The organism is Bradyrhizobium sp. AUGA SZCCT0431 (assembly GCF_018131065.1).
Classification (GTDB): domain Bacteria; phylum Pseudomonadota; class Alphaproteobacteria; order Rhizobiales; family Xanthobacteraceae; genus Bradyrhizobium.
The window spans coordinates 1-52,138 of the sequence record NZ_JAFCLR010000052.1; the positions used below are offsets into that span (position 1 = coordinate 1).

Here is a 52,138-nt window from a genome sequence, read left to right on the forward strand (position 1 = left end):
ATTGAAAGGGCGCAGGGAAGACCGGGTGCGCGCTGCACCCGCGGTCCCGTGTGCAATTTGCACAGAAAAATGCGCACACGAGCATACAGGTCCAGCGGAGAACACCCGGCCTTCCCTGCGCAATGGCTTTACGGCTTATATCGTGCTCTCCCTGGTGAACGGGCTTTCTTGCCACCATCGCTCCTGATCAGCTTTTGGCTTCTCAGGAACTTGACACCAGCAACGGGGCGCCAGGACCACACGACTTCGCCGTACGCTTCAGTGCCGTTCGTCGCCAGCACCTCAGCGTCCACCGCAACCCGTCCAACGTCCGTGACGACGGCCGACGCCCTTCTGAGTAGGACGGGATGGCGATATATGTGCGCCTGATTTTCCTTCTGGTAAACAGAAATATTTTTTATTCTGGGGCTTGACATGATTTCCGTAAATCAGAAGTGATTTGCCCGTCGGGTTGATTTGTCGCAACTGTCCGCTGTTGTAATCGTCGTCCCGGCCTTGTGCCGGGACCCATACCCACCAGCGGCAATTGGTACAGACGCTGGTCGTTATCTTCCTTTTTCACCTATGTCCGCCGCGGCGTATGGGTCCCCCGATGCGCAATTGCGCATCTGAGCTCAAGGCCGGGACGACGATGGCTACAACACCTGATGCACGTCGATGACGACGCGGTCGGCGTGGCGGGCGGCGGAGCCGATGAAGAGGTTTTCCATCAGCCAGCGGTATTTTTCGTGGCCGGTCTCGAATTTCGGCACGGTGCGGAAGTAGATCAGCTTGGGATCGACCGGCTCGCCGCGCTTCAGCTTTTGCAGCAGATCGACCGGGCCGAAACGAAGGCCCTTGTTCTCGACATAGACGGTCGCGCCGTCGTCGGTCTCGAAGGCGTATTTCGCCTCCAGCTCGATCAATTCGTTGGGCCGAATAACTTGAAAATCCGCGCCGAACGCGCAGACTTTTCCGTTGACGCCTTCGCCGCGCACCTCGCCGCCGAGGATCGGGATGATCCGCCGCACGCCGTGACCGGTTTCGCCGGCCGATGTCACCTCGCCGATGCGGACGGTGAGCGTGAAGACATACTTGGTCTCAAGCTGAGGTTTCATCGGGTTAACCCATCATGCGTTGCGGCAGCCAGAGCGCCAGGATCGGAAATGCAATCAGGATCACCAGGCGGATCAGGTCGGTCACGACGAACGGGATCACGCCGCGGAAGATGGTGGTGAACGACACGTCCTTGACCACGCTCTTGATGACGAAGACGTTCATGCCGACCGGCGGATGGATCAGGCCCAGTTCCACCGTCATCACGATGATGACGCCGAACCAGATCGGGTCGAAGCCGAGATGCATGATGACCGGGAAGATGATCGGCACCGTCAGGATGATCATGGCCATCGCGTCCATCAGGCAGCCCAGCACCAGATACATCACCATGATCAGCGCGAGGATGCCGTAGGGGCCGAGCCCGAGGCCGGTGAGCAGTTCGGTGACCTTTTGCGGGGTCTGCGTCACCGTGAGGAAATAGCCGAAGATCAAGGCGCCGATCAGCACGGTGAATACCGCCGCTGCCGTGCGGGTCGCCTGCAGCAGCGAGTTCAGGATTTTTTCCTTGTTCAGCCGCCCGGTGAGCACGCCGATCAGGAACGCACCGGTGGCGCCGACACCGCCCGCCTCGGTCGGGGTGAAGCGTGGCAGGAACGGCAGGCCGTAAAGCCCGCCGATCACGAAGACGAACAGCAGCACCGGCGCCCAGATGTCTTTCAGGCCGGCAAAGCGTACGCGCCAGGTGGTTTGCGGTCCCTTCGGCAGGAAATCGGGCCGGAACCAGCCGATCAGCGAGATCGTGACCATGTACATGGCCATGGCGAGCAGGCCGGGAATGATGCCGGCCATGAACAGCTTGCCGATGTCCTGCTCGGTGATGATGCCGTAGACCGCCAGCACCGTCGATGGCGGCAGCATCGCGCCCAGCGTGCCGCCGGCCGCGATCACGCCGGTGGCGAAGGATTGCGGATAGCCGAAGCGGCGCATTTCCGGATAGGCGACGGCGGAGAATGTCGCGGCCGTCGCCACCGACGAGCCGCAGATCGCGGCAAAGCCGCCGCAGGCAGCGACCGTGGCGATGCCCAGCCCACCGCGCAAATGGCCGACAAAGCCGTTGGCGGCGCGAAACAGCTCGCGGCTCATTCCGGAGTTGCTGACGAAGGCGCCCATCAGCAGGAACATCGGAATGACGCCGAACGTATAGTCGGTCACCGTGCGCATCGAGGTCTGGCCGACCATTTTCAGCGCCGGGGAAAAACCGACGAGATATCCAAAGCCGGTGACACCGACGAGGCCCATCGCCATGCCCACCGGCACGCGCAGCAGCATCAGCGCGAACAGCGCGACAAATCCGAGAATGGCGACGGCGTCGGTGCTCATGATGCCCTACTCCACCGTGGTTTCTTTGGCATCATGGATGTCTTCCGGATGGAAGATCAGGCGGTAGGTGCGGATCGCGATCAGCAGCACCGCGGAGGCGTCGCCCGCCCACGCGATCGCGAAGAACGGCCAGGTCGGCATCCGCATGTCGAAGGTCAGGACATTGTCGTTGTAGGTGCCCTGCACCTTGTCGAACAGCGTCCAGGTCTGCACCGCCACCACGAACAGCAGCACCAGGGTGGCGAAAACGTCGATCATCCGCTGGTATTTCGGACCGACATTGGCCCAGACCAGATCGACGGTGATATGCCCGCCGCGATAGCTGGTTGCCGCGATGCCCCAGAAGATCAGGATGCCGAGCATCATGCGGCCGATGTCGAAGGAATCCGGGATCGAATAGTTGAAGATGTTACGCAGCAGCACGGCCAGGAAAATGTTGGCGGCGACGATGCCGACAAATGCCGCCGCGATCCATTCGATCGTATCGATGAAACGATCCATCGAAGCGCGATTCATGTGGGGAGGTCCTAAGACTTAAGCGAGTTGATGAAAATTCGGTGGCGCCCAGAATTCAGTTCACCTCTCCCGCTTGCGGGGGAGGTCGGCGCGAAGCGCCGGGTGGGGGCTCTCTCCACACGAAGATTCTCACTGCGGCGACACCCCCACCCCGCCCTCCCCCGCAAGCGGGAGAGGGAGAACCACGAGTCTTCTACTGCGCCAGGGCGTTGTGTTTGGTCAGTTCGGCGCGGAGCTCGGTCATCGCCGCATCCGGGTCGCCGCCGGCTTTCTTGACGTTGTCCGCCCAGGTCTTGATCAGCGGCTCGGACGCCTTCTTCCACAGCGCCGTCTGCTCCGGGGACAGTTTGTAGACTTCGTGGTCGGGCAGCGCCTTGATCTTCTCGACACCGGAGTTCTCGTAGATGCCCCAGGGCCCGCCGACGCGGCCGGCGGCCTCGGTGTTGCAATTGTTGTCGATCGCCTTCTTCTGGCGGTCGGACATCTGGTTGTACTTGTCCTTGTTCATCACGAAGGCAAAGGTCGTGACATAGATCGGCGCCTCGATGTGATACTTCGTCACCTTGTCGATGCCGAACAGCAGCACCGATCCCCACGGGAAGGTGACGGCGTCGGCGACGCCGCGCTCGATGATGTCGCGGACCTCGGGCGCCGACGACTGCACGTTGGTGCCGCCGAGCAGGGTGACGTAATTCGCCATGGTGGCGTGGGCGGGGCGGATCTTCATGCCCTTGATGTCGTCGGGCACCACGATCTTCTTGGTGCGCGAATGGAACGTGGAGGGCGAGTGAATGAAGCCGAGGCAGAACTTGACGTCCTTCATCTCCTTCTCGGCATATTTGCGGTACCAGGCGTCGAGCGCCATCGAGCCGCCCTTGGCGTCCGACATCAGGAACGGCAATTCACCGGCGCCAATGATCGGGAAGCGGCCGGGCTGATAACCCGGGTTGATATAGGTGACGTCGGCGATGCCGTCGCGCGCCATGTCATAATGGTCGAACGCCTTGCCGAGCTGCTGGGCCGGGAACACCTTGTATTTGATGGTGCCGCCGGATTCCTTTTCGACCGCGGAGCCCCAGTCTTCCAGCGCCTTCTGCAGCGGGTGCGACGCCGGCACCCAATGCGACAATTTCAATTCGAAGTTTTTTTCCTGCGCCATCGCAGGCGTCACACTGGCGGCGAGCAGCAGCGCCAAAAACGCTTTTCTCATCGACATTCTCTCCCTTTGCGCATGAAGGCGGGCTTGGCGCCCGGTCGCGTTATTTAACATGTTATATAGTTGGCGCGGCTTTTCAAGCCGGACGTTTGGTGCGGCGCTTCCACTCGTCCATCGACAGGACGGCCTTGCGGTGCAACGCAACAAAAGACAATGTTTCGCACCAACGCTCTTTGCGAAAATTGTTATATGATATAATTATCATTGCAACACCTCGCGCAAGCGTCGGCGTGCCAATCTGTATCAGACCATGGGAGCAAGCAATTGCGGACTAAAGTCGCAATCATAGGCGCCGGGCCGGCTGGATTGTTGCTTGGGCAACTACTTCACCGCTACGGCATCGATAACGTCATTCTCGAGCGCCAGACCCCGGAATATGTGCTCGGCCGCATCCGCGCCGGCCTCCTGGAAGAGGGCACCGTGGCGCTGCTCGACGAGGTCGGCGCCGGCGCGCGCGCCCATCGCGAGGGCCTGGTGCACCATGGCGTGGAACTGGCGTTCGGCGGCGCGCGGCACCGTATCGACATGCACGCGGCGACCGGCAAGACGGTCATGATCTACGGCCAGACCGAGGTCACGCTCGACCTGATGAACGCGCGCAAGGCCGCCGGCCTCACCACGGTCTATCAGGCCAGCGAGGTCAAACCGCATGATTTCGACACCGACCGCCCACGCGTCACGTACACCAAGGACGGCGTCAGCCACGAGATCACCTGCGACTTCATCGCCGGCTGCGACGGGTTTCACGGCGTCAGCCGCGCCAGCGTCAAGCCATCGGCGATCCAGACGTTTGAGCGGATCTATCCGTTCGGCTGGCTCGGGATTCTTTCCGAAACCCCGCCGGTCAGCCCTGAACTGATCTATTCCAACCATGCGCGCGGCTTTGCGCTGTGCACCATGCGCTCGACCCACCGCAGCCGCTATTACGTGCAATGTCCGCTCGACGACCATATCGACCAATGGCCGGACGAGCGGTTCTGGGACGAACTGAAACGCCGGCTCGACCAGAAGGCGGTCGATGAACTCGTCACCGGGCCGTCGATCGAAAAGAGCATCGCGCCGTTGCGCAGCTTTGTCGCCGAGCCGATGCGGTTCGGAAAAATATTCCTGGCCGGCGATGCCTCCCACATCGTGCCGCCGACCGGCGCCAAGGGATTGAATCTGGCGGCCAGCGACGTGCATTACCTCTCGCAGGCGCTGCGCGAATATTACGACGAGAAATCCTCCGCCGGGATCGACAATTATTCGGCGAAGGCGCTGACGCGGGTCTGGAAGGCGGTGCGGTTCTCGTGGTGGATGACCTCGATGCTGCACAAATTCCCCGATCAGGGCGAGTTTGGCGCGCGGATTCAGCTCGCGGAGCTGGAATATCTGGTCAGTTCGAAAGCCGCGTCGGCGTCGCTGTCGGAGAATTACGTGGGGTTGCCGCTTTAGCTCACCACCGTCATTGCGAGCGAAGCGAAGCAATCCACCTCACCGCACGACGAAAAATGGATTGCTTCGTCGCTACGCTCCTCGCAATGACGCGTGGCGACAGTAGTGCCCACCTCGTTCGCTTCCCGGATTCTACGACCGTTACTTGATCAGGAAATTCCTCGTCGTCGCCAGCACGGTGCCGCAGAGCGTCTCCTGCTCTGCCGATACGATGTAGACGTCGGCGGCGCCCACCGAGTTGGTGCGGCCGGCCTGCAGCACCCGGCCCCGCGCGCGCAGCTTCTCGCCTTTGGCGACGCCGGTCATCTTGATCGTGAAGTCGAGCGTTGCGGTCGCCCATCCGCGCGGCAGCAGGGACAGGCAGGACGATACGGCGGCGACGTCGCCGGCGGTGCCGACCATCGAGGCCGGGAATTGCCCCGGCGGCCCCGAGAAGCGATCGTCGAACGGCAGTTCGATCACGACCTCGCCTGGCGCAGCCGAGGCGACGCGGATGGCATATTCCCGCACGAAGGCCAGCGTGGAGATGAAGGATTCGATTTCCTTCCGATCGAGATGCGTTTCTGCCATGGCCTCAACCCTCCATCAGCGGACTTGCAGTGCGCTCGCAAGCGACTTTGCGACGTCGTCGATCGGCGCTGAGCTGGCCTCGACACGCGACAGGATCAGCGCGCCTTCGATCGCGGACACGGTCAGCGTCGCGAGCCGCTTTGCCTCGGCCTTGCCAAAACCGTCGCGCAGCAGCGCGCGCACGATCACGGCACGCCAGCTGTCGAACGCCTCGCGCCCGGCGGCCGTCAGCATGGCGGATTGCGGCGCGGCCTCCAGCAGCGTGGTCGAGATCGGGCAGCCGTCGCGAAAACCCGACTTGGCCATCCAGCCCGCCAGCAATTTGCAATAGGCCCGGATCATCGACGCCGCGCTGTCATGCTCCTTCTCAAGCTTCTCCAGCGTCGCGACGAGGCCGGCACCGGCAAAACGGATCGCGGCTTCGGCGATCTGGTCCTTGCCGTCGGGGAAATAGTGATAGAGCGAGCCTTTCGGGGCGCCACTGACCTCGGCGATCTCGTTGATCCCGGTCGCGGCAAAGCCGTTGCGGCGGAACAGCGCCGCCGCCGCCCGCACGATCGCGCCGCGATGCCTTGGCGGGGCCGACATGCCTTCCCTCCGTTTGTTCGATCGGCGAATATTATATAGACTGGTCTAGATACTCAAGGCACAATCACGGCTCTGCCGCAGGCGTTTCAAACGGGTGCCGAAATCCCGTTTAAAACTTTGTAGGCGGTGCGTTCCGCAGCACGATCGCGTTCAATGGAACAGCCCGCCATTCGCCCATGAGATGAGACACAACCAATGACCGCGACCGAAATCCCCGATGGCTTTGAGCTTCACACCCGCAAGAGCCCACTCACCGAGCCATGGGAGCCGCTTTATGCCAAGCGGACCGACAAGGCCGTGATCATCGGGCTGCGACTTGCAAAACCGCACACCAACGGCCGCGGCCTCATTCATGGCGGGCTGATCGCGGCCCTCTCCGACAACGCGATGGGCTATAGCTGCGCGCAGGCGACGAACTGGACGACGTCATTCGTGACGATCGGGCTCGCGGTTGACTTCGTCGGCACCGCTGAGGTCGGGCAGTGGCTCGCAATCGAGACCGAGGTGATCAAGACCGGCCGCACGATCTGCTTTGCGCAGAGCCTGATCAAGGCCGACGATGTCGTGATCGCGCGCGCCAACGCGACGTTCCGCGTGGTGCCGAAGAAGGCGCCCGTCGCAACAGAACAGGTGTGACGCGGTCGGTTGCAGTCAGCCGAAATGCCAATCCGCACTCTCAGTCACGAGATCGATGAAGGTCCGCACCTTGGCCGACAGCAGCCGCGAGGTCGGATAGACGATGTGGATCGGCAGCGCCGGCTGCTCGAATTCCGCCAGCACGATTCGGAGCCTTCCTGCTTTCAGTGAATCGGCGGCCTGATAGGCCAGCACCCGGGTCAGGCCCCCGCCCGCTTCCGCATACTGGATCGCGGCGTCGGCGCTGTTGGAGGTAAACCGCGGCGTGCTCGAGACGCGGATCTCACGGCCTTCGGCGGCAAAGCGCCAGTCCGGTGCAGCGGTCATGGCGCCGAAATGGATGGTGTCGTGCGTAGCGATCGCCTCCGGCGTTTTGGGCTCCCCGCGCCGCTTGAGATAATCCTTCGAGGCCACCACGATCCGCCGCATCTCGCCGACATGTCGCGCGACCAGCGTCGAGTCCGGCAAATGGCCGATCCGCACCGCCAAATCGACGCCCTCTTCCACCAGATTGATCATGCGGTCCGACAGCCTGAGTTCGGCCGAGACGTCGGGATAGCGTTTCAGATAGGCCGTCATCACAGGGCTGACGTGAAGCCGCCCAAAACCGTTCGGGGCGGATACCGCCAGCCGGCCGCCCGGCCTGGTGCGCTCGCCCTCGGCGGCGCTTTCGGCCTCCTCGACATCGCTGAGGATCTGGCGGGCGCGCTCCAGGTAACGGGCGCCGGTATCCGTGAGCGTCAGGGATCGGGTGGTCCGCTGCAGCAGCCGGGCGCCGAGACGGTCCTCCAGCGCCGCGATCAGCCGCGTCACGCCTGATGGCGACAGCCCGAGCTTGCGCGCGGCGGGGGCAAAGCCCTGCAAATCGGCGACGGTGACAAAGGCCTGCATGGCATCGATACGGTCCATGCCATTATTTCATATATTGCAATAGTGTCGTGTCAATCGGGATGATTGTTTTAAATCTGCGCGGGATCATCTTGGAAGAGAAGAACGGGCGCCGTTAGCGCCTTTGGTAAGAGGGTTGCTCCGATGTCAGATGCTCAAACCGATTCCGGCCAAACCTATTCCAGCGACGTCGCCTTCACCCCGGCGGTGAAGGCGGTGCAGGCCCGTAAGGGATCGCGCGACGCCTATGCCCGCGTCGAACAGAGCGGCGGCTGGCGCACCGAGATCGACGAAAATCTCGCGGGCTTCCTGGGCGAAACCAACAGTTTCTATTTCGCCACCGCCTCGGCCGCCGGCCACCCCTACATCCAGCATCGCGGCGGCCCGAAGGGCTTTGTCAAAATCATCGACAAGAACACGATCGCGTTCGCCGATTACAGCGGCAACCGGCAATACATCACGCAAGGCAATCTGTCGGAGAACCCGCAAGCGCATATCTTCGTGATGGACTATGCGCACCGGAGGCGCGTCAAGATCTGGGGCCAGGCGCGCGTGGTCGATGACGACCCGGCGCTAACGCTGGCGTTGATGCCGAAGGGATATAAGGCGCGGCCTGAACAGGTCATCCTGTTCCGGATCTCGGCATGGGACACCAATTGTCCGCAGCACATCCCGCAAAAATTCGACGCGGGCGACGTCGCGACGGCCTTGGCCTCTCGCGACGCCCGCATCGCCGAGCTCGAGGCGGAACTGGCCGCGTTGAAGGGCCGGCCGGCTTCGGCGAACTGAGCTGTGTGGTGATCAATCGATCATGTCCGCTTGGCCGCCAGTCGCGGTAGCATCAGGGCTGAAGCGGCACGGACCTGGAAACCGGAAGGCATCGCACGCGCTGGACGACTGGCGAACATTCAAGGAGACGCCATTGCCTGGAACAGTCGCTTCCCGAGTCGCGGCGTTGCTGATGCTTTGGTGCGTCCCTGGTGCGCTGGTGGCTGATGCTTGGGCCGCAGCGCTGGAGCGCGTAGAGTTTGAAAGCGCCTCCCAGCGGCTCGTTTCAGGCACGCTCATTCCGGGCGAGCGCATCCAGGGCGATCTGGCCAAGCCGGATGGCGCAGGCCCTTTTCCCGCGGTCATCGGACTGCACGGCTGTGCCGGGATGCACGACACGACAAAGCAAAAATTGACCGATCAACTTGTCGCCCGGGGCTATGTCGTCCTGCTCGTCGACAGCTATGCAACGCGTCTTGGTACCGATCACGCCTGCACATCAAGCGCGTTTGCCACCTTCATCAGGCGCAGGCCGGATGCCTACGGAGCGCTCGTCTTCCTGGCTGGGCAAACCTTCGTCGATCCCCGCCGTGTGGCTGCGGTCGGCTTCTCGGCAGGCGCTCGGGTTGCCCTCTCTGTGGCGGAGCCCAATTCGTTCGAACTGTTCGGCCCTCCAAGCAATCTGCAGTTCCGGGCGGCGGCGGCGTTCTATCCTCCGTGTCAACAGGCCATGGCGCGTCCGGGGATCCCCACGCTCATCTTCATTGGGGCCCTCGACGATTGGACGCCGGCGGCAGACTGCTCCAGTAAAATCGCCAGCTGGGGCAACGAGGGACCGCCAGTCGAGTTGGTTGTCTATCCCGGCGCGTACCATGGATTCTATTACCCGCACCTCAAGCCCGGCGCGACCCTGTTTGGTCACTGGCTGGAATACAACGGCGAGGCAGCGGGCAATGCAAGTCAGCGCCTGCACCAGTTTCTCGATCGCCACCTCAACTAGGGGCATGCCGATAACTGGTGAGACACATCAGGCGGGTTGGATCAAAATGAAAACTCGCCCGTGTCGTCCACGGGCGAGTTCCTAAACGTCATCCGATCAGTAATAGCTTCGGCAAACGTTGATCACACCGTAGGAAGTCACGCGCCAGCAGCCGTAGCCGGCGTGGTGGTAATGACCGTGGTGGTGGTGACCGTGGTGGTGATGGCCATGATGATGGTGGCCATGATGGTGATGGCCGTGGTGATGGCCGTGATGGCCATGGTGATGGCCGTGGCCGCCATGGCCGTGGCCACCGTGCCCGCCGTGGCCACCATGCCCGTGACCACCAGCGAACGCCGCGCTGTTGATAGACAGCGAGGCAGTGCTCAGAGCGAGAACTGCAATCGCCGAAACAATGAGCTTCTTGATCTTCGTCATAGTCATTCTCCCGATTGGTGCAGCGCGAGTACCGCCTGCTGTGATCGGGAACGTAGCCAAGCTCAAAGTCGCGCGATGTGACGGAGATCACTCAAGCCGCGTGCCAGTTCCTACCCGGGACGCCGGAGACGCGGAGAATTGGCTTCGCGTCATTCGCGGCAGGTTTGATCGAACGCCGGCGACTTCCGGTCTACCCCCGCTAAACATCGCGCGGCTGCGTGCGCGCCACGACACCTCTGACGGTTTGCCGAAGCCTCACGCGCCGCTTTCCGGTCCTTGATCCAGATCAAGTTGATCGCCTTCAATCTGCCTTGAAATCCGGCTGCACTCATTTTGTAATTGAGTTCGTCCGATGCAGAGCTGGATCCGAACACCGATTGCGATCGTGGTGGCGCTCGCGTCTTTGGGCGCGATCACCGAGCGGGTGCGCGAGCCCGATGTCACCGACACTGAAATTCGCATAGGGAACGTTATGCCCTATAGCGGGAGTTTGGAGGCGTTCGGAGCTATCGGAAAGGCCGAAGCCGCGTATTTTGAGATGATCAACGAGCGTGGCGGGATCAACGGCCGCAAGGTGCGCTTCATCTCCCGTGACGACAAATCCAATCCGTCGACCGCCCTGGAACTTACACGCGACCTGATCGAGACAGAGAATGTCCTGCTGATGTTCGGTTCTTTCGGAACTCCGGGGAATTTTGCCGTCCGCACATACCTGAACGAGCGGCAAATTCCTCAACTCTTTGTCGCCTCCGGAGACGATCATTTGAGCGATCCAACCCTGTTCCCCTGGACAATGGGCTGGCAACCCTCGATTCGAGAAGAGGGGCGCATCTACGCCAACTACATCCAGGCGTTCTACCCCGGAAAAAGGATCGTCGCGCTTTGGCAAAACGATCATTTTGGTCGTGAACTGTTCAGGGGGCTGCAAGACGGGCTCGGGGACATCGCCCGGATGATCAAGGTCGACATCGCCTACGATGTCGCAGACGAGCATCTGGGCACTCACGTATCGGTCCTGAAGCGATCGGGCGCCGAGATTTTTGTATTTGCGGGCGCGCCTGCGGACCTGACGAAAGTGATCCGAAGCGCGGCGGAACTGAACTGGCACCCGGTGTTCCTGCTGAACCACATGTCGTCGTCGATTGCGACGGTGCTAAAGCCTGCCGGCCCGGAAAAGGCCCTCGGCGTCATCACCGCTACCTTCCTGAAGGATGCCAATGATCCGGTCTGGAAGGACGAACAAGCCGTCAAGGACTGGCAGGCTTTCATTGAAAAATACAACCGGGCCGGAGGCAACGACGACAGCGCCGCCATGTTCGGCTACGCGGCCGCCGAGACACTCGCCCAGGTGCTCAGACAATGCGGCGATGACCTGTCTCGCGACAACGTCATGAAGCAGGCAGCGGCCCTCGAAGACTACCAGGGCTCGATCTTGCTACCCGGAATCAAAATCAACACTGGACGTTGGGATTTCCGGCCGATCAAACACCTGCGACTGGTTCAATTCGACGGCCGTAGTTGGCAACCAATCGGCGACGTGCTCGAAACGGCTTTCTCCCGGGCCCAAAAATAGCTGCGTCCGGGCGAAACAACAGACCAATCTGCGTCGGAGAAGCGGACGACGAGCAAACCTGCCCGTCGCCGATCTCTGAGTTCATCCTTACGCAGCCTCCTGCTGCAGCGGCGCCCAGCCGAATTCGGGATAATATTGCAGCATCATCCGGTCGACATAGGCGGTCAGGTTGCCGAACTTCTCGGTCTGCTGCCGCAGCGGTGATTCGAAGTACGGCGTCAGGATGCCGGCAATCGCACCGAAGGCGGTGGCATCGGTGCCGCAAGGCGTGTCGCCAAACAGATAGGGCTTGTCGCCGAGCTGAACCGACAGTGCAAACAGCGACCGGACCGCAAGATCGACATCCTCTTCCGGAGCGTGGCGGCCGAGGCCGCTCAACAGATAGTTCTCCGCCACCCGGAACTGCGCGTCCTCGCGCAGTTTCTCACGCAGGTGCTCCGGCGCGCCGTCGAAGAAGTGCGCCGGTCCCTTGGCGAAATTCTCGGTATCGACCCAGCGGGCGCCGACCAGCGCCCAATAGACATGGTGCTCGATCATCCGCTCGAACGCCCAGGCTTGCGCCCGCGCCTGCAGCGACAGCGGCGCGTCGAAATCGAAGCCGTATTTGCCCTCGATATGGGCGCGGATGAAGGTGGAATCGGCGATGCTCTCGGCCTCGTCGACGATGTATGGCAGCTGCCCCTTGGGCGAGGCCGGCGGCATCGCCTTCTCCTTGCGATAGGCAAGACCAGCCATCTTCAGCTGGACCTCGGTCTTGGTCACAAAGGGGCTGATTTCCGGCAAGCCAAAGCCGGTGCCGAAGCCATAGAGCGTGATCATCCGAAAAACTCCTGATTTCCTTAAGAACGTGGGGAAAGCCTAGCGACGCCCTGCTGCCACCGTGGTGTCAGCAGCAGCAGCAATGCCGGCCGCGACCTTCTTCTTCCCGCGGCGCACGGCGCCCACGGGCCCACGACAGCAACTGCCCTTGCGCAAAGGCGCACATTGCTGTGAATGAGCGCCATGCCAGCTCGACCATCGCCCAGCGCAGATCTGACGTGACGCAGTGGATGGAAACCAGCTGTTCCAGGGCGAAGGCCTGGGTATCCACCAGACGCCGGCGGCTTCCCAGGGGGCCAAATTCGCTGAAAATCGTCATGGACAAATTCCCTTCAGTTGAGGTGTTGTCCCGATATACAGACCCCCTGCTGCCAACATGCTGTCAGCATCGGCCAGGCGGGCCTATGAAAAGTGGACTTGCGAAAAGCGACCAGAAAAGAGACTCGCCATGAGACGCGCCGACCGGCTGTTCCAGATCATTCAGGTGCTCCGGCGCACGCGAAAGCCACTGACGGCGGACGCGATCGCGGCCGAACTCGAGACCTCGAAACGCACCATCTATCGCGACATCGCAACGCTCATCGAACAGCACGTGCCGATCCGCGGCGAGGCCGGCATGGGCTACATCCTGGAGAAGGGATTCGACCTGCCGCCGTTGATGCTGACACCCGACGAGATCGAGGCCGCCGTGCTCGGCGCGCAATGGGTCGTAGGCCATGCCGATCCCGTGCTGGCGCGCGCCGCGCAGGACCTGATGGCGAAGATCGCCGACACGGTCCCGGAACGGTTGCGGCCTTTTGTTCTCGAACCTGCAAGCCGCGCTCGGTCGGTCTGGAACCGGGAACCTGACCGTATCGACATGGTGCGGACACGCGCCCAGATTCACGAGGGCAAGAAGATCACCCTGGACTATCGCGATGAACATGGCCGCGAGAGCAAACGCACGATCTGGCCGATTGCGATCGGCTATCACGAGGCGGTGCGGATCATGGCGGCGTGGTGCGAGCTGCGGAAGGATTTCCGGAGCTTTCGCACCGACCGGGTCGTCGACGCGGTGTACCACGACGAAAAATATCCGGAGCGGCGCGATTTGCTGCGGGCGAAATGGCGGCGCAGCCTGGTCTGGGAAGCCCCAAAGGATACCTGACCAATCCGCGACTGGCCGGGCGCATCATTCCGCGCTAAACGGCAGCGATGGATGAAGCCGGATCAACATCTGCCAGCGAAAGCCCCTGCCAGGCCTGCGGCGCCTGCTGCAGCTATTCGCAGAATTGGCCGCGATTCACGACCGAGGATGATGCCGACCTCGATCTGATACCGGAAAAGTTCGTGAACGAGCGGCAGTCGGGAATGCGCTGCGACGGCGACCGCTGTTCAGCGTTGTCAGGCAAGGTCGGCGAGGCGACGGCGTGCACCATCTATGCGGTGCGGCCCGAGGTATGCCGGACCTGCATGCCCGGCGATCCCGAATGCGCGATGGCGCGGAAAAGGCATGGGCTGGCGGTGCTAGTGTAGTTCACCGCCGTCGTCACGGCCTTGAGCCGGGACCCATACGCCGCGGCCCGTGTTGTTGGAAAAGGAAGATAACAACCAGCGTGCGAAACAATTTCCGCTGGTGGTTATGGGTCCCGGCTCAAGGCCGGGACGACTGAAGGAGACTTACGCCGGCACCGCTTCGGCGAGGTCTTCGTCGTCGAGATCTTCAATCGGAGCGAAGGTGGAGAGCGGCTTGGTCGAGAGCGTGATCGGCTTGCGGTTGCCGTAGGACGACGAGGGTGCGGAGCGCGCGGCCGGTCCGCGGGACAGCGCGTAGAGGGTCGAGCCGACGCGCCCGCCCAGCGAGATCAGCTCGCGCTCGGTGCAACTGGCGGCAATGGCAAGGGCCAGCGAGTGCAGGTGGCTGCGGCGGTAGCAGAACAGCGCCAGCATCGCGCGCGTCTCGGAGGAGACACTCTCCACCAGAAGCGGCAGGCCGTTGGCGTTGGCGCGGTACATCTCGCCGAGCAACTCGTCCCGGACCGGGCAGAAATCGTTCTCGAAGGCTTCGCGGCTTGAAAACATTGCGGTTCTCCCTATGCGGAAGATGCAGTGCAATACTCTAACGAAAGGTTAACCACCCGTACCAGTAGTGTTCCGGTGCTCTTGCCAGTTTCGACCAAATCGGACCGGCGCGGCCGGTGATTCGCCTGGCGCGAATTGCGCCTAAATCCCTACAGCCACAGGCTGGCCGGCGGTCACGTGCAGACCAGGCTAGGCTATGCGTGAGGGAGGCTGGTGCCTATCCGGAATACTCCGGTCCGCCAGAGCCTTTTCCGTTCCGATGGAATCGGAACGGCGGCTCTGGATTCTTGTTTTGATGCGTTTTCTTTACGCGAACCGGTATCCACCCCCCGGATCAAGTCCGAGGGCATGCTTCGCTGGAAAACGCTCTGACCGGATCAGTTCGCCGCCATGAAGATCGCCAGGCCGAAGCCGGTGAGATGGTGCAGTGCCTGATCGACGCCGATCAGCGTCCAGAACCAGGGATGCTCATTCTCCAGCGTCACGCCGAAGGACGATGCGCAGATCCCCTTGGCGCGATCGATCGTGATGTGGATGGCGAAGTCGATAAAGGCGACGAACCAGAACCGCGGCGCGACCACCATGATCAGCACCAATGATGTCACGAGATGCACCGAGCAGTGCGCCAGCAACGGCATCGCCCAGCCGGTCTTCTGGTCCTTGCCGATCGCCATCCAGGAAGTCTGAAAAATGAAGTCGGCAATGATGTGCTTCACCGTGAGAAGCAACATCCATCCCACCAGCGCAACAACCGGGACCGACGACGACATGGAAGGAAACAACAAAGCTGACGCCCTTTGCTGGGACTAACGAGGTGGCAATAAAACCGGGGGTCTAGGCTGTCAGCGAATTTTCTTCTCGAACCCGGACGTGAACGTTGCCGTTATTTATGGCACCTCCCGGACCGGAATGCACCTGTGGGCGGCTGGAAAAAAACGTGGTGTGGCCCAACGGCGATACTGCGGCATCGGCGCGCAGCTTGCGCGGGTAAGGTTATCGGCGGGGGGCGCGATTTGCAATCCGGCGGGGGCAGGATATCATTGCCGCGCAGGGAAATTGTCGTTCGTTTCTAGGCATTTACGAATTCATTTGGATGGCCTGCGACGCCGATTTGGCGGCGGGATGTCCTCCGACCGGGTATAGCCATGAGCGCTGAAGCCCCCACGCCAAAACCCGGTATGCCACGGCGCCTCCGTATGCCGGTCGTCAAAAGCAACCGCTCCCAGATCGTGCTGTTCTCGATCCTGACCCTGATTCTCACCGCCGCAACGATGTGGGGCGGCCGGGCTTTGGTGCGAAATTCGGAGACGCTGGTCTTTGCCGTCGGCGAAGCCAATGGGCCCGAGGCGCGTTTTGCGGCCCGGCTTGCCGCCGTCCTGAAGAACAATTCGTCGCGGCTGCACCTCAAGATCGTGCCCAACGCCGACAACGCCAAGGCGGTCGCCCAGTTCGACCGCAAGGAAGCCAACCTGGCGATTTTGCGCACCGACGCGAAAATCCCGTCCCGGGCGCGCGCGGTTGCGATCCTTGAACACGACCTGCTGCTGCTGATCAGTCCCGCCGGCAAAAAGATCAAGACCGTCACCGAGCTGAAGAAAAAGAAGATCGCCGTCGTCGCCGACCGTGAGAGCAGCGTCACGCTGATCCGGAATATGCTCGAGCTTTCCGAGCAGCCGGAAGCAGCGGCACGAATCCAGATGGCACCGCCGGGGTCGACCTTCGACAGACTGTTCGCGTCGGGCTTCGGCGCCGTGGTCGCGGTCGTCCATGCCTCGAAGGTTGTGAAGGACAGGAGTTACGAGCAACATGCCAGGCGCGGCGGCTTCACGCTGAACGCGATCGACGCCGCGAAGGCGATCACCCGGAAACATCCTGCCCTTTCGGAGGAAACGGTCACGACCGGCATGCTGTCGGCGTCGCCGACGCTGCCCGAGGAAGATATCGAGACCATCGGGCTGCAATGGCTGCTGGTCGCGCAGTCAAGTCTGTCGACGACAACCGTCAGCGACCTCGCGCGCATCATCTACGAGAACAAGGCCGAACTCGCGCTCGACGGCGGCTTCGCCTCCAAGATCGAACCGGCCGCGACCGACAAGGATGCCTTCATTGTCGCGCATCCCGGGGCTACCGAATACATCAACGACGAGATCAAGTCGTTCGTGGAGCGCTACAGTGACCTGATGTATGTTGCCATCGCGGCGCTGGGCATCATCGGCTCGCTGTTCGCCACCATCTACACCAAGGTCACACGCATCGCGCCCGAAAGGGCCAGCCAGCTGGCCACCGCCATTCTCGATATCGGCGAGCGGATGGCGGATGCCAAATCCCTCGACGCGCTCGACGAACTGCAGGACGAGCTTGAAGCCATCCTTCGGCGTGTGGTGATAGGGCTGCGCGACGGCGCCATATCCAGCGACGGGCTGGATACGTTCAAGCTCGGCTATGAATTCGTGCGCGACGAAATCGGCATGCGCCGCGATCATCTGAAGCGGCACCCGCCGCCCCAGGACGACAAGGTGGTAGCCGTGAAGACCGCGCAAAGCGCGTAATCACGCTACCGGGCTAAGACCAGATCGCATTTCACCCCGCGGCAGCGCTCGAGCCGCTGGCCGGCACCCGCTCCCTGATATCAGCGATCTTGCGCTTGAGCGCGGCCTGCCGTGGATCGGGCAGCGCCGCCGCACGCGCTTCCGCTACCGCTCCGGCGAGATCAGATAGCGCCAGCACGCCGTCGAAGGTCGGCTTGGCCAGGCCATCGATGATCGCGTTCCAGTCCGCCATGCCCTGACGGTAGACGTCGCCATAGCCCTCGATCATGGTCGCGGTCTGCACGATTTCGGGAGCCGCGGCCGGCTGTTTGTCCAGGCTGCGGCTGATCATGTGCAGCCAGCGTTCGACCCACAGCCGTTCCTTGGCGTAGCGCACCGAATAGCGCCGCCATCGCTTCAGCCCGGCTTCAATCTTGAGGCGGCGAACGCCGAGACGGCTTGCCGCGCTGAAACGGATGGAAATCCGCTTGTGCGCCCACCCCGCCCAGTTAAGCGCATCGATCAGATATTCCGCGATAATGGCGGGAAGCGCGCTGACCAGTTCATCGACCCGGAACTTCCTGATATCGACGGCCGGATTGTAGTTCCTGCCGAACCCCTCGTTGAATTCGGCAAGCTTGAGCTGCGCGATCCGGATCGGATCCTCGTAGCTCATGCGCACCGCCATCAGCCGCGCGATCTCGGCCAGCATCGCATCATCGACCCCGTTGCGGCCGACGAACCGCCGCAGCCGGTCGACATAAAGCTGCGCATAACTCGTGCTCTGATAGTCGATCAGCAGATGGATGGCATCGCTCGCGACATCGGTCACCGCCTCTGGCAAGCCCTCGGGCAGGAATGGCGGGGTGTCGTCCTCCTCACCGATGAAATCGGCGAACAGATAACGGAGCGACGACAGGAAACCGCGGTCTGACACTCCCTTAGCTCCGGCCTCTACGCGGGTTTCGGCCCGGCGGCAGATGCCGCCGTTTGCTGGGCCAGCTGATGCTGCAGCGTCTCGAGATTCTGAAACAACCGGGCGCTGGCGAGGCGAAGGAAGTAAAAGCCGAACGCCGGATTTTGAACGTAGAGTTCCTCGACCTTGCTGTAGCTGACGCTCAGCACAAGGCCGGCCTCCACGCATTCCAGCGACTGGGTGCGCATGTTCGACGGCGACAGCATGCCAAGCTCGCCGACGATGGCGCCGACCGGCAAGACGATGCCGGACTCGACCAGCTTGAACTTGCCGCTGACGATGTAGAGCATGTCCTCGGCCTTCTCGTCCTTGTAGAACAGCATTTCCCCGGCCGCGCAATCGCGCTCGGTCATGAACGGCTTCAGCCATTCCATCGACAGGTCGCTGTTGACCGATTTTTTCACGTCGCGCACGAGCTGCAGCATCTGGTGCAGCCGGTAGGAATTGACCAGCAGCATCGCCACCTGCACCACCATGACCAGATAGTTACGGGACGGAATGGCGGTCAGGAACAGGACGATGTTGGCGAGAATTCCGAACACCCGCAAAGGAATCATGGTCCGCATCGTGGTGGTGGCGATCACGAAGATCGACGCGAAGAGCGTGCCGGCGGTGCCGGCGTGTTGTGCGAGATGAGACGGATCCATTGGAAGCCAACCAATTTTTCACGGAGTGAATTTTTTCGCGATATTATCGCAGTGCCCGCTATCGTAATCGCCGCAGGCCATTTTTGATATACGAGGAAAGAACGACGATTTGCCGGGATATTCGCCGATTCCGGGCAAAATTTGACCCCGACCTGCCTCGAGCGCCGTCTCAACCGATGCACCCTGCGATGCACTCATGAGGCATGCTCGCGCGTTGCCCGCCGCCGTTGACGGCCTCTCCGGAGGGGGGCAGTTTGCGGGCGCTGGTGATAGCGCGGTTCCGAACCTCGCGGAGCCATCGAACGCCGAAGCCAATCGGCGCGCGCTCGAGAACAATTAAAGAATGGAGAACGATATGCCCAATTCACCCGAGGCGGCGAGCTCGCCGCTCCTCGACATCAGCGGTGCGCGCGCCACCATCCGCCTCAACCGGCCGAAACATCTGAACCGGCTGCAGAGCGAGGATCTCGGCGAACTCGTGAGACTGTTCGACCGGATCGAGGCCGATCCTGACATCCGGGTGCTGGTGCTGACCGGCACCGGCCGCGCCTTCTCGGCCGGCTACGACCTCAATTCGGTCGCCGACCGCGCCACCAGCGCCAGGGAAGAGCAGAGCGCCGGCTCCGCATTCGAGGTGGTGGTCAACCGCCTGGAAGATCTCGGGGTGCCGACGATCTGCCGGCTCAACGGCGGCGTCTATGGCGGCGCGACCGATCTGGCGCTGGCCTGCGATTTCCGCATCGGCGTCGACACAGCTGAAATGTTCATGCCGGCGGCGCGGCTCGGCCTGCATTATTACAAGAGCGGCATCGAGCGTTACGTGACGCGCCTCGGCGTCGACAACGCGAAGAAATTGTTCCTGACGGCGCAGAGTATCCCGGCATCGGAGATGCTGCGGATCGGCTATCTCACCGCGATGGTGCCGATTGCGATGCTCGACGAGGAAGTAGGCAAGCTTGCGAACATCCTCGCCGGTAACGCACCTGTCGCGATGCGCGGCATGAAACGCGCCATTAACGAATTCGCCCGTGGCAAGCTCGACGAGGTCGCCGCAAACCAGCGCCACCGCGAGAGCATGCGCGGCGACGAGATCAAGGAAGGCATCAAGGCCTTCGCCGAAAAACGCCCGCCGCGATTCTAGATTCTTCCCTTCTCCCCCTTTTCCTTCTCCCCTTGTGGGAGAAGGTGGCGCGAAGCGCCGGATGAGGGGTCTCTGTCCGCGGATGCAAACCCCTCATCCGCCTTCGCTGCGCGAAGGCACCTTCTCCCACAAGGGGAGAAGGGAAGAAAAAGTGTCGACCCCCTCCATCCCACGAAACATTCCTGAAACACGATTCTCCAGAACCGGCGTGAACGAATATTCACGTCGCGCCGACAGAGGTGCAGGGACGAAACAACGGCCCCCGCGCCATTCAATTGGAGAATACAATGCTTCGCAAGGTTACCCTCGGACTGATCGCCGCCACCGCCCTCACCCTCGCCGCTGCTGCGCCCGCCGCCGCCGGCCCCTTCCATCATCACCACCACCACGGCCATTGGGGTCACGGCTGGGGTCACGGCTTCGGCGTCGGCTTCGGCGGCGTCTACCTCAACACCGGCTATGGCTACAACGACTGCCTCCAGCAGCGCTGGATCGAAACCCGTCGCGGTCTGCGCCTGCGCACCGTCAATGTCTGCGCCTACTGATCCCGTCTGAATCCAGATAGCGAAAAGCCCCGGACGCCATTGGCGATCGGGGCTTTTCCTGTGCGCTGACTTGTTTGCTCTATTCGTCGAAGAACGTGACCGTATCGGCCACGCTTGCGCGCGAGGTCCGGTAGCTGTTGACCTTGTGCGCATTGTCGGCAAAGCCGAACGAAATGCCGCAGACCACGCGGCGGTCATCGGCGAGATTGAAGTGCCGGCGGATCAGCCCGGAATGCCGCGCCAGTGCGGCCTGCGGGATGGTGCCGAGGCCGAGCGCCTGCGCCGCCAGCATGAAATTGCCGACATAGGCGCCGCAATCGACCGCGCCGTAAGTGCCGAGCGGCTCGTCGGTGTGAATGACAGCGACATGCGGCGCGCCGAAGAAGTTGTAATTCTCCAGCGCCTGCTTCGCGTACGCCGTCTTGTCGCCTCTGGCGATGCCAAGCGTGTTGTAGAGCTGGAATCCGCTCTCGCGCCGGCGCTCGAGATAGACGCCGAGATATTCGCGCGGCGGCGTGAAATCATGGTCGTCCTTGCCGCCCGAGGAAGCCTCCGCATAGATCGCCTTGCGAAACCGCTCCTTGGCTTCGCCGCTCGCGATCAGCACCTGCCATGGCTGGCTGTTGCACCATGACGCGGTGCGCTGCGACACGGCGAGGATATGCTCGATGGTCTCGCGCGGCACCGGCTGCGGCAGGAAGGCGCGCACCGAGTAACGTTCGCCGAGCAATTCCTCGAGCACGCCGATGCGGTCTTCGGTCGCGTTTCGCGCCTTCGGCGCTTTTGCATCCATGATCATCGCCCCTTGGTCGGAATCTTGTTGAACGGCACGTCCTTGTCGACACGGATATCGCCGGGCAGACCGAGCACGCGCTCGGCGATGATGTTGCGCAGGATTTCGTCGGTACCGCCGGCGATACGCATCGAGGGCGAAGAGAGCAGCATCTGCTGGAACTGGCCGCTTGCGGTTTCTTCATCCGCCCCGGTCAACGCACCGGCCGCACCCTCCAGGTCCATCGCATAAGTCGCGATGTCCTGCAGCATCGTGCCCGACACCAGTTTGCCGATCGAATTCTCAGGCCCCGGACGCTCGCCCTTCGACAGCGACGAGATCGCGCGGTAGCTGGTGTATTTCAGCCCACTGGCCTTCACCGCCCAATGCGCGAGCTTGAAACGGACAGCGGGATCGTCGATCGCAAGGCCGTCATCGGTCATCAAATTGGAGCAGAACTCGAACATTTCGGGGAAGCCGGTCGCCAGCCGCGAGCCGATCGACATGCGCTCGTTCATCAGCGTGGTGAGCGAGACGTTCCAGCCGTCGCCGACCGCGCCGAGGCGCTGGTGATCCGGGATCACGACGTCGGTGAAATAGACCTCGTTGAACTCCTGCATGCCGTTGGCCTGCTTGATCGGCCGCACCTCGACGCCCTTGCTCTTCATGTCGAGGAAGAACATCGTCAGGCCCTTGTGCTTGGGCACGTTGGGATCGGTGCGCGTGATCAACAGGCCGTAGTCGGAATAATGCGCGCCCGAGGTCCAGATCTTCTGGCCGTTGATGATCCAGTCGTCGCCCTTCTTCTCGGCTCGGGTACGCAGGCCCGCGACGTCGGAACCACCGGCCGGCTCCGAAAACAGCTGGCACCAGATATGTTCGCCGGAGGCAAGTTTGGGCAGATAATGCCGCTTGTGCTCCTCGCTGCCGAACGCCATCACGGTCGGGCCGCACATGCCCTCGCCGATCTGGAACGGCTGGGTCAGCTTGCCGTAGACGCCTTCTTCCTGCTGCCAGATCACCTTCTCGATCGGGGTGGCGCCGCGGCCGCCATATTCCTTCGGCCAGTGCAGGCAGGCCCAGCCGCCTTCGGCCTTCTTCTTCTGCCAGGCCTTGCCGACATCGACGATTTCTTCCTTCTCCAGCCGGATGCGGCCGAGCGAGGATTTGGAAAGCTCGGCCTCGTATTTTTTCGGCGCGTTGGCTTCCATCCATTTGCGGGCGAGGCTACGGAATTCGGCTTCCTGCGGGGTATCGTCGAAGTTCATGGCGGCTCCTTTCGCGCTTACGCGCGTCCCTTGGTCGGAATCTTGTTGAACGGCACGTCCTTGTCGACCCTGATGTCACCGGGTAGGCCAAGCACGCGTTCGGCAATGATGTTGCGCATGATCTCGTCGGTGCCACCCTCGACGCGGGTGCCCGGCGCACGCAGCAGCATGGCCTGGAACTTTCCGGCGACTTCCGCATCCTCCGGCCCGCTCAGGGCGCCGGCGGCGCCCTGCAAATCGAGCGCGTACATCGCGACTTCCTGCACCATCGAGCCGGCGACCAGCTTGCCGATGGAATTCTCGGGACCCGGACGATCGCCCTTCGACAGCGCCGAGATCGCGCGCATGCTGGTGTATTTCAGCCCGCTCGCCTTCACGGCATAGTTCGCCAGCCTGGAACGCACGTTGCGATCCTCGATCGCGGGACCGTCGTCGAGCATCAGGCTGTTGCAGAAATCGAACAGCTCCGGAAAGCCGGTGGAAACGCCGGCGCCGATCGACATGCGCTCATTCATCAGCGTGGTCAGCGAGACGTTCCAGCCGTCATTGACGGCGCCCAGTCGTTGCGAATCCGGGATCTTCACATCGGTGAAGTAGACCTCGTTGAAATCGGATTGGCCGCTGGCCTGCTTGATCGGCCGCACCTCGACGCCGGGGCTCTTCATGTCCAGGAAGAACATGGTGAGGCCCTTGTGTTTGGCGACGTTGGGATCGGTGCGCGTCAGCAGGATGCCGTAGTCCGAATAATGCGCGCCGGAGGTCCAGATCTTCTGGCCGTTGATGATCCAGTCGTCGCCCGTTTTCTCGGCGCGGGTGCGGAGGCCAGCAACGTCGGAGCCGCCGGCGGGCTCGGAGAACAACTGGCACCAGACCTTTTCGCCTGAGGCCAGCGGCGGCAGATACTTTCGTTTTTCCTCTTCGCCCGCGAACGCCATCATGGTCGGCCCGCACATGCCGTGGCCGATGATGAACATGCCAGAAAGCTTGCCGAACGGGCCCTCCTCCTGCTGCCAGATCACGCGCTCGATCGGCGACGAGCCACGGCCGCCATATTCCTTTGGCCAATGCAGGCAGGCCCAGCCTGCGTCGGCTTTCTTCTTCTGCCAGGCCTTTGCGACCTCGAAGATGTTGGCGCCCTTGAGCACGGTGCGGCCGAGCGAGGATTTGCGCAGCTCTTCCTCGTACTGCTTCGGCGCGTTGGCTCCGATCCAGGCTTTCGCCTCGGCGCGGAACGCGGCCTCCTGCGGGGTGTCATCGAAATTCATCGAATCATCTTTCAAATCCATCGTCGTCCCGGCGAAGGCCGGGACCCATAGCCACCGATGCCCGATGTTGTACTGGCGTCTGGCGGCATCTTCTCATCGATAGTCCCCGGCGTATGGGTCCCGGCCTTCGCCGGGACGACACCATTGTTATTTACGCCGCGTTCTTCTTGCGCATGCGGTCGATCAGCTGATCTTCCCAATAGGACAGACTGCCGAGCGTCACTGCGGTCGCGTTGGCGCGGCGGTAGTACATGTGGCAGTCGAACTCCCAGGTGAAACCCATGCCGCCATGGACCTGGATGTTGTTCTTGGAGCAATGCTGGAACGCCTGCGTCGCGCTGATGCGGGCGGCGGCGGCGGCTTCCGGCAATTCCGAGGCGTTGGTCGAGAGCGCCCAGGCGCCGTAATAGCAATTCGATCGCGCCAGCGTTGCCGAGACATACATGTCGGCAAGGATGTGCTTCACCGCCTGGAACGAGCCGATCGGCCGGCCGAAAGCGATACGGTCGAGCGCGTAGTCGCGGCCCATCTCCAGCGCGCGGTCGGAACCGCCGACCTGCTCGAACGCCATCAGGACCGCGGCGCGATCGAGCACTTGCGTGAGAATGCCCCAGCCTTCACCGGCGGCGCCGAGTGGCTCGGCTTTGCAGTTCTTGAAGGTGAGTTCAGCCTGGTCGTGGGTCGGGTCGATGTTGGTCAGCGATCTGACCTCGACGCCGCCGGCCTTGAGGTCGACCAGGAACAGCGAGATATCGGCATCGCGGCCGGTCGAACCCGTGCGCGCGGCGACGACGGCGAAATCCGCGATGGCGCCGTCAGGCACCGGCTTCTTGACGCCGCTCAGCGTGCCGCCCGAGGCCTGCAGCTTGATCGCCTGCGGCGACGGATTGCCCTTGCCTTCGAACAGCGCCAGCGTGCCGATCGCGTCACCGGAGGCGATCTTCGGCAGCCATTTCTGCTTCTGCGCGTCGCTGCCCGCAAGCAGCAGCGCTTCGGCGGCGAGATACACCGTCGAGGAGAACGGCACCGGCGCCAGCGCGCGGCCCATTTCCTCGGCGATCACGCAAAGTTCGAGATGCCCGGCACCGGCGCCGCCAAACTCTTCCGGGATCGCAACGCCGAGGAAACCCATTTCGGCGAGGCCCTTCCACAAGGCCTTGTCGTAGGTCGCCTTGCCGTCCAGTACCTCACGCACCGCTTTCGGCGGGCACTTCTCGGCAAGGAACTTCCTCGCCGCGTCGCGCATCTGCTTTTGTTCGTCGGAGAAATCGAAATTCATGGCGTGTTACTCGGGTTGATGTTTGAGGTGTATTTCTTTGGTTCGTCGTCCCTGCGAACGCAGGGACCCATAACCACCGGCGTTTGTGCTTTAACTCGGAACTAGCTCCAACTTTTCATCGATAGGCCTCGGCGTATGGGTCCCCGCGTTCGCGGGGACGACGACCAAGGCTGTCTTCATTTCAAAATAATCACGTCGTCTCCCGGCTTGTCGGCATAAAGCCTCTCCACCAGCGCGGCGCGGCGTTCGAGGCCGGCGCGCTGGTTGATGTAGCCCTTGTCGGTGAGTTCGTTGCCGTCGATGGAGGGTGGCTCCGCCATCAGCATGGCGCGGGCGATCCGCATGCTGCTGCCGGTGCAGGAGGCGTTGTGCGCTTCCAGCCCGCGCTTCAGGCAGGCGATCACCTCGGGATGCCTGACCACGTCTTCAAACGACGCGTCGGGATTGCCGACAATCTGCCGGCAGGCGTGCAGATTGGGCCAGGCCAAAAGCCCGATGAATTCCCGGTCCTGCCCCGCGACCAGCGCGTCGTGCACCGCGGGCGTAGCGGCGGCGATGGCATCGGTTCGCAGCGAGCCGACATGGACGAAGGTGCCGGTGGTGAGCTTGAAGTCCTCGACCACGCGGCCGGCGAAGATGATGCCCTGCAGCGGATCGTTGTCGTCAACGAACACACCGGCATCGCCGATGCAGTAGAAGCCTTCCTCGTCGAACATCTTCTTCGTCAGATCGGGCTGGCCGAAGTAACCCGGGGTGACGTTGATGCCGCGCAGGCGCAACTCATATTTCGAGCCGCACGGCACCATTTTCAGTTCAACGCCGGGGAACGGCAGCCCGATCAGGCCGACGCGCTCGGTGTCCCAATAAGTGCCGGTGGAAGTCGGCGCGGTCTCGGTCGAGCCCCAGCCTGTATAGAACACGATGCGCTCGCCTGATGTCTTCTCCGCCAGCGCCTGCATGCGGTCATAGAGATCGTCGGGCAATCGCGCGCCGCCATAGGCCATGACGGTCAGATTCTTGAAGAAGCTGCGGCACAGCGCATCGTCTTTTTCCATCGCCGCCGCCAGCGCCGCATAGCCGGCAGGTACGTTGGCGTAATAGGTCGGCGACACTTCGCGGAGATTGCGAAGGGTCTCCTCGAACAGGCCCGGCATCGGCCGCCCGTCGTCGATATAGAGCGTGCCGCCATCGACCAGGATCGGATGGAATGCGGCGTTGCCGCCCATGGTGTGATTCCACGGCATCCAGTCCAGCATGGTCGCGATCGGCCCGTTCGGATCGCGCGGGCGCACCTGCATCATCATCGCCGCATTGGCGCACATCATCTCCTGGGTGTTGATGACGGCCTTGGGCATGCCGGTCGAGCCCGACGTGAACAGCAGCTTGCCGACGGTGTCCGGCGTGATTTTTGCGATCGATTCCTCAACCGATTTCGTCACCGGTGTGGCCGCGAGATCGGCAAACGACACGCTCTTGATGCCTTCGCAGGGACGCACGACATGCACGACGGTGACGCCGGTGAGATCGAGCGCTTTCAGCGCCTTCTCGAAGGTCGGACCGTCCTGCACCATTACGACCGCAGGCTTGATCAGGTTGAAGAGGTATTTGAGCTTGAGGTGATCCTGACTCATCAGCGAATAGGCCGGCGACACCGGCGCCGCCGGCAGGCGCGCCTGCATCGCGGCCTGCGTCATCAGCGCGTGCTCGATCGAATTACCGGAGAGGATGGTAACGGGGCGACTATCTGCAACGCCGAGATTGAGCAGGCCCTGCGCCAGCCCGTCGACGGTGCGCTTGGCTTCACCGTAGGAAACTTTTCGCCATTGCCGGTCCGCCCCGCCGCGTTGCGCGAGCCAGATGCGTTCGGGCGCTTGCTTCGCCCATTTCGCCAGCGAGGCCGGAATGTGCTTCTCGTAAGACTGCAGCGGAATGCGCGACTTCAGCACGATGACGCCGTCCGGCCGCCGCGCGACATCGATGTCGCGCTTCAACCATTCGATCTTGCGAAAGCCGGGCTTGGTCAGCACCGCGGCTGCGTTCCCACTCATATTGCGTCTCCCGGAATTCGGTCCTTTGCGGATCCTTCGTTCTTGTTTTTCTATCGTTTGATATAGACAGGCTTTCGCTTTTCAAGGAAGGCCCTGATGCCTTCGCTGAATTCTTCCGAGCGGCTGCACAGCACCTGATTGCGGTCTTCCATCGCGATCACGGCTTCGATCGAGCCGGCATCGACGCTCATATTGAGGCATTCCTTGGAAAGCCGGAGGCCCACCGGCGAGGCCGTCATCATCGCCTCGACATAAGGTTCCGCTGCCGCATCGAGCGCATCTTCCTCGACCACTTCAGAGACGAGACCAACCGCGAGCGCGCGGTCCGCGCCGATGAAGCGTCCAGTCAGGATCAGTTCCGACGCCACGGAGACGCCGACCAGCCGCGGCAGGAAATAGCTGGTGCCGATATCGCAGCCGCCGAGGCCGAGCTTGATGAAGGCGCAATTCATCCGCGCCGATCTGGTGGCGATGCGAATATCCGCCGCCAGCGCCAGCGCGAAACCACCGCCGGCCGCAGCGCCCTGCACCAGCGCGATGATCGGCTGCGGACAACGCCGCATCAGCATCACGATGTCGGCGATCCGCCGCTGCGAATCCAGCGACTCGGTGACGCCGGGCGGCTCCTGCTGCCCGGCCCGGCGCTGCATCGCGTGTTTGAGATCGAGCCCGGCGCAGAACGCGCTGCCTGCGCCCTTCAGCACGACCACGCGCGTGGTGCGGTTGCGCTGCAGGCCTCCGAAATAGGCGTTCAGTGCGTCGATCATGTCGGGGTTGAGCGCGTTGAGGCTATCCGGGCGATTGAGCGTCACCCGGTCGACCCCGTCGTGGTGTTCGATCAGCAGCGGTTGCGTCACGCGCGTCTCCCACCCATCGTCGTCCCGGCGAAGGCCGGGACCCATACGCCGTGCCATTTCGTGGTGGCACGGTCGCAGAGACCTTCAGAACGACACCCGCCGCGGAGTATGGGTCCCGGCGTTCGCCGGGACGACTCGCGGAGAGTACTGCGCCTTACCGCGGCGCCATGCGGATGGCGCCGTCGAGGCGGATGGTTTCGCCGTTGAGCATCGGGTTCTCGACGATGTGGACCGCGAGGTTGCCGTACTCGGAGGCGTCACCGAGGCGAGCCGGATGCGGCACCTGCGCGCCCAAGCTCTTGCGGGCCTCTTCGTTCAATCCCATCAGCAGCGGCGTCAGGAACAGGCCCGGCGCAATGGTGTTGACGCGGATCTTGAGGCTGGCGAGATCGCGCGCGGCCGGCAGTGTGAGGCCGACGACGCCGCCCTTCGACGCCGAATAGGCGATCTGGCCGATCTGGCCTTCATAGGCCGCGACGCTGGCGGTGTTGATGGCGACGCCGCGCTCTTCGCCGATCGGGGGCGCGGTGGCGAGCCGTTCGGCGAACAGGCGCAGCACGTTGAAGGTGCCGATCAGGTTGACGTTGATGATGCGGACGAATTTTGCCAGCGGATAGACGCCGTCCTTGCCGACGGTGCGCTGCGAGCCGCCGATGCCGGCGCAGTTCATCAGCACGCGCGCGATGCCGTGCGCGGCTTCGGCCTTGGCGATCGCCGCCTTGATCGCTTCCTCGTCGGTGACGTCGGCATGCAGAGCGACGCCCTTCACTTCGGCGGCGACCTTTTCGGCATTTTCCTTGTTCTGGTCGATCACGCCGATTTTTGCGCCCTTGGCAGCCATGGCGCGGGCGGTAGCGGCACCGAGACCGGAGCCACCGCCGGTGATGAGAACGGCAACGTCTTGTAACTGCATTTTTAAGACCTTTCCTTGGGCGTTTCTTCTCTGGACTTGCGAATGGCGAATAGGAGTGGCGAATGGAAAAATCCATTCGCTATTCGCTACTCGCCATTCGCGGCTTTCTTTTCACTCAGCATGCCGCCGCAGATCAGCGCTTCCATGTGCTTGATGTATTGGCGGCAGACTTCGTCGGTGACCGGACCGACGCCGGTCGCGCGCGACATCGCGTGGCGGCCGAAAAACAGGTGATCGCAGGCGCCGACCAGGCTGGTGTAGAACATCACGGGATCGATGTTGCGGAACTCGCCGGCCTTGATGCCCTCGGCGAGCAGCCGCCGCTGAAAATCCAAAAGCGGCGCGACGAAAAACTTCGACACCTCGTCGGCCGCTTCCGTGCTGCTTTCATGCAGCAGATAGTGGATGAGCCGGTTCATGTACGGGAACTGGTAATAGGCGCGGATGATGCCGCCGATATGCAGCTTGAGTTTTGCAGTCGGCGAGATCGGCTGGCTGATCAGATATTCGAGCTGCGACATTTCTGTCGCGGCATCGCGCGCCAATAGCGCCAGCAACAGGCCGTCCTTGTTGCCGAAATGGTATTTCACCAACGCGGCGTTGACGCCGGATTTCTGAGCGATGTCGGAGAGCGACACCTCGATCGAGGCGCGCTCGATCATCAATTCGCTTGCCGCCACAAGCAGCTTCTCGGCGGTGGTATTTTTGCCGCCCGCCAGCTTGGTCGGTACGCTGGTATTCAACCCTGATGCCATCACTGCCTGCCGGAAATTCCGGCCGCACATAAGCGCATGCCGCGGCTGCACTCAAGAGTTAATTGATTGATTGACTAAATCCCGGGCCACCCCTTAAATCCGGCCCATCATTCAAAAGCCATCCAACAACAATTCAGGGAGAACAGACATGGCCGAGGCCTATATCGTTGCCACCGCTCGCACCGCCGGTGGCCGCAAGGGGGGACGTCTCGCAGGCTGGCATCCGGCCGATCTCGCCGCCTCCGTGCTGGATTCGCTGATCGATCGCAGCGGCGCCGATCCCGCCCAGGTCGAGGACGTCATCATGGGCTGCGTGATGCAGGCCGGCGAACAGTCCAACAATATCGGCCGCAACGCTGTGATGGCCTCGAAACTGCCGGAAAGCGTGCCCGCCACCTCGATCGACCGCCAGTGCGGCTCGTCGCAGCAGGCGCTGCACTTCGCGGCGCAGGCCGTGATGTCCGGCACCATGGATTGCGTGATCGCGGCCGGCGTGGAGTCGATGACGCGGGTGCCGATGGGCCTTGCGTCGTCGCTGCCGGCCAAGAACGGCTTTGGCCACTACAAGAGCCCGGGCATCGAGAAGCTGTACCCGAACATCATGTTCAGCCAGTTCACCGGCGCTGAAATGATGGCGGAGAAATACGGTCTGTCCAAGGAAGAACTCGATACGTACTCCTACAACAGCCACCAGCGCGCGATTGCGGCCACCCAAGCCGGCAAGTTCAAGGACGAGATCGTCTCGCTGCAGATCACCCGCGCCGATGGCTCGACCGACACCCACCACATCGACGAGGGCATCCGCTTCGACGCCAGCCTCGACGGCATCAAGGGCGTCAAGCTGATCGCCGAGAACGGCAAGCACACCGCAGCCAGCGCCAGCCAGATCTGCGACGGCGCCTCCGGCGTGATGGTCGTCAACGAAAAGGGCCTCAAATCGCTCGGCGTCAAGCCGCTGGCGCGGATCCATCATCTCACCATGATGGGCGGCGATCCCGTGATCATGCTCGATGCGCCCTTGCACGCCACCAAGCGCGCACTGGAGAAGGCCGGCATGTCGGTCGACGACATCGACCTGTTCGAGGTCAACGAGGCCTTTGCCGCCGTGCCGGTGGCGTGGCTGAAGACCACCGGCGCCGATCCTGAAAGGCTCAACGTCAATGGCGGCGCGATCGCGCTCGGCCATCCCCTCGGCGGCTCCGGCACCAAGCTGATGACCACGCTGGTTAACGCGCTCAAGCAGCGGGGCAAGCGCTATGGCCTGCAGACCATGTGCGAAGGCGGCGGCATGGCGAACGTGACGATTGTGGAGCGGCTGTAAGCGGCGCGGCTGGCTGCCACATAAATGGTGTCGTCCCGGCCTTGAGCCGGGACCCATAACCACCGCAGTTCGTGGTTAGCCGGGTTGGAGCTCCAGCTCGTTTCAAGAACCGAGGCCTGTGGTTATGGGTCCCCGCCTTCGCGGGGACGACACCGTTGATTGTTCAAGGACTCTCCATGACCCATCCGTCGATCTACGCCCGCACGCATCCGAACAAGATCGCCTACCAGATGGCGGGCACCGGGAAAGCCATCACCTATCGCGAGCTCGACGAACTCTCGAACCAGGGCGCGCATCTGTTCCGCGCGCTCGGCCTGAAGGCCGGCGACCACATCGCCTTCCTGATGGAGAACCGCCTGGCGTTCATGGAGATCTGCTGGGCGGCGCAGCGCGCAGGACTCTATTACACCGCGATCAGCCGCTATCTCACCGAAGACGAGATCGCCTACATCATCAAGGATTGCGGCGCCAAGGTCTTTATCACCACGCCGAAATGCGCCGAGAAGGTGCAAGGCCTGATCAAGGGCGAGCCGGGCGAACCGCTGTTCTTCATGGTCGACGAGCCGCAGGCCGGCTTCCGCTCCTGGGACAAGGAAGCCATCGCGCAGCAGACGACGCCGATCGCGGACGAGGTCGCCGGCTACGACATGCTGTATTCGTCGGGCACGACCGGACGGCCGAAAGGCATCAAGAAGGCGTTCGAGGGCAACAAGATCGACGTGCCCAACCAATTCCTGAAAGTGCTCTGCGGCGACATGTGCGGCATGAATGCTGACAGCATCTACCTGTCGCCGGCGCCGCTCTATCACGCGGCACCGCTGCGCTTCAACATGATGGCAACCATCCTCGGCGGCACCTCCATCATCATGGAATCCTTCGACGCCGAGGAATTCCTGAAACTGGTCGAGAAATACAAGGCCACGCAGTCGCAGCTGGTGCCGACCATGTTCGTGCGCATGCTGAAGCTGCCGGAGGAGGTGCGTACGCGCTACGACGTTTCAACGTTGAAGGTCGCGATCCACGCCGCCGCGCCCTGCCCGATTGATGTGAAGGCGAAGATGATCGAATGGTGGGGGCCGATCCTGATCGAGTATTACGCCGGCTCCGAGGGCAACGGCGTCACCGTGTCGAACTCGCAGCAATGGCTGAGCCATCGCGGCACCGTCGGCCGCGCCGTGGTCGGGAAGGTCAAGATTCTCGACGAGAACGATCAGGAAGCCCCGACCGGGCAGATCGGCACGGTGTATTTTGCCGATGCGCCTGTTTTCGCCTATCACAACGATCCCGAGAAGACGAAACGCGCCTACAACGACCGCGGCTGGTCGACGCTCGGCGACGTCGGCTATCTCGACGACGAGGGCTTTCTCTACCTCACCGACCGCAAGAGCTACATGATCATTTCCGGCGGCGTGAACATCTACCCGCAGGAAACCGAGGACGTGCTGATCACCCATCCCGGTGTGGCCGACGTCGCGGTGTTCGGCGTGCCGAACGAGGAAATGGGCGAAGAGGTCAAGGCGGTGGTGCAGCCGCACGACATGGCCAAGGCCGGCAAGGAGCTCGAGGCCGAACTGATCCTGTTCTGCAGAAGACATCTGTCGCCGATCAAATGCCCGAAGAGCATCGACTTCGAGGCCGAACTGCCGCGCACGCCCACCGGCAAGCTGGTGAAGCGGCATCTGCGGGACCGGTATTGGCCGAAGCCGGCGGCGAAGGGGTAGCGCAGAATTATTGCCGTCGTCCCGGCGAACGCCGGGACGACGCGAGTCTTAGATTCCGTCATGCCCGGGCTTGTCCCGGGCATCCACGTCTTTACAGTCTCACCAAGAAGAACGTGGATGGCCGGAACAAGTCCGGCCATGACGAGGAAACACCATGACCGCCCTCCCCGACATCCCGCTCCCCGCCACCATCCGCTCGCGCTACGTCGATGGTATCAACGGCCTGCGCATGCATGTGCTGGAAGCCGGCTTCGAGACCCGCGGCCGGCCCTGCGTGCTGTTGCTGCACGGCTTTCCCGAGCTTGCCTTCAGCTGGCGCAAGGTGATGCCGCAGCTGGCCGCCGCGGGCTATCACGTGATCGCGCCGGACCAGCGCGGCTATGGCCGCACCACGGGGTGGGATGCCAATTACGATGGCGACCTCGCCTCGTTCCGGCTCACCAATCTGGTGCGCGACGCGCTCGGGCTGGTGTCGGCGTTCGGCTACAAGAACGTCGATGCCGTGATCGGGCATGATTTCGGCTCATCGGTCGCCGCCTGGTGCGCGCTGCTGCGGCCGGATGTGTTCCGGTCGGTCGCGTTGATGAGCGCGCCGTTCGCCGGCCCGCCGGCGCTGCCGTTCAACACCGCGGATGCACCGGCCAAGCCTGCAGCGGAAGACCCCATCCATCGCGAGCTGGCGGCGCTGCCGCGGCCGCGCAAACATTACCAATGGTACTATTCGACGCGCGAGGCCAACGCCAACATGCATCACGCGCCACAGGGCGTGCATGATTTCCTGCGCGCCTACTACCATCACAAGAGCGCGGACTGGAAAGACAACGCGCCCTATCCGCTGAAAGCATGGACGGCGGCCGAAATCGCCAAACTGCCGACCTATTATGTGATGGATTTTGTAAAGGACATGGCCGCGACCGTCGCCGAAGAGATGCCCTCGGCCGCCGCGATCGCCGCCAACCGATGGCTGCCCGACAGCGAGCTTTCGTTCTACAGCGCCGAATATACCCGCACCGGTTTCCAGGGCGGCCTGCAATGGTATCGCTGCGGCACCTCGGGGGCGTTTCTGCCTGAATTGCAGACCTGGTCGGGCCGCACCATCGACGTGCCCTCGGCGTTCATCTCGGGCAAGCAGGATTGGGGCACCTATCAGCGCCCCGGCGTATTCGAGACCATGCAGTCGAAGGCCTGCACCAACATGATCGGCTGCCATCTCGTCGATGGCGCCGGCCATTGGGTGCAACAGGAGCAGCCAGCCGAAGTGAGCCGGCTGCTGCTGCAGTTTCTGGAAAAGGCCAAATCTGTCCGCTGATGGTTTGACCGGATCGCCTTGGGTTCCTACATCTGGAACTTCCAGACGAGGGGCGTCCGCGTGAAGAATTTTTCCGACCTGACCGAGCGTGAAGTGCTGGCCGTTGCGATCTCCTCCGAAGAGGAGGACAGCCGCATCTACATGACCTTCGCCGAAGACCTCGCCGAGCGCTATCCGGACTCCGCGAAACTCTTTCGGGAGATGGCGGAGGAAGAGACCGGTCACCGCCACCGGTTGCTCGAACTCTATCAGCAGCGCTTTGGCCCGCATCTGCCGCCGATCCGCCGCGAGGACGTCCGGGGATTCTTCAAGCGGCGTCCGATCTGGCTGACCAAAAACCTGCCGCTCGACACGATCCGTAAAGAGGTCGAGGTGATGGAGCTGCAGGCCGAGCAGTTCTACATCAAGGCCGCCGAACAGGCCGAGGATGTCGGCGTGCGCCGGCTGCTCGGCGACCTCGCCGAGGAGGAAAAGGGGCACGAGAAGCTCGCGGTCAAGCTGACCGAGCAGATCCTCAGCCCCGACGTGCGCGCCGAGGAAGACAAGACACGGCGGCGCGCCTTCGTGCTGCAATATGTCCAGCCCGGACTCGCCGGCCTGATGGACGGCTCGGTCTCGACACTGGCGCCGCTGTTCGCGGCCGCCTTTGCCACGCATCAGAACTGGCAGACGTTCCTGGTTGGCCTTGCCGCCTCGATCGGCGCCGGCATCAGCATGGGCTTTGCGGAAGCGCTGTCGGACGACGGCTCACTGACCGGGCGCGGCTCGCCCTGGCTGCGCGGGGCGGCGAGCGGCATCATGACCGCGCTCGGCGGCCTTGGCCACACCCTGCCCTATCTGGTGCCGGATTCCTGGCCCAACGCGTTCTGGATCGCGACCGCGGCAGCGGGCGTCGTCGTGTTCTTCGAACTATGGGCGATCGCCTTTATCCGCGCGAAATACATGGACACGCCGTTCCTGCAGGCCGTGTTCCAGATCGTGCTGGGCGGCGTGATCGTGCTCGGCGTCGGCATTCTGATCGGGGCGTCGTAGCGAGACTAATTCGAATTCGCGGCGTCTCCCGCGATCCGGCCGAAAATTCGAAAGTCATGGAACGCGCCCTTGAACCAGGCTTTCTGCCGCATCGTACCTTCATATCGAAAGCCTGACTTTTCCAGCACGCGATCTGACGCGGCATTGCCGGGCAACGTCCAGGCATCGATGCGATTGAGCTTGAACGTATCATGTCCGCACGCGACGACGGCCCGCACCGCTTCCGTCATCAGGCCCTCGCCCCAATAATCCGGATGCAACTCGTAGCCGATTTCGCCGCTCCGCCACCTCTTGTCGAAACGGTTGAAGCGGATCGCGCCGACCAGCGCCTTCGAGCCGCTGACTTCGATGATCCAGGCGCAACCCTTGCCGGAGCCATGGTGCTTGGACATCCAGCGCACGAAACGTTCGGCTTGCGTCGTGGACGGAGCATCGGGCCAATTGGAAAACCGCGTGACGTCGGGAGCCGACAATAGTGCCCGAAACGCTGGCACATCCTTTGGCGTCGCGGCCCGTAACGTCAGCCGCTTGGTGGACAACACCGGAAATTTCCGGCTCGCGGTCGGTGGCATGGCTTCCTCGCCGTTTGATGTTGCGTTACAGACGCTCCGGACGACGCGCCTCAACTCCCGTTGAGGTCGCCGATCTCCGGAAAGAACAGGTCTTTCCACGAGATCGGCTCGTTCCTGGTGGTGCCGACCTTGCGCATGAACTTGGCGAATTTCATCGTCGCCGCCGGCGTCATGGTCCATTCGACATTGGGACCGGTGACGACCTTCGTCACCATTTCGAGCGGCAGTTTGGAGCCGGAATCGTTGATCCAGCTTTGCGCGGTGCCCTTGGGATCGGCGGCGATGATCGAGGTGGCTTCCTTCACCGCGTCGAGGAAGGCGGCGTAGAGTTCGGGATTGTCCTTGCGGAACCGTGCCGAGGTCCATGCTACCGTGAACGTATGCGGCCCCAGCACGTCGAACGAGGTCAATATCGTGCGGATGTTCTTCTGCTCGAGTTGCTGGAACTGGAACGGCGGTACGCTGAAGGCCGACGAGACCCCGCCCGCGCCGCTCAATAGCGCGATGGTCGCATCCGGCGGCGACATCGACACCGTCAGCGGATCAAGCTTGGCGTAGTTCGCCTCACCAAAAGCTTCCGCCGCCGCCATCTGCAACAGGACTGCCTGTACCGATACTTTGATCGAGGGCACCGCGATGCGATCGCGCTCGCTGAAATCCTTGATCGATTTGATGTCGGGATTGGCGGTATTGAGCAGGAACGGCTGCGAAGAGAGCGCGCAGATGCCCTTGACTTCAAACGAGGTGCCTTTCGTCTTGTCCCACAGCGTGATCAGGCCTGGCACGCCGCCGCTGACGATGTCGGTCGAGTTCGACAGCAGCGCCTCGTTCATCGCCACCGGGCCGTTGAAGCGCTGCCAGGACACCTTGAAGTCCTTCAGGCCGCGTTGCGAGGCATATTTCTCAATGAGCTTGTCCCGCTTCATGACGTTGAATTGCAGGTAGCCCATCGAAAACTGTTCGGCCAACCTGATCTCAGCCGCACCGGCCGTCGTCGTTGCACTGCCGATGGCGAACGCGATCGCGGCAGCTGCCACCCAAGTGGTCCTCATGGTCGTCTCCCCGTCTTTTCATTTTTTGTTGATCGGGAGACTAGCGCGCGAAAGGCGAGCGCGCCAATAGCATTGGCCGCATGGCGGCCCCGCCGCTGTACAGCTATTGCTCTTGCGGCACCTCGCCAAACTGAGCATCATCGCCGCCTCATCAAGAACAGACCGGGAGCAAGCCTTGGCCAAGTCGCAATGGAGCTTCAAGACCGCCGTTGAGCTATCGGCAGCGCTCGCTGCAAAAAAGGTTTCCGCCGTCGAACTGGCGCAGGACGCGATCGGCCGCATCGAACGGCACGATTCCAAGATCAATGCGGTCTGCGTGCGCGATTTCGAGAGCGGCCTTGCCGCTGCGCGTGCCGCCGATGCGGAACTGGCGCGCGGCGTCAACAAGCCGCTGCTCGGCATCCCCATGACGGTGAAGGAATCCTTCAATATCGCAGGCCTGCCCACGACCTGGGGCATTCCGGCACAGAAGGACTTCAAGCCAACCGAGGACGCGCTGCCGATTTCCCGCGTCAAGGCTGCCGGCGGCGTCATCCTCGGCAAGACCAACGTGCCGCTCGGACTCGGCGACTGGCAGAGCTACAACGACATCTACGGCACGACAAACAATCCGTTCGATCTCGGCCGCACGCCGGGCGGCTCGTCCGGTGGATCGTCGGCGGCACTCGCGGCCGGCTACGGCGCGCTGTCGCTCGGCTCCGACATCGGCGGCTCCTTGCGCGTGCCGGCGTTTCACTGCGGCATCTATGCGCACAAACCGACCTTCGACCTCGTGGCCATGCGCGGCCACACGCCGCCGCCCTTGCCGCCGCTGCCGTCCAATCGCGACCTTTCCGTGATCGGACCGATGGCGCGCGGCGCGGCCGATCTTTCGCTGCTGCTCGATGTGATGGCTGGCCCCGACCCGCTCGACGCCGGCAAGGCCTACAGACTGGAGCTACCGGCCGCGCGCCACACCGCGTTGAAGGATTTCCGCGTGCTGCTGATCGATACCGATCCGCTGATGCCGACCGACAAGGCGGTGCGCGGAACGCTGGAAACACTCGCTGCCAATCTGGCCAAGGCCGGCGTCAATGTCGAACGCCAAAGCCGGCTGCTGCCCGACTTCGCCGCATCATCCCGGCTCTATATGCGGATGCTGATGTCGTTCCTCGCGGCATCCTTTGCGCCCGAGGTCTATGCCGGCGCGCAGGCTGCGGCGGCATCCCTTCCGGCCGACGATATGAGCCTCACCGCCGAGCGCCTGCGCGGCATCGCGCTCAGCCATCGCGACTGGCTGATGGCGGACGGCGGGCGCGTGCGTCTGCGCGCGCAGTGGCGCGAGCTGTTCAGGACGTTCGATGCCGTGATCTGCCCGATCATGCCGACGCCGGCCTATCCGCACGATCACTCGGCCGACCAGGAACAACGCCGCATCAGGATCGACGGCAGGGACCACGTCTATTCCGATCAGCTCGCCTGGCCCGGCATCGCCACCCTGCCCGGCCTGCCTTCCACCGCGATCCCGACCGGCTTCGCGCCGGACGGATTGCCGATCGGCGTGCAGATCGTCGGCCCCTGGCTGGAAGACCGCACGCCGCTGAAACTCGCCGAATTGATCGAGCGCGAATTCGGCGGGTTCAAGCCGCCGCCGATGTTGGATGATTAGTTGGTCGTCATTCCGGGGCAGCCCGCAGGGCTGAACCCGGAATCCAGAAATTATTACTACGAGATTCCGGGTTCGCGCTTCGCGCGCCCCGGAATGACGAGGAACGAAAACCCATGAGCAACGACATCGAAGAACTCACCGCCCTCAACCGCGACTATGTCGCTTCGGTGCAGAATTGCGACGTCAAGCGCTTCGACGAGATTCTGGCGCAGGATTTCTATTGCTCCAATCCCGACAAATCACTGGTCGACCGCGCGGCATTCCTCAAGCAGACCGCCGTGCCGGTGACGATCCGGAATCTGCGGGCCGACGACGTCAAAATCCGCGTGCTCGGCGACTTCGCGATCATCCACGCTGCGACGCGCTACACGACGGCGGATGGGCAGGAAGCCCATGGGCGGTATACCGACTGCTGGGCGAAGCAGAACGGGAAATGGCTTGCAGTGTCGGCGCATGTGTCGCGGTAGACGCCAAACTCTCTGCTGTCGTCCCGGCCTTGAGCCGGGACCCATAACCACCAGCGGCAATTGCTTTTGCACGCTGGTCGTTATCTTCCTTGCTTAGCCACGACCGCCGCGGCGTATGGGTCCCGGCTCAAGGCCGGGACGACGGATACTACGCATCAAACATAATCACGCTGCGCACCGTCTTCCCCGCCTTCATCGCCGCAAAACCCTCGTTGATTTCGGACAGTTTCAGCTTGGCCGAGATCCAGTCTTCGAGATGCAGCTTGCCGCGCATGTAGAATTCGACCAGGCGGGGCATGTCGACGCGGAAATGGTTGGAGCCCATCGAGGAGCCCTGGATCCTGCGCTCGCGCAGGAAGTCGAAGCCGTGCAGCTCGATCTTCTGGCCGAACGGGATCATGCCGACAATGGTCGCGGTGCCGCCGGCGGCCAGCATCGCGAACGACTGCTCCGCGGTCTCCTTGCGGCCCAAGACTTCGAACGAATGGTTGACGCCGCCCTTGGTGAGTTCGCGCACCTGCTGCACGACGTCGCCGTTGCTGGGATCGACAATGTCGGTGGCGCCGAGTTTGGTCGCCAGCTGCAGCTTAGCGGGATTGGTGTCGATCGCGATGATGCGGCCCGCGCCGGCGATCGCAGCGCCGTTGATCGCGGCCATGCCGACGCCGCCGCAGCCGATCACCGCGACCGTTTCGCCGGCGGTGACCTTGGCGGTGTTCACGACCGCGCCGTAACCGGTGATGACGCCGCAGCCGATCAGCGCGGCCAGTTCGAGCGGCATGTCGTTGCGGATTTTGACGATGGCGTTTTCGTGCACGAGCATCTGCTCGGCGAACGACGACAGATTGAGGAACTGGTTGAGTTTCTCCGAGCGCGCCCAGGACAGCCGGTTGGACACGCCCGGCAGCATTTTGACCGTCGTGTCGGTGCAGAGCACGGTGCGGCCGGTGGTGCAATTGTCGCAAGTGCCGCAGAACACCGACAGGCAGGTCACGACGTGATCGCCGGGTTTCACATAGGTGACGTCGGAGCCGACTTTTTCCACCACGCCGGCCGATTCGTGACCGAGCACCGCGGGCAGCGGATGGGGATAAAGCCCTTCCATGAAGTGCAAATCAGAGTGACAGAGGCCGGCGACACGCGTGCGGATCAGGACTTCGCGCGGGCCAGGATTCGGTACGCTGACATCCTCGATCACGAGCGGCTGATTGACTTCATGCAGGACGGCGGCCTTCATCGGGTACTCCCTTGATTGTTGTTCTTGAACTCTAACGTGGCCGGAAGCCTACGCTGCGGTGAGCAATTCGCCAACCTCGGCCATCCCTACCGCGCGCTCGTCCAGGAGATGCGTCGTGATTGCGCGCTGCGTGGCATTTTCCGCCAAGCGGAACGGATCTGACGCAGAGACCCGGTGATCGATCACCATGCGCGAAAGCAGCAGCCGTCTGGCGTCGCCGCGCATTTCGTGGATGCGGCCGCCCTCCCATGCCAAGGCCACGGCGCTGGCGACATGATAAAGCAGGCTGGTGGCACGCCGCGCGTCGCCTTCATTGTCCGACTTGCTGGCTACCTCGCGCGCAAAACCGATAGCGCGGTCGGTGAGGTCCCGCAGGCGATTGCGCCAGGCCTGCGGCACATTGGCGCTGTCGTCGAGGCGGGCATGCAGATCGGCGGCGAGCGCGGCATCCGCACCGTGGCGGCCGACCGCGCGCTTCAGCGCATCAATTGCCACAATATTGCCGGTGCCTTCCCAGATCGAGCCGAGATGCGCATCGCGCAGCAGCCGCGCGGTAGCGAATTCCTCGATGTAGCCGATGCCGCCGCGCATCTCCAACGCATCGCCGCAGACCTTGCGGGCATCGCGGGTGGCACGGAATTTCAGCGTCGGCGTCAGAATCCGCAGCAACGCTGCCGCGTCCTGGCTGCCGGCTTCGGCGCGATCGAGCGCATCAGCGGTGAGGAAGCTCATCGACAGCGCCTGTTCGGTTGGCAGCATGATCTTCATCAATTGCCGCCGCGCCAGCGGCAGGTCGATGATGCGCTGGCCGAACACCACGCGATTTTTCGCCACCGTCATCGCGTCGTGACAGGCGCGCCGCATCAGCGCGGTGGATTTGACGCCATTGGAAAGCCTGGACGAATTGACCATCTCGGCCATCTGCACAAAGCCGCGATCGAGCTTGCCGACGGCATACGCAATCGCGCCCTCCAGCTTGATCTCGCCCGAGGCCATCGAGCGGGTGCCGAGCTTGTCCTTCAGGCGAACGATCCGGTAGTGGTTTTGCGACCCATCCTCAAGCCGCCGCGGCATCAAAAAGAGACCGACGCCGCGCGTGCCCGGCCCTGCGCCTTCCGGGCGCGCCAGCAGCATCACCACTTCGGCGTCGGCATTGGAGCAGAACCATTTCTCGCCATGCAGCCGCCAGTGATCGCCCTCCTGCACGGCCGTCGTGGTGAGCGTGCCGACGTCGGAACCGCCTTCCTTCTCGGTCATGAACTGACCGCCCTGGGTCAGCTTGCTCATGTCGGTTTGCGTCAGGCCATCGAGATATCGCGCCTTCAGCGCCTCGCTGCCGAAATTATTCAACAGCTTGGCGCAGCCGTCGGTGACGTTGATCGGGCAGCCCAGCCCGAACTCGGCCTGATTGAACAGGAACGTAAAGGCGTGCTTGGCGACAACAGGATATTTGTCCGGCCATCCCATGATGCCCTTGCGGATCGACAGCGCGTGAATGCCGAACTCGCCGAATGCGGCCTTCTCCAGTTCGCGATAGGCCGGATGATATTCGATATACTGCGAATCGCGGCCAAAACGGTCGCGCTGGTGCAGCACCGGCGTGTGGCGGTCGGCGAGCCGCGCGCATTCGTCGAGGTGACCGCCGGCCAGTTCGCCGAGCCGGTCGAGATGCGGTTCGATGTGGCGGAACAGCGGCTCCGGCAAATGTAGCCGCAGCAGATCGGTCAGCGCCGGATCGGCCCGGTAGAAATTCATCCCCGAGGTATCGGGTGCAAGCAATTCTGGCTTGTCGGCCGCGGCCGTGCTGCGATCATGCGTGAGAGGCTGCTGCATATTTATCTCTTGTTCGTTCCGCCCGATATTGATCATCTACCGATAACGCAGGCGATCAAGCCGTCAACAAGCATAATTGGAGGGTCACCCCATGGCGGACGGATATCAGCCGCGCCATGACCCAGCGGGTTGTCTGGCGGAATTACGCCCCTAAATACCTGTTCCCGGTCATTTCTGGAGAGCCGCCATGCCGACCCCGCCAACCTACAAGACCGCCCTGATCGTCGGCGCCGGCGAGGGATTGAGCGCATCGCTGGCGCGGCTCTTCGCGCGCGAAAAAATCCGCGTCGCGCTGGCCGCCCGCAAAATCGAAAAACTCGGCGCGCTGTGCACCGAAACCGGCGCCCGTGCCTATGCCTGCGACGCCACCAACGCCGACGACGTCGAACGGCTGTTCGGTCAGGTCGAGCGCGAGATCGCTACGCCTGATCTCGTCGTCTATAACGCCAGCGGACGGGCGCGCGGCCCCTTCACCGACCTGGTGCCGGCCGACGTCGCCAACGCGATCGCGGTCAGCGCCTTCGGCGGTTTCCTGGTGGCGCAGCAGGCGGCCACGCGCATGCTGCCCAACAAGCACGGCGCGATCCTGTTCACCGGCGCCTCCGCCAGCGTCAAGGGCTATCCGCAAACGGCGCCGTTCGCGATGGGCAAGTTCGCGCTCCGTGGCCTCGCCCAGAGCATGGCGCGTGAACTATCGCCGCAGGGCATTCACGTCGCGCATTTCGTCATCGACGGCGGCATCCGCAGCGCCGCCCGCGCCGAGGCCGCCGACCGGCCGGATTCGATGCTCGATCCTGACGCCATTGCGTTGAGTTACTGGAACGTGCTGCAACAGCCGCGTAGCGCCTGGACCTGGGAGCTGGAATTGCGACCGTGGGTGGAGAAGTTTTAGAGAATGCGTAGGGTGGGCAAAGGCGCGCTTGCGCCGTGCCCACCATCTATCGCCGGACTGAGGGTCGATGGTGGGCACGCTTCGCTTTGCCCACCCTACGAAAAACAATAACTGGGGGAAAACATGACCGAAATCACCGTCGACACCGGCACCAATGAATTGCTGTGCGTGATCCGCGACCGCGTCGCTATCATCACGCTGAACCGCCCCGAGGCCCGCAACGCGATGTCGGACAATTTGACGCCGGCGCTGCGCAACATGATCAAGACCTGCGGCGAGAATCCGGAAGTCGGCGCGCTGCTGCTCACCGGCGCCGGCACGGCGTTCTGCGCCGGCGGCAACGTCAAGGGCATGGGCGCCAACCGCGACAAGAAGAAGCTCGAAATGTCGCACGACGAGAGAGTCGCCGATCTGCAGGAACGGCAACGCCTGCTGACCGGCGCCTTGGTCTCGGTGCGCAAGCCGACCATTGCGGCCCTACCCGGCCCCGCAGTCGGCGCCGGGCTTGCCCTCGCGATGGCCTGCGACATCCGTATCGCCGCACAATCGGCCTTCCTATCCACCGGCTATCTCAAGGTGGGCCTGAGCGGCGACTATGGCATCGCCTGGCTGCTGACCCGGCTGGTTGGCACCGCGCGGGCGCGCGAATTGATGTTCACCTGCGAGCGGGTGGATGCCGCCAGGTGCGAGACGATCGGCCTCGTCAACCGCGTGGTCCCGGACGATAGACTGCAGGCCGAAGCCTTTGCGCTCGCCAAATCGATCGCTGAAGGTCCGACGATCGCGATCCGCTATATGAAGGACAATCTCGACGAAGCCCTGATGTTCGATTTCGCCACCGCGCGCGATCATGAAGCCGAACGCATGATCCGCACCCAGGTGACAGCGGATCACAAGGAAGCGGTGCAGGCCTTCATCGAGAAGCGCAAGCCGGTGTTCAGGGGCGGCTAGATCTATTTCGCAGGCGCTCTTGCGAAATCGACGAAGGCGCGCAGCGCCGCCGGGAGTTGGCGGCGGCTCGGGTAATACAGGAAGAAGCCGAGATAGGCGGGACACCAGTCGGCGAGTACACGTACGAGTTTGCGTTTCGCGATCAATTCCTCAACCTGGCCTTCGAATACGAAGGCCAGGCCGGTCCCTTCCAGCGCCGCGTCTACCATCAGATCCTGGTCGTTCAGGGTCAGCGGGCCCGCGACGTCGATTTCGACCTCGATGCCGCCGCGCTCGAATTCCCAGCGATAGAGCGCGCCGCTGGTGAAGCGGTAGCGGATGCACGGCATCCCCTTGAGGTCATGCGGCGTCACCGGTGGCTTGTGCCGCTTGCGTCGGCAAGACCCGCGCATGCGGATGACGTCAACCACGGCCAGCGCGGCGATCCGCGCAAGCTGGCGCAGGGCCTTCATCAGGCTTGCGAATACAAAAACCCCGCCGCTGCGGCTGCCGCTCGGCAGCGATACGGTGGAGCGGATCGAGGCCAAGAACGCCTTTGTCGCCAAGGAGCTCGCGGCCTGGCGCGAGGTTTCGACTTCGACCGACTGGACTGAAGAGGCTGCGTGAATGCGGCCGAACGCCGAGGCACAAAAATAGCCCGGTTCTGGTCAGCCAGAACCGGGCCTAGTTTCGTCAAACCGCAACCGAGGACATAGTGCCCTGGCGGGAGAGGGCGGCGAGCCGCCAGCTTGCACAGGGGATGTCTTGCGGTTCGACGTCGATATGCTTTGCAAAGCGCACCAGCTTCCAGTCGCCGGGGGTCGGCATGAAGGCGTAGCTCGATTTGCGGGCGAGGCCGATCATGGCCTCATTGGAACGCAGCGTATCGCCGAACAAGCGGTCAGCGCCGAACGAGGCGGCGCGGCATTCGAGATTTTTCAACAGCGCCTTGCCGATGCCATGGCCCTGCCAGCGGTCGTCGACCGACATGCCGAATTCGATGCTGCCGTTCTCGAACGCGTAGCGGGCTTCGCCGACGATGATCTCATGGCCATCGACCAGCATGGTCGCGACCACGCTGAAGCGGTCGGCTTCGCCGATATGGATGAAATCCTCGAGCACCGACGGCGGCAGTTCGCGCGTGGCGCCGAGGAAGCGGTTGTAGCGGGAGCGGATCGTCAGCGAGCGGAAATAGCTTTGCAATGCCTCGGCATCGCGCGGCTCGACGAAACGCACGGTCAGGGCCTCGCCGCTGCGCGCGCGCAGCACGTCCGAATATTGCCTGAGATCGTCGAAACGCATCGTCGTCATCGCGCGCTCCCGCCGCTCGTAAGAATGGCCGGCGTCCCCCTGATGAGGCGACGCCGGCCTGGCTGCGCTTTAGGCCCGCCAGAATGGTTTTGAGGCTTCGTAGATGGCATCGCCGTGGGAGACGCCGATGTCGTGGAGTTCCCGGTCGGACCAGCTGGCCAGCTCCCGGCGTGCCGCGGAGCGCTGCCGCCAGACATGGAACAGCTCGGCGACCTGGCTGAAAAAGCTCTGTCCATGATGATTTATCATCGATTCATGCGTGAAAGTAGACATTTGAAGCTCCGATCTCTAATCTGTTGACGCTAATATCTGCGCTAACAGGGCCTTTCACAAACGACACTTTGTACCGCTTCGGATGATAAAAACTCATATATGAGGGAAGTGGAGAGATGATCGCCAGGCTGCCGTCGCTGAATGGATTGCGCGCCTTCGAGGCTGCCGCCCGGCATCTGAGTTTCACGCAGGCGGCGGCCGAGCTGAACGTCACCCAGACCGCGATCAGCCATCAGATCAAACGGCTGGAAGAAGAGCTCGGCGTCCGCCTGTTCGTGCGCCAGAACCGGGCGCTGACGCTGACGCCGCAGGCGGTGGATTACCTGCCCGGCATCCGCGCCGCGTTCAACGATCTGCGGCTCGCCACCGATCGACTGCTGCGCAAGGACGACGACCATGTGCTGACGGTCTCGACGCTGGCCTCGCTCGCCGCCAAATGGCTGTTGCCGCGCCTTTCCGCGTTCCAGGAAGCGCATCCGGGGATCGACGTGCGTATCACCACCTCGACCAATCTGGTCGACTTCCAGCGCGACAATGTCGATGCCGCGATCCGCTACGGCCGCGGCCAGTGGGCGGGGCTGCGCGCCGACTGGCTGATGGCGGACGAGCTGTTTCCGGTGTGCAGCCCGGATCTCTTGAAGGGCAACAAGCCGCTGAACTGCCCGGAAGACCTCCGGGAGCACGTGCTGCTGCATACCAGCAACGTCAACAGCGACGACTGGCGGCTGTGGCTGACTGCGGCCGGCCTGCCGGCGGACTTTTCCAAACAGCCGGGCGTGACCTTCGACCTCATCTTCATGACGGTGCAGGCTGCCATCGACGGCCTCGGTGTCGCGATGGGCCGCACCGCCTATGTCGAGGAGGACATCGCCAAGGGCCGCCTGGTGGTGCCCTTCAAGATCACGCTGCCGACCGATGCCGGATTCTATCTGGTCTCGCCCGCGGGACGAACGGACCCGCCGAAATTGTCGGCGTTCCGGCAATGGCTGGTTGCCTCGGTACAGAACAAGCCCTGAAAGACCGACATTCCGCGTTCTCAGGGCACCTCCGCTGTTTTGCGGGTTGTCGCTACGCCCAACTGTGCCAAATTGTCGCATCAAGCAGGCTAACTGTCTCGATGAACGAGACTTTTTGCGCCGGCGGCAACATACCGGGAGACGGCGTCATGGCGCAGGCAAGTGGTGCGGAAATACCGCAAATCAAATCGCGTATCGGCGCCATCCTGCGCGCGACCAGCGGCAATTTCCTCGAGCAATTCGATTTCTTCCTGTTCGGATTTTACGCCAGCGCCATCGCGAAGGCGTTCTTTCCTGCCCAGAACGAAACGGCGGCGCTGCTGAATGCGTTCGGGGTGTTCTGGCTCGGCGCGCTGATGCGCCCGGTCGGCGCCATCGTGCTCGGCTCCTATATCGACCGCATCGGCCGGCGCCGGGGTTTGATCGTGACGCTCGGGATCATGGCGATCGGGACGGTCGTGATCGCCTTCTGTCCGGGGTATGAGACGATCGGCATCGCCGCTCCCGTCATCGTGCTGCTTGGCCGGCTGCTGCAGGGATTTTCCGCCGGCGTCGAACTCGGCGGCGTCTCGGTCTACCTGGCGGAGATTGCCACCCCCGGCAACAGGGGCTTCTACACCTCGTTTCAATCTTCCAGCCAGCAGGTCGCCATTTTTGTTGCCGCGATTCTCGGCTATGTGCTGAGCGAGGTGATGCCGGCCGAAACGGTTGCGGCGTGGGGCTGGCGCATTCCATTTTTCATCGGCTGCCTCATCATTCCCTTCATTTTCGTGCTGCGGCGGACGCTGGAAGAAACGCCCGACTTCCTGGCCATGAAAAAGCATCCGAGCGCATCGGAGGTGTTCGCGTCCGCGGTGGCAAACTGGCGCATCGTCATTCTCGGCATGATGATGGCGGTGTTGACCACCACGACCTTCTACTTCGTCACCGTCTACACGCCGACCTTCGGCAAGACCGTGCTGAAGCTGTCCACGCCGGACGCCCTCATCGTCACCCTCCTGGTGGCCGTGGCCAATTTCATCTGGAATCCGGTCGGCGGCGCGCTGTCCGACCGGATCGGGCGCAAGCCGGTATTGCTGACGATTGCATGCCTGTCCCTGGTGACCGCCTATCCGGCACTGCACTGGCTGATCGCGGCGCCCACATTCGGCAAGATGCTGGCCGTCGAAATGATGTTCTCGTTCTATTTCGGCGTTTACAGCGGCACCATGCTGGGCGCGCTGGTCGAGGTGGTGCCGGCGCATGTCCGGACCACGTGTTTCTCGCTGGCCTTTGCGCTCGCCGCGGGCCTGTTCGGGACGTTTACGCCATTTGCGTCGACCTGGCTGATCGGTCACACCGGCGACAAGGCATCCCCCGCCTACTGGCTGATGTGCGCCGCGGCGCTGGGCATCATCGCAGCGCTCGCCATCTATCGCGACGGAGAAACGATCGCGACCCGCGACGCCGTTCCCGCGTAGAACATTGCAGGGATGCGCCGGGTAATGGACTGCCCGGCGGCGCAGGGCTAACGCATATGGCTGATTGCATCGGTGCAGAATAAACCCTGACGGATCATTCCGCGAAGCGCGCCGCATCCGACATTGTCGCATGTCGCGCGTCCGCCAATTTGATTTCCATGCAAACAACGATAACAAGAGCGCATGGTGGATTTGAAACGCAGGTTCGATGTTCTGGTGATCGGCGGCGGCAACGCCGCGCTGTGCGCCGCGATCAGCGCCCGCAGGTCCGGCGCCTCGGTGCTGGTGCTGGAGGGCGCGCCGAAATTCTATCGCGGCGGCAATACCCGCCATACCCGCAACATGCGCTGCGCCCATGACGCCGCGACCGACATCCTCACCGGGCCCTACACCGAAGAGGAATTCTGGCAGGATCTGTTGCTGGTGACCGGCGGCGAGACCGACGAAGAGCTGGCAAAATTCATGATCCGGGAGTCCAAGGACATCCTGAACTGGATCGTCGAACAGGGTGTGCGCTGGCAGCCGTCGCTCGGCGGCACGCTCAGCCTCGGCCGCACCAATTCGTTCTTCCTCGGCGGCGGCCGCGCGATGCTGAACGCGCTGTATCTCACCGCCGAACAGCTCGGCGTCCAGATCACCTATGACGCCGAGGTCGCCGACCTCCACATCGAGGACGGCATGTTCCTGGCAGCTCACCTGAAGCAGCCGATCGATGGGGTCACCGAAATCCGCGCCTCGGCGCTGGTCGCCGCGGCCGGCGGCTTTGAAGCCAACATCGAATGGCTGAAGGAATATTGGGGCGAGGCCGCCGACAACTTTCTCATTCGCGGCACGCCCTATAACCGCGGCTCGATCCTGAAAATGCTGCTGGCCAAGGGCGTGCAGGACATCGGCGATCCCACGCAATGCCATGCGGTCGCGATCGACGCCCGGGCGCCGAAATTCGACGGCGGCATCATCACGCGGCACGACTCGGTCGTGTTCGGCATTGTCGTCAACAAGCACGCCCAGCGCTTCTACGACGAGGGCGAGGACATCTGGCCGAAGCGCTACGCGATCTGGGGCCGGCTGGTGGCGGCCCAGCCCGACCAGATCGCCTACATCATTTTCGATTCGGCTGTGGTGACGAGCTTCATGCCGACGCTGTTCCCGCCGATCGCGGGCGGCACCATCGCCGAGCTCGCAGGCAAGCTCGAACTCGATCCGGTGGCGCTTGAGAAAACCATCACCGATTTCAACGCCGCGGTGCAGCCCGGCACGTTCGATCACACCATCCTGGATGATTGCCGCACCGAAGGCATCACGCCGCAAAAAACGCATTGGGCGCGCAAGATCGAGGCCGCGCCGTACCTCGCCTATCCGGTGCGGCCCGGCATTACGTTTACCTATCTCGGCACCCGTGTGAACAAGCAGTCGCGCATGCTGATGAAGGACGGCAAGCCTTCCGCCAACATGTTCGCCGCCGGCGAGATCATGGCCGGCAACGTGCTGGGCAAGGGCTACGCCGCCGGCATCGGCATGACCATCGGCAGCGTGTTCGGACGGGTGGCGGGACGGGAAGCGGCCAGAAATGCGAAGAACTAACGGCCGCCAATACACACGGGAGGGTTCATGTCGCGATTTGCTTTTCTTTCCATTGCAGTCCTCCTGATGACGGGTGCTGCTGGCGCCGCCGAGCCGATCGCGTTGCGCGACATGGGCTCGTTCCATGTCGGCGGCCGGCTGGTCGAAATCTCCGGCAAGCCGGTGAAGGAAGTGACGTTCACGCCGGGCGGCGTGCCCGCGAAAGTCGACCCGAACGGCACCTACCAGGTCGAGCAGATGTATGTGCAGTATTTTCTGCCCGCCGTTGAGAAGGGCGCCTATCCGCTGCTGATGTGGCATGGCGGCGGGCTGACCGGCGTCACCTATGAGACCACGCCGGACGGACGCGAAGGCTGGCTGAACTATTTTCTGCGCAAGGGCTGGGCCGTCTACAATTCGGATGCCGTCGAGCGCGGCCGCGCCGGCTGGGCGCAATATCCTGACATCTTCAAGAGCGAGCCGGTGTTCCTCACGACAGCCAATCCGTTCGAGCGCTTTCGCATCGGCGACGGCGCCGGTTCCTACAATGCCGATCCGGCCAAGCGAAAGCTGCTGCCGGGCAATCAGTTTCCGAACGACGGCTATGAGAACTTCGTCAAGCAGAACGTGCCGCGCTGGACCACCACCGATGATGCGATTATCGCCGCCTATATCGCCGAGATCGACCGCGTCGGCCCCTCCATCATCCTGTTCCACAGCCAGGCCGGCAGTTTCGGCTTCAAGGTGGCGCAGGCGCGGCCCAACAAGGTCAAGGCGCTGATCGCGATCGAACCGGCCGGGGTCGGCGATCCCGCCAAGGTCGAAAGCTTGAAGAACATCCCGACGCTGATCGTCTATGGCGACTACATCGAGCAGGACTCGCGCTGGCCGAAGATCCGCGCCACCGGCGTCGCCTTTGCGGAAAGCATCAAGGCTGCCGGCGGCAGCGTCGATGTCGTCGACCTGCCGAAGGCCGGCATCAAGGGCAATTCGCACATGGTGATGATGGACAAGAACAATGCCGAGGTCGCGGCCCTGATCCAGAAATGGCTCGAAGGCAAGGGTCTCACCAAGTAACCGACGCGTCGAAAGCATAGCGTTTTCAAGCGAAGTGGCCACCGGTTCGCGTGAAGAAAACGCGTCAAACAAGAAGAGCACCGCGCAATGCACGGAACGAGAATTCTGGAGGAGGCGGACCGCCTGATGACGGTCTGCAATTCCTGCCGCTATTGCGAGGGGCTCTGCGCGGTGTTTCCGGCGATGGAAATGCGGCGCGCGTTTTCCGACGGCGACCTCAACTACCTCGCCAACCTCTGCCACGGCTGCGGCGCGTGCTACACCGATTGCCAGTTCTCGCCGCCGCATGAATTCAACGTCAATGTGCCGCAGACGCTTGCCGTCGCGCGAAACGAATCCTACGCCGCCTATGTGTGGCCCCGCGCCTTTTCCGGCGCCTTCGCGCGCAACGGCCTCGTGATCAGCATCGTTGCCGCGCTCAGCGTCGCCGCCTTCATCTTCGGCTTTGCCGCCTTCCACGACCGGCAAGTGCTGTTCGGCGTCCACACCGGCCCCGGCGCGTTCTACAAATTGATGCCGCACAATGCGATGGCGGCGCTGTTCGGCGCCGCCTTCCTCTATTCGATCGTGGCGCTTGTGATGGGCGTGCGCGCGTTCTGGCGCGATATCGGCGAGCCCGTGGGCATGCGCGCCGATGCTGGCTCGATTTGGCAGGCGATCCGCGACGCCGGCGAGTTGCGTTATCTCGACGGCGGCGGGGTCGGCTGCTTCAACGAGGACGATCGCCCGACCGACCGCCGCAAGATCTATCACCACCTCACGTTCTACGGTTTTGGACTGTGCTTTGCTTCGACCAGTGTCGCGACGCTCTATCATTATTTTCTGGCGCGTCAGGCGCCCTATCCGTGGTGGGACCTGCCGGTGGTGCTGGGCACGCTCGGCGGCATTGGGCTGTTGATTGGACCCGTGGGATTGCTCCTCGAAAAATCGAAGCGCGATCCGGTACTTGTCGATGAAAAACGCCTCGGCATGGATGTCGCATTCATCGTGATGCTGTTCCTGACCAGCCTGACCGGCATGGCGCTGCTGCTGCTGCGAGCAACGCCGGCGATGGGTCCGCTACTGGCGCTGCATCTCGGCGTGGTGTTCTCGCTGTTCATCACCATGCCTTATGGAAAATTCGTGCATGGCATCTATCGCTTCGTCGCCCTGGTGCGCTATGCACGGGAGCGGCGGATGATGGGGCATGTGTGACGCGGGGATCTCCGACGTCGTCATTGCGCATCTCAGCCCTCTCCACGCGTCGTCCCGGCCTTGAGCCGGGACCCATACTCCGCGGCGTTCATTGTTTTAGGAAGGTATCTCACGCCAGCGCTCTCACGGATGGGCCGCGGCGTATGGGTCCCCCGATGCGCAATTGCGCATCTGAGCTCAAGGCCGGGACGACAAAAATTATTCTCGCGGCGCATTGCGCCCGAGCTTTGCCAGAAACTCCTTACCCTCGAAGACAGAGGGCGCAGGGAAGACCGGGTGCGCGCTGCACCCGCGGTCTCGCGTGCGGTTTGCACAAAACAAAATGCACACGA

The 52,138-nt window shown here is 62.8% G+C and carries 53 protein-coding genes and 1 pseudogene; 25 read left to right on the top strand and 29 right to left on the bottom strand.

What is annotated here, in order from left to right; translation table 11 throughout:
• Positions 1-635 precede the first annotated feature (635 nt).
• From JQ567_RS33485 to JQ567_RS33500, 4 genes are all read right to left on the bottom strand, one after another.
• Positions 636-1,097: a DUF3237 domain-containing protein gene (locus JQ567_RS33485; RefSeq protein WP_212442775.1), complete on the bottom strand. Its 462-nt coding sequence runs from the start codon at positions 1,095-1,097 to the stop codon at positions 636-638.
• A gap of 4 nt (positions 1,098-1,101) precedes the next feature.
• Positions 1,102-2,418, bottom strand: a complete 1,317-nt coding sequence (locus JQ567_RS33490) for a TRAP transporter large permease (protein ID WP_212442776.1) — start codon at positions 2,416-2,418, stop codon at positions 1,102-1,104.
• A gap of 6 nt (positions 2,419-2,424) precedes the next feature.
• Complete coding sequence (locus JQ567_RS33495) at positions 2,425-2,934, bottom strand: TRAP transporter small permease (protein ID WP_192737094.1); 510 nt, start codon at positions 2,932-2,934, stop codon at positions 2,425-2,427.
• A 193-nt stretch (positions 2,935-3,127) separates the two neighbouring features.
• A complete protein-coding gene (locus JQ567_RS33500; RefSeq protein ID WP_212442777.1) occupies positions 3,128-4,144 on the bottom strand; it encodes a TRAP transporter substrate-binding protein in 1,017 nt (338 codons plus the stop codon).
• A gap of 270 nt (positions 4,145-4,414) precedes the next feature.
• On the opposite strand from JQ567_RS33500, the gene pobA reads away from it, so the two are divergent.
• Positions 4,415-5,584, top strand: coding sequence for a 4-hydroxybenzoate 3-monooxygenase (gene pobA / locus JQ567_RS33505; protein WP_212442778.1), 1,170 nt, complete (start codon positions 4,415-4,417; stop codon positions 5,582-5,584).
• A 141-nt stretch (positions 5,585-5,725) separates the two neighbouring features.
• On the opposite strand, the gene JQ567_RS33510 is transcribed toward pobA, so the two are convergent.
• A complete protein-coding gene (locus tag JQ567_RS33510) occupies positions 5,726-6,154 on the bottom strand; it encodes a PaaI family thioesterase (RefSeq protein ID WP_212442779.1) in 429 nt (142 codons plus the stop codon).
• Between the two features lie 15 nt (positions 6,155-6,169).
• The gene (locus JQ567_RS33515) at positions 6,170-6,742 is read right to left on the bottom strand and encodes a TetR/AcrR family transcriptional regulator (RefSeq protein ID WP_212442780.1); all 573 of its coding nucleotides are present in this window, start codon (positions 6,740-6,742) and stop codon (positions 6,170-6,172) included.
• A gap of 195 nt (positions 6,743-6,937) precedes the next feature.
• Here JQ567_RS33515 and JQ567_RS33520 point away from each other — a divergent pair, with 195 nt between their 5' ends.
• Complete coding sequence (locus JQ567_RS33520) at positions 6,938-7,378, top strand: PaaI family thioesterase (protein WP_212442781.1); 441 nt, start codon at positions 6,938-6,940, stop codon at positions 7,376-7,378.
• A gap of 15 nt (positions 7,379-7,393) precedes the next feature.
• Here JQ567_RS33520 and JQ567_RS33525 read toward each other — a convergent pair whose 3' ends face one another.
• Positions 7,394-8,287, bottom strand: a complete 894-nt coding sequence (locus JQ567_RS33525; protein WP_212442782.1) for a LysR family transcriptional regulator — start codon at positions 8,285-8,287, stop codon at positions 7,394-7,396.
• A gap of 123 nt (positions 8,288-8,410) precedes the next feature.
• On the opposite strand from JQ567_RS33525, the gene JQ567_RS33530 reads away from it, so the two are divergent.
• The 4 genes from JQ567_RS33530 (at position 8,411) to JQ567_RS33545 (ending at position 12,024) form a co-directional block, all read left to right on the top strand.
• Positions 8,411-9,055, top strand: coding sequence for a pyridoxamine 5'-phosphate oxidase family protein (locus JQ567_RS33530; protein ID WP_212442783.1), 645 nt, complete (start codon positions 8,411-8,413; stop codon positions 9,053-9,055).
• Between the two features lie 133 nt (positions 9,056-9,188).
• The gene (locus JQ567_RS33535) at positions 9,189-10,034 is read left to right on the top strand and encodes a dienelactone hydrolase family protein (protein ID WP_212442784.1); all 846 of its coding nucleotides are present in this window, start codon (positions 9,189-9,191) and stop codon (positions 10,032-10,034) included.
• A gap of 171 nt (positions 10,035-10,205) precedes the next feature.
• Complete coding sequence (locus JQ567_RS33540; protein ID WP_212442785.1) at positions 10,206-10,532, top strand: hypothetical protein; 327 nt, start codon at positions 10,206-10,208, stop codon at positions 10,530-10,532.
• 271 nt (positions 10,533-10,803) lie between these two features.
• Entirely contained in the window at positions 10,804-12,024 is a 1,221-nt protein-coding gene (locus JQ567_RS33545; protein WP_212442786.1) for an ABC transporter substrate-binding protein, read from the top strand.
• An 87-nt stretch (positions 12,025-12,111) separates the two neighbouring features.
• On the opposite strand, the gene JQ567_RS33550 is transcribed toward JQ567_RS33545, so the two are convergent.
• Positions 12,112-12,843 (bottom strand): glutathione S-transferase family protein, encoded by a 732-nt coding sequence (locus JQ567_RS33550; RefSeq protein WP_212442787.1) that lies wholly within the window; start codon positions 12,841-12,843, stop codon positions 12,112-12,114.
• Positions 12,844-12,910: 67 nt separating this feature from the next.
• A complete protein-coding gene (locus JQ567_RS33555; protein ID WP_212442788.1) occupies positions 12,911-13,162 on the bottom strand; it encodes a hypothetical protein in 252 nt (83 codons plus the stop codon).
• 129 nt (positions 13,163-13,291) lie between these two features.
• On the opposite strand from JQ567_RS33555, the gene JQ567_RS33560 reads away from it, so the two are divergent.
• Together JQ567_RS33560 and JQ567_RS33565 are read left to right on the top strand one after the other, a co-directional pair.
• Positions 13,292-13,990, top strand: a complete 699-nt coding sequence (locus JQ567_RS33560) for a YafY family protein (RefSeq protein WP_212037851.1) — start codon at positions 13,292-13,294, stop codon at positions 13,988-13,990.
• Between the two features lie 47 nt (positions 13,991-14,037).
• Complete coding sequence (locus JQ567_RS33565; RefSeq protein WP_212442789.1) at positions 14,038-14,358, top strand: YkgJ family cysteine cluster protein; 321 nt, start codon at positions 14,038-14,040, stop codon at positions 14,356-14,358.
• Between the two features lie 144 nt (positions 14,359-14,502).
• On the opposite strand, the gene JQ567_RS33570 is transcribed toward JQ567_RS33565, so the two are convergent.
• Both JQ567_RS33570 and JQ567_RS33575 read right to left on the bottom strand, forming a co-directional pair.
• Positions 14,503-14,904, bottom strand: a complete 402-nt coding sequence (locus JQ567_RS33570; RefSeq protein WP_212442790.1) for a hypothetical protein — start codon at positions 14,902-14,904, stop codon at positions 14,503-14,505.
• A 377-nt stretch (positions 14,905-15,281) separates the two neighbouring features.
• Positions 15,282-15,635, bottom strand: a complete 354-nt coding sequence (locus JQ567_RS33575; protein ID WP_212442791.1) for a DUF3307 domain-containing protein — start codon at positions 15,633-15,635, stop codon at positions 15,282-15,284.
• Positions 15,636-16,049: 414 nt separating this feature from the next.
• Here JQ567_RS33575 and JQ567_RS33580 point away from each other — a divergent pair, with 414 nt between their 5' ends.
• Positions 16,050-17,453: a TAXI family TRAP transporter solute-binding subunit gene (locus JQ567_RS33580; RefSeq protein ID WP_212442792.1), complete on the top strand. Its 1,404-nt coding sequence runs from the start codon at positions 16,050-16,052 to the stop codon at positions 17,451-17,453.
• 31 nt (positions 17,454-17,484) lie between these two features.
• On the opposite strand, the gene JQ567_RS33585 is transcribed toward JQ567_RS33580, so the two are convergent.
• Genes JQ567_RS33585 through JQ567_RS33595 form a run of 3 tightly spaced genes read right to left on the bottom strand, consistent with a single transcriptional unit; the run spans position 17,485 to position 19,253 of the window.
• Entirely contained in the window at positions 17,485-18,369 is an 885-nt protein-coding gene (locus JQ567_RS33585; RefSeq protein ID WP_212442793.1) for a DUF6537 domain-containing protein, read from the bottom strand.
• Between the two features lie 17 nt (positions 18,370-18,386).
• Positions 18,387-19,055: a Crp/Fnr family transcriptional regulator gene (locus JQ567_RS33590; RefSeq protein WP_212442794.1), complete on the bottom strand. Its 669-nt coding sequence runs from the start codon at positions 19,053-19,055 to the stop codon at positions 18,387-18,389.
• Positions 19,056-19,073: 18 nt separating this feature from the next.
• The gene (locus tag JQ567_RS33595) at positions 19,074-19,253 is read right to left on the bottom strand and encodes a hypothetical protein (protein WP_212442795.1); all 180 of its coding nucleotides are present in this window, start codon (positions 19,251-19,253) and stop codon (positions 19,074-19,076) included.
• A gap of 157 nt (positions 19,254-19,410) precedes the next feature.
• Here JQ567_RS33595 and JQ567_RS33600 point away from each other — a divergent pair, with 157 nt between their 5' ends.
• Positions 19,411-20,196: an enoyl-CoA hydratase/isomerase family protein gene (locus tag JQ567_RS33600; protein ID WP_212442796.1), complete on the top strand. Its 786-nt coding sequence runs from the start codon at positions 19,411-19,413 to the stop codon at positions 20,194-20,196.
• A 287-nt stretch (positions 20,197-20,483) separates the two neighbouring features.
• On the top strand, positions 20,484-20,741 hold the full coding sequence (locus JQ567_RS33605; RefSeq protein WP_212442797.1) for a hypothetical protein: 258 nt from the start codon (positions 20,484-20,486) through the stop codon (positions 20,739-20,741).
• Positions 20,742-20,820: 79 nt separating this feature from the next.
• Here JQ567_RS33605 and JQ567_RS33610 read toward each other — a convergent pair whose 3' ends face one another.
• The 8 genes from JQ567_RS33610 to JQ567_RS33645 all read right to left on the bottom strand — a co-directional run bounded on the left by JQ567_RS33610 (position 20,821) and on the right by JQ567_RS33645 (position 29,898).
• Positions 20,821-21,534 carry a nitroreductase gene (locus tag JQ567_RS33610; RefSeq protein WP_212442798.1) on the bottom strand — a complete coding sequence of 238 codons (714 nt, stop codon included), beginning with the start codon at positions 21,532-21,534 and terminating at the stop codon, positions 20,821-20,823.
• A gap of 2 nt (positions 21,535-21,536) precedes the next feature.
• Positions 21,537-22,781, bottom strand: coding sequence for an acyl-CoA dehydrogenase (locus JQ567_RS33615; protein WP_212442799.1), 1,245 nt, complete (start codon positions 22,779-22,781; stop codon positions 21,537-21,539).
• A gap of 17 nt (positions 22,782-22,798) precedes the next feature.
• Complete coding sequence (locus JQ567_RS33620; RefSeq protein WP_212442800.1) at positions 22,799-24,046, bottom strand: acyl-CoA dehydrogenase; 1,248 nt, start codon at positions 24,044-24,046, stop codon at positions 22,799-22,801.
• A 151-nt stretch (positions 24,047-24,197) separates the two neighbouring features.
• Positions 24,198-25,325: an acyl-CoA dehydrogenase family protein gene (locus JQ567_RS33625; protein ID WP_212442801.1), complete on the bottom strand. Its 1,128-nt coding sequence runs from the start codon at positions 25,323-25,325 to the stop codon at positions 24,198-24,200.
• Positions 25,326-25,501: 176 nt separating this feature from the next.
• On the bottom strand, positions 25,502-27,373 hold the full coding sequence (locus JQ567_RS33630; RefSeq protein WP_212442802.1) for an AMP-binding protein: 1,872 nt from the start codon (positions 27,371-27,373) through the stop codon (positions 25,502-25,504).
• Positions 27,374-27,423: 50 nt separating this feature from the next.
• The gene (locus tag JQ567_RS33635; protein WP_212442803.1) at positions 27,424-28,230 is read right to left on the bottom strand and encodes an enoyl-CoA hydratase/isomerase family protein; all 807 of its coding nucleotides are present in this window, start codon (positions 28,228-28,230) and stop codon (positions 27,424-27,426) included.
• A gap of 154 nt (positions 28,231-28,384) precedes the next feature.
• Positions 28,385-29,143 carry an SDR family NAD(P)-dependent oxidoreductase gene (locus JQ567_RS33640; protein WP_212442804.1) on the bottom strand — a complete coding sequence of 253 codons (759 nt, stop codon included), beginning with the start codon at positions 29,141-29,143 and terminating at the stop codon, positions 28,385-28,387.
• A gap of 86 nt (positions 29,144-29,229) precedes the next feature.
• Entirely contained in the window at positions 29,230-29,898 is a 669-nt protein-coding gene (locus tag JQ567_RS33645; protein WP_212442805.1) for a TetR family transcriptional regulator, read from the bottom strand.
• A gap of 148 nt (positions 29,899-30,046) precedes the next feature.
• Here JQ567_RS33645 and JQ567_RS33650 point away from each other — a divergent pair, with 148 nt between their 5' ends.
• The 4 genes from JQ567_RS33650 (at position 30,047) to mbfA (ending at position 35,281) form a co-directional block, all read left to right on the top strand.
• A complete protein-coding gene (locus JQ567_RS33650) occupies positions 30,047-31,219 on the top strand; it encodes an acetyl-CoA C-acetyltransferase (RefSeq protein WP_192737068.1) in 1,173 nt (390 codons plus the stop codon).
• 176 nt (positions 31,220-31,395) lie between these two features.
• Complete coding sequence (locus tag JQ567_RS33655) at positions 31,396-32,940, top strand: acyl-CoA synthetase (RefSeq protein WP_212442806.1); 1,545 nt, start codon at positions 31,396-31,398, stop codon at positions 32,938-32,940.
• A gap of 154 nt (positions 32,941-33,094) precedes the next feature.
• Positions 33,095-34,249, top strand: coding sequence for an alpha/beta fold hydrolase (locus JQ567_RS33660; RefSeq protein WP_212442807.1), 1,155 nt, complete (start codon positions 33,095-33,097; stop codon positions 34,247-34,249).
• 60 nt (positions 34,250-34,309) lie between these two features.
• Positions 34,310-35,281, top strand: a complete 972-nt coding sequence (mbfA, locus tag JQ567_RS33665) for an iron exporter MbfA (protein ID WP_212442808.1) — start codon at positions 34,310-34,312, stop codon at positions 35,279-35,281.
• Positions 35,282-35,286: 5 nt separating this feature from the next.
• Here mbfA and JQ567_RS33670 read toward each other — a convergent pair whose 3' ends face one another.
• Positions 35,287-35,853, bottom strand: coding sequence for a GNAT family N-acetyltransferase (locus tag JQ567_RS33670; RefSeq protein WP_212442809.1), 567 nt, complete (start codon positions 35,851-35,853; stop codon positions 35,287-35,289).
• A 50-nt stretch (positions 35,854-35,903) separates the two neighbouring features.
• A complete protein-coding gene (locus JQ567_RS33675) occupies positions 35,904-36,905 on the bottom strand; it encodes an ABC transporter substrate-binding protein (protein ID WP_212442810.1) in 1,002 nt (333 codons plus the stop codon).
• Between the two features lie 175 nt (positions 36,906-37,080).
• Between JQ567_RS33675 and JQ567_RS33680 the strand changes: the two genes are divergently transcribed.
• Complete coding sequence (locus JQ567_RS33680; protein ID WP_212442811.1) at positions 37,081-38,553, top strand: amidase; 1,473 nt, start codon at positions 37,081-37,083, stop codon at positions 38,551-38,553.
• Between the two features lie 113 nt (positions 38,554-38,666).
• Entirely contained in the window at positions 38,667-39,020 is a 354-nt protein-coding gene (locus tag JQ567_RS33685) for a nuclear transport factor 2 family protein (protein WP_212442812.1), read from the top strand.
• A gap of 148 nt (positions 39,021-39,168) precedes the next feature.
• Here JQ567_RS33685 and JQ567_RS33690 read toward each other — a convergent pair whose 3' ends face one another.
• Both JQ567_RS33690 and JQ567_RS33695 read right to left on the bottom strand, forming a co-directional pair.
• Entirely contained in the window at positions 39,169-40,257 is a 1,089-nt protein-coding gene (locus JQ567_RS33690) for a Zn-dependent alcohol dehydrogenase (RefSeq protein ID WP_212442813.1), read from the bottom strand.
• Positions 40,258-40,305: 48 nt separating this feature from the next.
• On the bottom strand, positions 40,306-42,090 hold the full coding sequence (locus JQ567_RS33695; RefSeq protein ID WP_212442814.1) for an acyl-CoA dehydrogenase family protein: 1,785 nt from the start codon (positions 42,088-42,090) through the stop codon (positions 40,306-40,308).
• 187 nt (positions 42,091-42,277) lie between these two features.
• Here JQ567_RS33695 and JQ567_RS33700 point away from each other — a divergent pair, with 187 nt between their 5' ends.
• Complete coding sequence (locus JQ567_RS33700; protein ID WP_212442815.1) at positions 42,278-42,982, top strand: SDR family NAD(P)-dependent oxidoreductase; 705 nt, start codon at positions 42,278-42,280, stop codon at positions 42,980-42,982.
• Between the two features lie 123 nt (positions 42,983-43,105).
• Positions 43,106-43,933, top strand: a complete 828-nt coding sequence (locus tag JQ567_RS33705; RefSeq protein WP_212442816.1) for an enoyl-CoA hydratase — start codon at positions 43,106-43,108, stop codon at positions 43,931-43,933.
• A gap of 2 nt (positions 43,934-43,935) precedes the next feature.
• Here the strand turns inward: JQ567_RS33705 and JQ567_RS33710 are convergent.
• Positions 43,936-44,304: pseudogene (locus JQ567_RS33710) on the bottom strand (LysR substrate-binding domain-containing protein); the annotation flags it as partial.
• Positions 44,305-44,323: 19 nt separating this feature from the next.
• On the opposite strand from JQ567_RS33710, the gene JQ567_RS33715 reads away from it, so the two are divergent.
• Entirely contained in the window at positions 44,324-44,539 is a 216-nt protein-coding gene (locus JQ567_RS33715) for a hypothetical protein (protein WP_249165901.1), read from the top strand.
• Positions 44,540-44,605: 66 nt separating this feature from the next.
• Here the strand turns inward: JQ567_RS33715 and JQ567_RS33720 are convergent, their stop codons facing one another.
• Both JQ567_RS33720 and JQ567_RS33725 read right to left on the bottom strand, forming a co-directional pair.
• Entirely contained in the window at positions 44,606-45,223 is a 618-nt protein-coding gene (locus JQ567_RS33720) for a GNAT family N-acetyltransferase (RefSeq protein ID WP_212442817.1), read from the bottom strand.
• A gap of 69 nt (positions 45,224-45,292) precedes the next feature.
• Positions 45,293-45,496 (bottom strand): DUF1127 domain-containing protein, encoded by a 204-nt coding sequence (locus tag JQ567_RS33725; protein WP_212442818.1) that lies wholly within the window; start codon positions 45,494-45,496, stop codon positions 45,293-45,295.
• 116 nt (positions 45,497-45,612) lie between these two features.
• Here JQ567_RS33725 and JQ567_RS33730 point away from each other — a divergent pair, with 116 nt between their 5' ends.
• The 5 genes from JQ567_RS33730 to tcuB all read left to right on the top strand — a co-directional run bounded on the left by JQ567_RS33730 (position 45,613) and on the right by tcuB (position 51,806).
• Entirely contained in the window at positions 45,613-46,512 is a 900-nt protein-coding gene (locus JQ567_RS33730; RefSeq protein ID WP_212442819.1) for a transcriptional regulator GcvA, read from the top strand.
• A 149-nt stretch (positions 46,513-46,661) separates the two neighbouring features.
• Complete coding sequence (locus tag JQ567_RS33735) at positions 46,662-47,972, top strand: MFS transporter (protein WP_212442820.1); 1,311 nt, start codon at positions 46,662-46,664, stop codon at positions 47,970-47,972.
• 183 nt (positions 47,973-48,155) lie between these two features.
• Positions 48,156-49,556, top strand: a complete 1,401-nt coding sequence (gene tcuA, locus JQ567_RS33740; RefSeq protein WP_212442821.1) for an FAD-dependent tricarballylate dehydrogenase TcuA — start codon at positions 48,156-48,158, stop codon at positions 49,554-49,556.
• A gap of 27 nt (positions 49,557-49,583) precedes the next feature.
• Positions 49,584-50,612 (top strand): esterase, encoded by a 1,029-nt coding sequence (locus JQ567_RS33745; RefSeq protein WP_212442822.1) that lies wholly within the window; start codon positions 49,584-49,586, stop codon positions 50,610-50,612.
• A gap of 87 nt (positions 50,613-50,699) precedes the next feature.
• On the top strand, positions 50,700-51,806 hold the full coding sequence (gene tcuB / locus JQ567_RS33750; RefSeq protein WP_212442823.1) for a tricarballylate utilization 4Fe-4S protein TcuB: 1,107 nt from the start codon (positions 50,700-50,702) through the stop codon (positions 51,804-51,806).
• Positions 51,807-52,138 lie beyond the last annotated feature (332 nt).

Coding starts and splice junctions, on each gene's coding strand:
- JQ567_RS33485 (WP_212442775.1), bottom strand. CDS start 1,097: ATGAAACCTCAGCTTGAGACCAAGTATGTCTTCACGCTCACCGTCCGC.
- JQ567_RS33490 (WP_212442776.1), bottom strand. CDS start 2,418: ATGAGCACCGACGCCGTCGCCATTCTCGGATTTGTCGCGCTGTTCGCG.
- JQ567_RS33495 (WP_192737094.1), bottom strand. CDS start 2,934: ATGAATCGCGCTTCGATGGATCGTTTCATCGATACGATCGAATGGATC.
- JQ567_RS33500 (WP_212442777.1), bottom strand. CDS start 4,144: ATGAGAAAAGCGTTTTTGGCGCTGCTGCTCGCCGCCAGTGTGACGCCT.
- JQ567_RS33510 (WP_212442779.1), bottom strand. CDS start 6,154: ATGGCAGAAACGCATCTCGATCGGAAGGAAATCGAATCCTTCATCTCC.
- JQ567_RS33515 (WP_212442780.1), bottom strand. CDS start 6,742: ATGTCGGCCCCGCCAAGGCATCGCGGCGCGATCGTGCGGGCGGCGGCG.
- JQ567_RS33520 (WP_212442781.1), top strand. CDS start 6,938: ATGACCGCGACCGAAATCCCCGATGGCTTTGAGCTTCACACCCGCAAG.
- JQ567_RS33525 (WP_212442782.1), bottom strand. CDS start 8,287: ATGGACCGTATCGATGCCATGCAGGCCTTTGTCACCGTCGCCGATTTG.
- JQ567_RS33530 (WP_212442783.1), top strand. CDS start 8,411: ATGTCAGATGCTCAAACCGATTCCGGCCAAACCTATTCCAGCGACGTC.
- JQ567_RS33540 (WP_212442785.1), top strand. CDS start 10,206: ATGACCGTGGTGGTGGTGACCGTGGTGGTGATGGCCATGATGATGGTG.
- JQ567_RS33545 (WP_212442786.1), top strand. CDS start 10,804: ATGCAGAGCTGGATCCGAACACCGATTGCGATCGTGGTGGCGCTCGCG.
- JQ567_RS33550 (WP_212442787.1), bottom strand. CDS start 12,843: ATGATCACGCTCTATGGCTTCGGCACCGGCTTTGGCTTGCCGGAAATC.
- JQ567_RS33555 (WP_212442788.1), bottom strand. CDS start 13,162: ATGACGATTTTCAGCGAATTTGGCCCCCTGGGAAGCCGCCGGCGTCTG.
- JQ567_RS33560 (WP_212037851.1), top strand. CDS start 13,292: ATGAGACGCGCCGACCGGCTGTTCCAGATCATTCAGGTGCTCCGGCGC.
- JQ567_RS33565 (WP_212442789.1), top strand. CDS start 14,038: ATGGATGAAGCCGGATCAACATCTGCCAGCGAAAGCCCCTGCCAGGCC.
- JQ567_RS33570 (WP_212442790.1), bottom strand. CDS start 14,904: ATGTTTTCAAGCCGCGAAGCCTTCGAGAACGATTTCTGCCCGGTCCGG.
- JQ567_RS33575 (WP_212442791.1), bottom strand. CDS start 15,635: ATGTTGCTTCTCACGGTGAAGCACATCATTGCCGACTTCATTTTTCAG.
- JQ567_RS33580 (WP_212442792.1), top strand. CDS start 16,050: ATGAGCGCTGAAGCCCCCACGCCAAAACCCGGTATGCCACGGCGCCTC.
- JQ567_RS33590 (WP_212442794.1), bottom strand. CDS start 19,055: ATGGATCCGTCTCATCTCGCACAACACGCCGGCACCGCCGGCACGCTC.
- JQ567_RS33595 (WP_212442795.1), bottom strand. CDS start 19,253: ATGAGTGCATCGCAGGGTGCATCGGTTGAGACGGCGCTCGAGGCAGGT.
- JQ567_RS33600 (WP_212442796.1), top strand. CDS start 19,411: ATGCCCAATTCACCCGAGGCGGCGAGCTCGCCGCTCCTCGACATCAGC.
- JQ567_RS33605 (WP_212442797.1), top strand. CDS start 20,484: ATGCTTCGCAAGGTTACCCTCGGACTGATCGCCGCCACCGCCCTCACC.
- JQ567_RS33610 (WP_212442798.1), bottom strand. CDS start 21,534: ATGGATGCAAAAGCGCCGAAGGCGCGAAACGCGACCGAAGACCGCATC.
- JQ567_RS33615 (WP_212442799.1), bottom strand. CDS start 22,781: ATGAACTTCGACGATACCCCGCAGGAAGCCGAATTCCGTAGCCTCGCC.
- JQ567_RS33620 (WP_212442800.1), bottom strand. CDS start 24,046: ATGAATTTCGATGACACCCCGCAGGAGGCCGCGTTCCGCGCCGAGGCG.
- JQ567_RS33625 (WP_212442801.1), bottom strand. CDS start 25,325: ATGAATTTCGATTTCTCCGACGAACAAAAGCAGATGCGCGACGCGGCG.
- JQ567_RS33630 (WP_212442802.1), bottom strand. CDS start 27,373: ATGAGTGGGAACGCAGCCGCGGTGCTGACCAAGCCCGGCTTTCGCAAG.
- JQ567_RS33640 (WP_212442804.1), bottom strand. CDS start 29,143: ATGCAGTTACAAGACGTTGCCGTTCTCATCACCGGCGGTGGCTCCGGT.
- JQ567_RS33645 (WP_212442805.1), bottom strand. CDS start 29,898: ATGGCATCAGGGTTGAATACCAGCGTACCGACCAAGCTGGCGGGCGGC.
- JQ567_RS33650 (WP_192737068.1), top strand. CDS start 30,047: ATGGCCGAGGCCTATATCGTTGCCACCGCTCGCACCGCCGGTGGCCGC.
- JQ567_RS33655 (WP_212442806.1), top strand. CDS start 31,396: ATGACCCATCCGTCGATCTACGCCCGCACGCATCCGAACAAGATCGCC.
- JQ567_RS33660 (WP_212442807.1), top strand. CDS start 33,095: ATGACCGCCCTCCCCGACATCCCGCTCCCCGCCACCATCCGCTCGCGC.
- JQ567_RS33670 (WP_212442809.1), bottom strand. CDS start 35,853: ATGCCACCGACCGCGAGCCGGAAATTTCCGGTGTTGTCCACCAAGCGG.
- JQ567_RS33675 (WP_212442810.1), bottom strand. CDS start 36,905: ATGAGGACCACTTGGGTGGCAGCTGCCGCGATCGCGTTCGCCATCGGC.
- JQ567_RS33685 (WP_212442812.1), top strand. CDS start 38,667: ATGAGCAACGACATCGAAGAACTCACCGCCCTCAACCGCGACTATGTC.
- JQ567_RS33690 (WP_212442813.1), bottom strand. CDS start 40,257: ATGAAGGCCGCCGTCCTGCATGAAGTCAATCAGCCGCTCGTGATCGAG.
- JQ567_RS33695 (WP_212442814.1), bottom strand. CDS start 42,090: ATGCAGCAGCCTCTCACGCATGATCGCAGCACGGCCGCGGCCGACAAG.
- JQ567_RS33700 (WP_212442815.1), top strand. CDS start 42,278: ATGCCGACCCCGCCAACCTACAAGACCGCCCTGATCGTCGGCGCCGGC.
- JQ567_RS33705 (WP_212442816.1), top strand. CDS start 43,106: ATGACCGAAATCACCGTCGACACCGGCACCAATGAATTGCTGTGCGTG.
- JQ567_RS33715 (WP_249165901.1), top strand. CDS start 44,324: ATGCGGATGACGTCAACCACGGCCAGCGCGGCGATCCGCGCAAGCTGG.
- JQ567_RS33720 (WP_212442817.1), bottom strand. CDS start 45,223: ATGACGACGATGCGTTTCGACGATCTCAGGCAATATTCGGACGTGCTG.
- JQ567_RS33725 (WP_212442818.1), bottom strand. CDS start 45,496: ATGTCTACTTTCACGCATGAATCGATGATAAATCATCATGGACAGAGC.
- JQ567_RS33730 (WP_212442819.1), top strand. CDS start 45,613: ATGATCGCCAGGCTGCCGTCGCTGAATGGATTGCGCGCCTTCGAGGCT.
- JQ567_RS33735 (WP_212442820.1), top strand. CDS start 46,662: ATGGCGCAGGCAAGTGGTGCGGAAATACCGCAAATCAAATCGCGTATC.
- tcuA (WP_212442821.1), top strand. CDS start 48,156: ATGGTGGATTTGAAACGCAGGTTCGATGTTCTGGTGATCGGCGGCGGC.
- JQ567_RS33745 (WP_212442822.1), top strand. CDS start 49,584: ATGTCGCGATTTGCTTTTCTTTCCATTGCAGTCCTCCTGATGACGGGT.
- tcuB (WP_212442823.1), top strand. CDS start 50,700: ATGCACGGAACGAGAATTCTGGAGGAGGCGGACCGCCTGATGACGGTC.